We start from the raw sequence: 57,671 nt of genomic DNA on the forward strand, positions 1-57,671 counted from the left end.
CAGAAACAGCGGGCTCCCGGCAGGCGGTGACGTCAGCCAGCGTTCCAGCGTATCGACATAGCGCAGAAGCTGGTTCTGATGTTGAATCAGCACATCAGCAGGCAGCGCATCATCGCCGTAACGATCGCGCCATAGCAGATCGACCATTGCGCTGGTCACCCGTGAGAACATCTGGCTATAGACTTCCGCGTTGCGCCAGGCGGCGAACAAAAGTTCCAGCGAATCGTCAGGGCAGGTAATACGCGGCATGATTTCGCGCAGCGTTTGTACCGCGTTGGCAGCAAGGAAACAGGCGGCCTCTTTTTCCAGACGGATGAGCTGCCGTTGCTCCTGACCTTGCGCGGGATCGTCCGCCGGTATCAGCGGTTGCCAGGCCTGGAGCCAGTTGGCACTGCGGGTGTCCATATGCAGTACCTGCTGCGCCTGAGAGACACTGTCCGGCACCTGGCTCTGATAATGCAGACGTCGGCCCAGCAGGTTAGGCGTTTTACACAGCCAGTCGTAGCTGGAGTAAAACAGCGACGCGAGCCGTTGCCGGTCCTGGATGGCGCGAAAGCGCAGCTGCCGCTGCTCGGCCCAGCGCTCGAAGACCGACAGCGTAGCGCCATCGGTGGTCTGGTTAGCCGCCATCAGGCCCAGCAGATTGATGCTATTCGCTGAATCCATCACCCGGCTGTCTGGCATCCATTGCCAGCTAACGCGGGAAGTAATCGCCTCCACTTCGTTGCCGGTGGCGCTGATGGCCCAGCTCAGGCGGCCGCTGATTTCGTCCGCCAGATAGCAGGGCAGCGCCGTCCAGCCGTAGCCCGTGCCGACAAGGTCGTATTCGATCCACTTTTTATGGCCTGGCAGCGCGACGATGTGAGGATGGTTGGCAAAGCCGGGATGATAGTCGATTTCGGTCGCTTTAACGGCGGCGCGGACATCATCAGGCAAAGATGAGAGTACCGTCGCCAGCTGCTGGCGCGGCCAGCTGTCATCAATGAAATCGCGCAGCACCAGCTTTTTGCCAAAGCTGCGCAGCTGGCTCCATACGCTATACAGCCCCTGCTGCCAGCCTGCCGTTTGAAAGGCGGGCGTCGTTAAGCCAAGCACTACGCCGCTTAAATGCGGCAGTGCGGGAAGCAGCGGCGAAAATATCGCGGCATAGAAATGTTGCCAGAAATCCGGCGCGCTTTTTTCATCAAAAGCTAGCTCGGGAAATTTGCGCTTAATAATGTCGTCAGAGGGAGCCGCTTCTCCCTGTAGCCAGAACGAAAGGTTATTTTCTGCCAGATAACGATCGACGCGTTTTAAATACTGCAACGCGTAATTTTGCTGATGAATAAGGTTCTCGACGTTCAGTTTCAGACTTAACGGCGAGGGCGTCGCCAGAATAGAAAGCAGTTCCTGTTGGTGCAGGATGATGCCAGTGAAACCGTGCTGTTTCGCACTTTTCACTCCCTGAATAAACCAGGGCCAGTGCCAGATAAAGGTGCTATTCAGCTCCATCAATTGATGTGGAATACGTTTCATCGTCTCACCCTGCAAATAAATATGTGCTTATCATAATCGAGGATGTCATGAAAAAATATGCGCTGGTCGGTACTGGTGGTCGTGCCGGTTTATATATTTCCGCTATTGGCGGGCAATGGCGCGAGAATGCGAAGATGGTCGCCTTTTGCGACACTAACCAAACTCGTATGAACTACGCCAATACGTTGCTGCAAAAAGAGGGAGCCGAGCCGGTCTCCACCTGGAAAGCGGCGCAGTTTGAAGAGATGATCCGCGAGACTCGTCCGGATATCGTCATCGTCACCACCATGGACCGCACCCACGATGATTACATCGTCCGCGCGCTGCACGCGGGCTGTGACGTGATCACCGAAAAACCGATGACCATCGACGAGAAGCGCGCGCTGCGCATTCTGGACGCCATCGAGGAGAGCGGGCACACGGTGCGCGTGGCCTTTAACTACCGCTACGCGCCGCACCACAGTAAGGTGCGCGAACTGCTGATGCAGGGCACGATCGGCAACGTTACCTCCGTTCACTTCGAGTGGCTGCTCAACACCGAGCACGGCGCGGACTACTTCCGTCGCTGGCACCGTGAAAAACGCAACAGCGGCGGCCTGCTGGTGCACAAATCGACTCACCATTTCGACCTGATGAACTTCTGGCTGGCGAGCTACCCTGAGCGCGTTTACGCCGAGGGCAGTCTGCAGTTCTACGGCAAGGAGAACGCGGAAAAACGCGGCGTGACTCAATTCTACCCCCGCGCCCACGGCTATGCCGAAGCGAAGGACGACCCGTTCGCGCTGAATATGGCGGACAACGCCCAACTGAAGGCGTTGTATCTGGACGCCGAGCATGAAGATAACTACTTCCGTGACCAGAGCGTGTTCAGCGATGGTATTACCATCGAAGACACCATGTCGGTGCTGGTGAAGTATCAGAACCAGGTGCAGCTCACCTACTCGCTGAACGCCTACCTGCCGTGGGAAGGGCTGAACGTGGTGTTTAACGGCACCGAAGGCCGCCTGGAGATGAAAATCGTCGAGAAATCCTACGTTAACGCTGGCGGCAAGCGCGAAAACGAAGGCAGCCTGGAGCAGTGCGATATCACCGTCTTCCCGATGTTCGCCGAACCCTGGAAAGCGGAGTTCAGCCTGGGCGAAGGCGGTCACGGCGGCGGCGACAACGCCATGCTGGCGGACCTGTTCGGCGAACCGGGCAACGACCCGCTACAGCGCGCGGCAGACCATCGCGCCGGGGCGATGTCCATTCTCACCGGTATCGCGGGCAATATCTCCATGCAGCAGCAGCGCCCGGTGAACTTTAAGGAGTTCGAACTGGTTTCCCGTCTGGCGAAACGCTAAAGCGCATTCCGGCGCGGCAGACAGCCGCGCCGAAGCGACTGGTCAGTATTTTGCAGTTACTCACCTGTTTCATAACACGATTTCTGCCTCTGTCCCGGAGACAATAATGAATAAAATCGCATCAGGTGTTATCGCGTCACTGTTATTTTCCTGTACCTCTGCCTGGGCACAACAGCCCGTCGAATTGCGCATGTCGTGGTGGGGAGGCAATAGCCGCCACCAGGCGACCCTCAAGGCGCTGGAAGCCTTCGAGAAAAAATATCCCGATATCAAAGTGAAAGCCGAATATACCGGCTGGGACGGGCACCTTTCGCGCCTGACCACCCAGATGGCGAGCGGCACCGAGCCGGACGTGATGCAGACCAACTGGCCGTGGCTGATCATCTTCTCCAAAAACGGTGAAGGCTATTACGACCTTAATAAGCTTAAAGACGAGCTCGATTTCAGCCAGTATCAGGCCAAAGATCTGCAATCTACCACCGTCAAAGGCAAGCTCAACGGCCTGCCGATTTCTGTCAATGCGCCGGTGTTTTACTATAACGACGTGACCTGGAAAAAGGCCGGGCTGGCGTATCCAAAAACCTGGGATGAGTTTTTTGCCGCCGGAAAGGTGTTCCAGCAGAAGCTCGGCGACAACTACTATCCCTACACCATGGTCGATCAGGATGTGATTCTGCTGCTCAACGCTTACATGATGCAGAAGCATCAGAAACCGATGTTTAACAGCGACGGCAAATTTACCTGGAACGATGCCGAGTGGAGTGAGGCATTCAGCTTCGTCAAGCGCCTGAGCGACGACCACGTGCTGCCTGCGCCAAAAAGACTCTCCTCCTACGGCAAAGGCAATCTGTATGAGATGAAGCCGTGGATAAACGGCGAATGGGGCGGTCTGTTCACGTGGAATATCACCATTCGCATGTTTGCCAACAACATGACGCCGCCGGCGAAGCTGGTGCTGGGCGACTATGTGATGCAGCCAGGGACGGAAGAGTCGGGCGTCTACTTCAAAACGTCGCAGATGTTCTCAGTAGCGAAATCGACGAAGCATCCGAAAGAGGCGGCGATACTGCTGAACTTCCTGGTCAGCGATCCGCAGTCGGTGGAAGCACTAGGGCTGGAGCGCGGCATTCCGCTGAATAAAGCGGCGGAAACGCTGTTAACCGAGAAAGGAGTCATTGACCCGAACGATCCGGTGGTGGCAGGGCTACGTCAGGCGCAGTCGCTGCATACCACCGTCGTCGCTACGCCGTTTATTGAGGATTTGCAGGTGATCGACCAGTTCACGTCAGCGCGTGAAAAACTCGACATGGGCAAGCAAACGCCGGCGCAGGTCGCCGCCGACTTCCGCCAGCAGGTGGAACGGATTGTGCGGCGCGTGACCCGTTAAGCCTTAAAACATAATCCAGCCAACCAACGGGGCCACCAGCACCATTACCACCCCGGAGAGCATCATCACCAGGCTGGCCACCACGCCTTCCTGCGGGCCCAGCTCGTAGGAACGCGCGGTCCCCGCGCCGTGCGACGCTGCGCCAAAGCCCGCCCCCTTCGCCATCCCTTCACGAATGGAAAGCCGTAAAAACAGCACGTCACCAATCGCCATACCGAACACGCCGGTGACCACCACAAACAACGCCACCAGCTCCGGCTGGCCGCCAAGCGATTTCGCTGCCGCCAGTGCAAACGGCGTGGTGATGGAACGCACCGCCAGGCTGCGCTGGATTTCATCCGACAGGGTAAACAGCCGCGCCAGCCACACCGAACTGGTCACCGCCACGACCGTCGCCGTGATCACCCCAGCAGAGAGCGACATCCAGTGGCGTTTGATAATGGCCAGATTGTCATACACCGGCACAGCAAAGGCGATAGTCGCCGGACCAAGCAGCCACAGCAGCCAGTGGGCTTCCCCCATATAGTTCTGGTAGGAGATATGGCCAAACACCAGCATTAACACCAGCAGCACCGGGGTGAGCACCAGCGGCATCAGCGGTAATTTACGAAAGCGGCGATACAGACGTTTATTGGCAAAATAGAGTACCAGGGTAATCACCAGGCACAGGACGCTCAGCTGAAAATTATTCATTACGCATCCGCTTCAGTTCGTAGCGATACACTTTGTCGACCACCCACGCCGTTGCTCCCAGCACCATCATGGTACTCAGCGCGATAACGAGGAAAATTCGCCAGCCGTCGACCATCAGCAGTTGAGCGTAATTCACCACCGCGACCACTGCCGGGACAAAGAACAGCAGCATCTCGGCCAGCAGCCAGCGTGAGCCCGCGCGAACCCATTTGAGCGGCACCACGTGGCAAACAATCAGCGCCAGCAGCAGCACCATACCGACCAGATTGGCAGGCAGCGGCAAATGCCACCAGCTCACCAGATATTCAGCGAAAACAAACAGCCCGGCGTACAGTACAACCTGCACCGGCACCTGCAGACGATTTAACACGGAGGGCACAATACGCCCTAAGGCCTCAGCCATGGAGGAATGTCCAGAAAAAATCACAGGCGCACAGTATAGTGAGGCCGCGATGATGACAGAAATGAATTAAACTCATCGGTAGCATAGTTTAGAGGCATAATCATGGACATAAGAACGCTGCGCTACTTTGTTGAAGTCGTTCGCCAGCAGAGCTTTACTCGAGCGGCGGAGAAACTCTACGTTACGCAACCAACAATCAGTAAGATGCTCAAAAACCTGGAAGATGAGCTGAACTGTACCCTCCTGATTCGCGACGGCCGCAAGCTGTTGATGACCGATACCGGACAAGTGGTATTTGAGCGCGGGCTGGCCATTCTTGATGAATTCCGCCAGCTGGAGGCCGAGCTGAGCGATATTAACCACCTCAACAAGGGCGTGCTGCGCCTTGGTATTCCCCCCATGGTCGGCATGCTCATGGCCGGGCCGATCGGCCTGTTCCGCCAGCGCTACCCGGGCGTCGAACTGAAAATCTCCGAATTTGGCGGCCTGACGGTGCAGCAGGCGGTGATGAACGGCGAGCTGGATCTGGCAATGACCGCGCTGCCGGTTGAAGAAGAAAGCGCGCTGACGACCCTGCCGCTGTTCAGCCACCCGCTGTGCGTGCTGGTGCCCCGCTCCGGCGAATGGCTGGAACAAACGTCAGTATCGCCGACGCAGTTAGCCGCACATCCGTTGCTGATTTATAACGAAGATTTCGCCCTCAGCCGCCAGCTGATGCAGCTGTTTGCTCGCCATGACGTTAAGCCGCGTATTGCAGTACGCAGCGGACAGTGGGACTTTCTGGCGGCGATGGTGCAGGCGGGCGTCGGCGTGGCGATTCTGCCGGAGCCGATTTGCCGCAAGCTGGATGAAAAAACGCTGCGCTGGCTACCGCTGGAAAGCGAGCTGCGCTGGCAGTTGGGGATGATTTGGCGGGAAGGGGTCTATTTGTCTCACAGCGCCCAGGCATGGCTGAAGTGCTGTGAGGGGTTTAAGCTGCCGGAGTAGAAGTTTAGGCACGGTGCGTCCCCTCTCCCTTTTTAAGGGAGAGGGGACTGGTCGGCACACGCTTTATCCGTATTACGCGTCTTCGATCAACAGCGCTTCCAGCAGGTCGAGATCGTGCAGCAGTTTTTGCAGCGTCTCATTACTGATCTGCCGGGTCGCGCGCAGGTGGTACAACTCCCCGCGCTCGGAGCGCAGCGCCGCCAGGCGGAAACGCCGTTCAAGCTGCTCTTCCAGCATCGACGTTTCCACATCGTTACGCCCGTCGACGCGACGGCGCAGGTTACCAATGACGCGCGAACTGACCTCGGTCAGCAGCTGGTTATCGATATTCTCGTTGCTATCCGCCGCCAGACGCTCTTCCATTTTCTGGATGGCGACAATCGCCACATCCGCCGTCGCCGCGCGTGCCAGCCGCTCTTCATTACGCTGCTGCACGTGGTCGGTGGATTCGATATGACGCAGTAAAATCGGCAACGCCACCACGCCCACAAATAGCGAGAACAGAATCACCCCTGCGGCGAGAAACACCAGCTCATAACGCGCCGGGAAGGCTTCGCCCGTCGGCAGCAACAGCGGAATAGACAGCACACCGGCGAGGGTTATCGCACCGCGCACCCCCGCCACCGAGGAAATCAAGAGCTCGCGGGTCGTCCAGGAGCCAAATTCCATTGGTTTCTTTTTCAGGAAGCGCTGGCTGAGCTTGCGCATCGTCCATAGCCAGCCGAAGCGTACCAGCATCAGCGCCGCGTAAATCAGGATGATATCGGTAAACAGCATCCAGGTTTCGACGTTCGGGTCGGCCTCCGCCGCCACCAACGACGTCTCAAGAATCGCGGGCAATTGCAGGCCCAACAGCAAGAAGACCATGCCGTTGAACACAAACTCGAGCATCGCCCAGGTGCTGTTGGCGCGCAGGCGCATGGCCAACGGCGCGGTGCGCATCACGCCGGAACGCGTAATGGTCATCCCCGCCGCCACCGCCGCCAGGATACCGGAAACGCCGATATGTTCAGCAATCAGGTATGAGGCAAACGGCAGCAGGAACAGCAGGACGATCTGCGTAGCCGGTTCATCGCCGCCCCAGCGGCTGAGGAAACGCATTGAGCGGCCGTACAGCCAGCTCACCACGAAGCCCGCAAGGATGCCGCCAATTGCCACCTTCAGGAACTCTACCGTCGCGCCACCAACGGTAAAGACCATTGTGCCCATCGCGACAGCCACGGCAAACTTCAGCGACACCAGGCCGGAGGCGTCGTTCATCAGCGCCTCGCCCTGCAAAATGCCCATGATTTTTTTCGGGATGCGCCCTTCCCCCACAATGCCGGAAAGCGCCACGGCATCGGTTGGCGACAATACCGCCGCCAGCGCAAAAGCGGGGATCAGCGGAATGCCGGGAACAATCCAGTAGATCAGGAAGCCAATCCCGACCACCGTCACCAGCACTAACGCCAGCGCCAGGCCAAGGATCTCCCTGCCGTGCTCGATAAACTCGCGAGTCGGCGTCTTCCAGCCATCGGCAAACAGCAGCGGCGGGATGAACAGCACGAGGAAGAGTTCAGGGTCAAATTCAACGTGCAAACCGAAGGTAGGCCAGGCCAGCAGCGCACCGATGGCGATTTGCATTAAAGGTAGTGGAACCTGGAAGGGCAGTACGCGTGTAACCACCCCGGACAGCGAAACCACGAGGGTCATGATGAGTATGGTAAAGAATATTTCCATGCGTTCCCTGTTTACAGCGTTGTCTTATTATTCAAAACATGAAGCGTCGTGCTTCTTATCATACGCGTACCAGAGTAACGCAAAAGGAAACGAGACGTGGCTGAAAATGGAAAAAAAGTCCGAACCCGTCGCACTGCGGGGCAATAAACAGAAAACCCGCCATCTGGCGGGTTTTCTTATCGGCAAACGTCAGGCTTAGATAGCCCAGCCGCCCGCATAGAAGACCACCAGCGCAACCGCGATAATGACGGTGCCGATGTTCAGCTTGCGCCATTCGCCCGAAACCACACGGCCCACAACCAGCGTCGCGAAGCCGATCATAATGCCGGTAACGATGTTACAGGTCAGCACGATCATCACGGCGGTAATCAGGCCGGACATCGCGTCAACGAAATCGTTGAAGTCGATACGCGCCACGTTGCTCAGCATCAGCAGACCCACGTACATCAGCGCCGGTGCGGTAGCATAGCCAGGCACCAGGTAAGAAAGCGGAGACAGGAACAGGATCAGCAGGAACAGCACGCCAACGGTGATCGCCGTTAAACCGGTTTTACCGCCTGCCGCCGTACCCGCTGCGGACTCGATGTACACCGCAGCCGGCGCGGCGCCTACCACGGCAGAGAACACGCTGCTCAGGGAGTCAGTCGTCAGCGCTTTACCGCCGTTAATGATCTGCCCATCTTTATCCAGCAGGTTCGCCTGGCCCGCAACCGCGCGGATAGTACCGGTCGCATCGAAGACGGCGGTCATCACCAGCGCCAGCACGCTCGGCAGAACAATGGGGTTCAGCGCGCCCATGATATCCAGGCTGCCGATCAGCGAGTTGCCATTGTCATCGCTCAGCGACGGCATGGCGAATACGCCAGAGAAGTGCACGTTTGGGTCGAAAATCAGGCCGACGATAGACACGCCAATGATGGTCAGCAGAATACCGCCCGGGACCTTCAGTTTTTCAAGGCCGATGATCATCGCCAGCCCCACCAGCGTCATCACCACCGGGAAGCTGTCGAACTGACCCAGCGCGACCGGCAGACCGTCCAGCGGGTTTTTCACCACCATGCCGACGCCGTTGGCGGCAATCAGCAGCAGGAACAGACCGATACCGATGCCGGTGCCGTGCGCAATACCCTGCGGCAAATTGCGCAAGATCCAGCTACGAATACCGGAAGCGGAGATGATGGTGAAGAGCACGCCCATCAGGAACACCGCGCCCAGAGCAACCGGCACGCTGATGTGCTGGCCCAGCACCAGGCTGAAGGCGGTAAAAGCAGTCAGCGAGATGGCGCAGCCAATGGCTAAAGGCAGGTTCGCCCACAATCCCATCACGATAGAACCCACACCGGCCACCAGACAGGTCGCCACGAACACGGCGGCCGGCGGGAAACCGGCTTTACCCAGCATGCCCGGTACCACGATCACCGAATACACCATCGCCAGGAAGGTGGTCAAACCGGCGACAATCTCCTGACGAACGGAGCTACCACGAGCAGAAATTTTAAACCAGGCGTCCAATGAACCGCCGGTACGCGCTGAAGGCGTAGACATAGAAAACATCCCCTGAGAGTTTTTATCATTCGTTCGTCTGCGTGGTGGAACATCCACTGCCAGCTAAGCGTCATCTCCATGTGCTACATCGCGGCAAAGGGGAGCCACAAAAAAGCAAACGATTAACTCCGCGCAGACAAAACGAGAATCGGAATACCTCAACTGCGCGGGTGCGTAATGAGGTTGGTCTGCGGATTTCCGGCATAAGAAGCGTCCGAAAATCCGAGGCAAACGATTATCTGGCTTTTATGTCCCCTTTTTCAACAGAAGTTTGCCCTGGTTTATGAAAATTAACGATTACCGATGAAGAATTCACCAACCCATGCGCAAACGTTATCGTTTATGCGCAATCCAGCAACAATTCTATGGCAAAAATGTCGCAATCCCGGGGAGAGGATCGCGGAGGATTATTCGTCTTCCAGCAGACGCGCGCCGGTGCCCTCTTCACCCAGCTTATCGCCCGGGTTACGCAGCGGACAGTCGCGCAACGACATGCAGCCGCAGCCAATACAGCCGTCAAGCTGGTCGCGCAGCGCCTCCATGGCGTGAATGCGCTTATCCAGCTCTTCCCGCCATTGAGTCGTGAGGTGCTTCCAGTCGCGCGGCCCCAGCGTGTGGTTTTCCGGCAGCACGCTAAAGGAATCGCCGATCGTCGCCAGCGGAATACCAAGACGCTGGGCAATTTTAATGATCGCCACGTAACGCAGCACATCACGCTTATAGCGCCGCTGGTTACCGCTGTTGCGCGTGCTGTGGATCAGCCCTTTACTCTCATAAAAATGCAGCGCAGAGACCGCAACCCCCGTTCGTTTCGCTACCTCACCGGGCGTTAGCAGCGATTTTATGCGGGTCGATTTTTTTTCCATAATACGCTTTACCTCAAGTTAACTTGAGGAATTATACTCGCCGCCAGACAAGAAATCGACGCGAAAATAGACAACGGGGAGAGCCTTATGTCCCATCGGGAAATTATTCATACTCTTACTGAATGGATAGATGAACATATCGATCAACCGCTTAATATCGACATCGTGGCCAGAAAATCCGGCTACTCGAAGTGGTATCTGCAAAGAATGTTCCGCACCGTGATGCACCAGACGCTGGGCGAGTACATTCGCCAGCGGCGCCTGTTACTGGCGGCGGAAGCGCTGCGCACCACCCAGCGCCCCATCTTCGATATCGCGATGGATCTGGGTTATGTCTCTCAGCAGACCTTCTCTCGCGTATTCCGCCGCGAGTTTGACCGCACGCCGACGGACTATCGCCATCAGATCTCCGCGTAACATCGCTTCGCCGCGGCCTGTACTGAGCCGCGGCGTTGACAAAAAATCCTGCGTTTACCTCTGGTGAATAAAACAACAAACGTGATATAGTTCACACATCGAGATGAAACAAAAACACTGTTTCATTCAATTTGTGAATGCCTTCAGATAGCCTGAGTGCCTCGCGCCTCAATCAATAAGTGCTGTCAGGGCAACTTGTTGTTTATCTCTGAGGATGAAATCTCATGGTTTCCATTACCGCAGGCGTCGCACTGTTACGCTGGCCGTTAACCAGCGCGGTACTGATGTTTCTCGCCAGTACCCTGAAAATTCAATTCCGTAAATCCGACTACGCCGGTCTCGCGGTCATCAGCGGTATGCTGGGTGTCGCAGCGGCATGCTGGTTTGCGACCGGGTTACTGGGCATCACGATGGTGGACATCGCCACCATTTTCAACAACATCAAAGATGTGATGGTTGAAGTGATGAGCCAGGCTCCGCCGGAATGGCCGGTTGCCATGTACTGATTGAGAAAAACCCCGACGCGTCGGGGTTTTTTATTGCCTGAATATCGCGGCGGCTGAGCGCATGAAAAAGCCCTGCTCCTGCAGGGTGTTTTAGCGTCGCTCGACTAAAATAAAGGGATGCGCCCTGCGGAGTGCCGCACCATGAACGCCATCCCTTTTCGCCGTTTTCTCACCGCCTGCCTGGGCGCCCTGCTGTTGACCGGCCCCGCTTTTGCCGCCGTACAACCAGAGGACTCACCCGACGCGCTTGAGGTCAATATCGAGAGCATCATGCAGCCCTGGAAGGGCGACCTGCCTGGCATGCTCGACCGCCGGGTCATTCGCGTATTGACCACCTACAGCAAAACCTTCTTTTTTATCGATAAAGGCCAGCAGCGCGGGGCCACCCACGATATCTTCGCCGAATTTGAACGCAGCCTGAATGCCCAGCTCGCCAAAGAGAAAAAGCTCAAGCAACGCCACCTCAAGGTGCGAATTATCTTCGTTCCGGTAACCCGCGATAATCTCTTTACTGCCCTGAACGAAGGTAAAGGCGATATTGCCGCTGCCAATCTTACGATCACCGCAACGCGCCAGCAGCAGGTGGCTTTCACTGACCCGATTTACAGCGATATTCAGGAACTGCTGATCTCCGGCCCCGCGTCACCGCAGGTGAAAAACGTGGACGATGTCGCCGGTAAGACGGTCTTTGTCCGTCGTTCATCCAGCTACTATGAAAGCCTTGAAGCCCTCAATGCGCGCTTTGCCAAAGCCTCTCTCCCGCCCGTCGTCATCAAGCCCGCCCCCGAAGCGCTGGAAGACGAGGATCTGCTGGAAATGCTCAACGCCGGGCTGATTCCGCTGATCGTGGTCGATCGCCATAAGGCGCTGTTCTGGAAACAGGTGTTCCCGAAGATCCAGGTTCATGAAGATATTGTGCTACGCGATAACGGCAACATCGCCTGGGCGGTGCGCAAAGATAACCCGCAGTTGCTGGCGAAGCTCAACGGTTTTATTAAAGACAACCGCCAGGGCAGCACCCTGGGCAATACCCTGTTACTGCGCTATCTGAAGAGCGCGAAATACGTCAAAAACGCCGCAGCGGAGAAAGAACGGCGCAAGTTTTTGAAGATGGTCGAGATTTTTCGCAAATACGGCGACCGTTATGACGTCGACTGGCTGCTGATGGCGGCACAGGGTTATCAGGAGTCGCGGCTGAACCAGTCAGTGCGCAGTCACGTTGGCGCAATTGGCGTCATGCAGGTGATGCCGAGCACCGGCAAAGAATTGAAGGTGGGCGATATTAAGCAACTGGATCCGAATATCCACGCCGGGGTGAAGTATATGCGCTGGATGATCGACCGCTACTACGGTGACGAACCGATGACGCAGCTGGATAAGGCACTGTTTTCTTTCGCCTCTTATAATGCTGGCCCGGCACGGATTGCGCGTCTGCGTACGGAAACGAAAAAGCGCGGTTTTGACCCCAACATCTGGTTTGGTAACGTGGAAAACCTCGCCGCCGAGAAGATTGGAGCCGAAACGGTCACCTACGTGAGCAACATCTATAAGTATTACATCGCCTATCGGCTGATTCTCGATGAGATGAACCGGAAGCGGGCAGCGACGGGGAAACCGCCGATTTTGCCCGCCTCCGATAAAAACAACGGCTAGCCCCGGTTACGGTATTTGTTTGACCCGTACCCCCTGCAGACGTCGCAGGGTAATGGTGCTGGCCCCCTGATAAGCGTCCTGAATATGCGCCGTGATCAGCGCGACCGCGCGCGCTTCATCACGCTGTTCAATGGCTTCCAGCAGCTCCGCGTGCTCTTTGTAGGTCTGGTTAACACGGGTTTCATATTCAAAATCGAGCCGCCGCATAATGCGAATGCGGTTGGTGATATTGGTCAGAATCGCCGTCAACTCCCGATTACCAGCCGCCTCGGTTAGCGCAAGGTGAAACTGTTCGTCCTGCGCAGCAATATCATCGCAAGCCAGCCTCTCCTGCGGCGCAACCCGCCAGACAGCGTTCAGCCCGGTCAGTACCTCCCGGTTCACCTTCGCTGACGTCGAACTACACAGACTGCGCACCGAATTCACTTCAATCAGCGCGCGCGTCTCGTACAGATCTTCATAGACATCGAAATCAATGGGAAAAACTTCCCACCCGTTACGCAGGCAGCGTCTGACCAGCCCCTCGTTTTGCAGCAATAGCAGCGCTTCGCGAACCGGCGTGCGGGAGCACCCAAGGCGGCGGGCAATGTCCACCTCCGTGAAACGATCGCCGGGCAGCAGGACGAACTGATAAATCTCCTGCCGCAGCTGCAGAAATACCCGTTCCGAATGCGCAAGAAGCGGCGTGGGTTCCGATGTCGTGAACGTCATAAAGAGCTCCGCGATTAACTGTGCTGACGAATAAAGCGCGCACGCCAGGGTTTCAGCACCCACAGTGCCAGCCCCGCCGTGATGAAATCAAGGGTAATCGCGCAACCAAAGACCACGTGCCACCCTTGAGTGTGCTGATACAGCAGCGCTGCCAGCGGCCCGCCGAAAATAGAGCCAATCCCCTGCGAGATATACAGCCAGCCGTAGTTCGAGGCGGCATGCTCGCTGCCGAACGTGTCGGTCAGCGTGGAGGGGAACAGCGAGAAAATTTCACCCCAGCCGAAGAACACCACCCCGGAGAGCAGCACAAACAGCAGCGGATCTTCCCGGCAGGCCAACCATAGCGTCATCGCCACCCCTTCGAGGGCAAAGGCGATGAACATGGTCTTCTCACGACCATAGCGGTCGGAAATAAAACCGAACAGCGGGCGGGTCAGACCGTTGGTAAAGCGGTCGATGGTTAACGCCAGCGGTAGCGCGGCCATGCCGAATACCACCGCTTTACTGATGCCGAAATCCTCAGCAAAGATAGCCATTTGCGAGGTCACCATAAGCCCGGAAGTGGACATCATCGCCATCATGGCAAACATCAGCCAGAACAGCGGCTGGCGTAACATTTCGCGAGAGGTGAACTGACACGTTCCCTGCACGATTTTCCGGCTGATGGGCTGCACGGTCGAGTTAGGCGGCAGACTCAGCCCCTGACTGGCCAGCAGACCGACAATCGCGAAAACGATGCCGAACACGGTCATGGTCTGCTCCAGGCCATAGTTGCCCAGCGAAATCGAGATCGGGAAGGTGGTCAAAATCGCCCCCATGCCGTAGCCTGCCGCCACAGCCCCTGCGGCAAAGCCCCGGTTTTGCGGGAACCACTTCACCATCAGCCCCACCACACCGATATACACAATCCCGGTGCCCAAACCACCGATGCAGCCATAGACCAGATACAGCGCAACCAGGCCGTTAATGTGCGCGGAGAGCACCCAGCTCATCCCGGCCATTACCGTGCCAATCGAGATCAGCAATCGGGGGCCAAACCGTTCAACCAGACGCCCCTGGAAAGGAGAAAAGAAGGTTTGCAGAATAATCAGCAGCGAAAAGGTCACCTGCAGTTCCGGCAGGCCAACGCCCAGCTTTTCGGTCAGCGGTTTAGTTAGCAGCGTCCACACATACTGCGGGCTGGAGATGGAGGCCATACAGATAAGCCCCAACCCCAGCTGCGCCCATTTGCCAAATTTTGGTGCCACCAAAGGTTCTCTGAGAACGGTCATTTTACGCTCCAATAGACGAAAAAATGTCGCCAGAAAGCGGGCGCGTTTTACGCGCCGCGTCATTCCAGGAATGTTTCAGTTGGAAAATGCTGGGTTACCAGCGGGCGACGCCACCGTCGCTACGCGGGTCGCTTCCGCCTTCCAGCATGCCGTTGCCATGCCGGAGGATTGCCCCGGCATGGCCCATGAGGTCGTCGTAAGGGGGGTAAATCTCGACGTCATGGCCGTACTGTTTGAGGGTGTCGGTAGTCGCCGCTCTCAGGCGGCTTTCAATCTTCAGAGTGTCGCTGCTCTCGCCCCAGGTGCGCCCTAAGAGCCAGCGCGGAGCGGCGATAGCCGCCTGAGGCGTCATGTTCTGATGGAGAATGCGGTCAAAAACGGCCGCCAGGGTTTGCGGCTGGCCGTCGCCGCCCATGCTGCCGTACACCAGCGCATCGCCGTTGGCCAGCCTCGCTAAACCAGGGTTGAGGGTATGGAACGGCAGGCGCCCCGGTTGAAGCGGGTTGGTGGCGCTCGGGTCCAGCGAAAAACTGCTGCCGCGGTTTTGCCAGATGATGCCGCTATCGGCGAGGATCACCGCGCTGCCGAACTCGTGATAGATGCTCTGAATAAAGCTGACCGCGGTGCCGGAGCCGTCGATAACGCCCATCCAGATGGTATCCGCCGGCCCGCGCCCTTTGCCCCAGACTTGAGCCCGGTCGGGCACAATCTGCGCGCTAAGCTGAGCAATATTGTCTGCCGTCAGCAGCGACTGTGGGTCAAGCGTCATGTGGGCCGGGTCAGTGATATGGCGATCGCGCAGAGTGAACGCCAGCTTGGTTGCTTCGACACAGTGGTGAACAAAATCGGTTTCGTCGGCAATTGCGCCTTTTTTACGCTGCTGCTCAATCATGCCGGTAATCAGCAACGAAACCAGCCCCTGCGACGGCGGCGGGAGGTTGTAAACCGTTCCAATCTCCGTTTCCAGCGCCAGCGGCTTCACCCGCGCCGCGCGATAAGCATCAAGATCGCTAAACCGCAGCAAGCTCCCGGCGGCTTCCAGTTCGCTGGCGATCAGGCGGGCGGTCTCACCATGATAAAAATCCCCAAGCCCATGGGTTGCCAGGCGTTCCAGCGTATTGGCAAGCGCGGGCTGAAACAGTAAATCGTCAGGGGTGAGCGCCTGGCCTTCCGGCGCAAACAAGCCGCAAAATCCGGGATACTGGCCGAGCTGCGGCAATCGCGCGGTAATTTGTTTATGCAGCCCGGAGGTGACCGGCACGCCCTCGCGCGCATAGTGAATAGCATCGTGCAGCAGGCGCGTTAACGGCAGCGGTGCATTATCCGTACGCTCTCCCGCCCACTCCAGCGCGCGCTCCCAGCCTCCAACCGTGCCCGCGACGGTATTGGCCGCCAGCGGGCCGCGCACCGGAACCTGCGTGTAGCCCGCCTGGCGATAAAAATCGATATTTGCTTTTTCCGCCGCAAAGCCACATGCCTGAATCGCCACCGGCTCCTCGCCGGGCCGGGAAATTAACCAGAATCCATCGCCGCCGATGCCGTTCATATGTGGGTAAACCACCGCGATGGTCGCCGCCGCAGCCACCATCGCCTCAACCGCATTGCCGCCGTCGCGCAAAACGGCCACCGCGCTCTCCGCGGCCAGCGAATGCGGCGCAACGGCCATGCCCTGCATACATTTAGCTGATTGGATTTGAGTCATCGTCTGCACCTTGCCTACATGTGTGTATACACGGATGTAGGCACAAAGCGTGCCAATTGTTATTTTTGTTAATTATCTTATGGTTATGTGAATGACGTTCAAAAAACGGAGATTAACGCGGGGCAATTCGCGCACCGAAGCGGTGCTGATATGGGCTGTTGGTGCGCATTAAAAAAGCAAAAACCCCGCCGAGGCAGGGTTTTGAGAGTGCTGATGAGCGCCGTCGAAACGGCGGCAAATCAGAACGGGATATCGTCGTCGAAATCCATCGGCGGTTCGTTAGACGGTGCCGGAGCGGACTGCTGCTGCGGGCGAGACTGCGCGCCGCCGCTGAACTGATTGCCACCCTGCGGCTGCTGAGGTTGACCCCAACCGCCCTGCTGCTGGCCGCCGCCCATGTTGCCACCGGCCGGTGCGCCGCCGCCCTGACGGCCACCCAGCATCTGCATGGTGCCGCCCACGTTCACAACCACTTCCGTGGTGTATTTTTCAACGCCGGACTGATCGGTCCATTTACGGGTACGCAGCTGACCTTCGATATAAACCTGAGAGCCTTTACGCAGGTATTCACCCGCCACTTCCGCCAGTTTGCCAAACAGCACAACGCGGTGCCATTCAGTCTGCTCTTTCATTTCACCGGTCGCTTTATCACGCCAGGATTCGGAAGTAGCCAGCGTAATGTTGGCGACTGCGCCACCATTCGGCATGTAGCGCACTTCCGGGTCCTGGCCCAGATTACCGACGAGAATCACCTTGTTGACGCCTCTGCTGGCCATGATTGTCTCTCCTGAATACGATTCTTGATTAAGTGTAAACGCGCGAGTGTACCATTTCCAGACGGTATTTTGGTAGCTGCGAGGCGTATTCCAGTAAACATCTTACCGCTATGCAAATTTTCATCGGCATCCTGAATCGGCGTCCCTATACTGTATATTCATTCAGGTTAAGTTGTGTCATAATTAGCCGTTTCTGCCGTTTGTCCTTCAAACAAACCAGGCAAGCCGTGTATCTTCTACCGGGAAAGGTGAATGGATAAGATCGAAGTTCGGGGCGCCCGCACCCATAATCTCAAAAACATCAACCTCGTCATCCCTCGCGACAAACTGATCGTCGTGACCGGGCTGTCCGGGTCTGGCAAATCCTCACTGGCATTCGACACCCTCTACGCCGAGGGACAGCGCCGCTACGTAGAATCACTTTCTGCCTACGCGCGCCAGTTCCTGTCGTTGATGGAAAAGCCGGACGTCGATCATATTGAAGGGCTGTCGCCGGCGATTTCTATTGAGCAGAAGTCGACCTCGCACAACCCGCGTTCAACGGTAGGCACCATCACCGAAATTCACGACTACCTGCGCCTGCTGTATGCGCGCGTCGGCGAGCCGCGCTGCCCGGATCACGACGTGCCGCTGGCAGCGCAAACCGTCAGCCAGATGGTGGATAACGTGCTGTCGCAGCCGGAAGGCAAACGCCTGATGCTGCTGGCCCCGATCATTAAAGAGCGTAAGGGCGAGCACACCAAAACCCTGGAGAACCTGGCAAGCCAGGGCTATATCCGCGCGCGTATCGACGGCGAGGTTTGCGACCTCTCCGATCCGCCGAAGCTCGAGCTGCAAAAGAAACACACCATTGAAGTGGTGATTGACCGCTTCAAGGTACGCGACGATCTCGCCCAGCGCCTGGCGGAGTCTTTTGAAACCGCGCTGGAGCTTTCCGGCGGTACGGCGGTGGTCGCCGATATGGACGACCCGAAAGCGGAAGAGCTGCTGTTCTCCGCCAACTTCGCCTGCCCGATTTGCGGCTACAGCATGCGCGAGCTGGAACCACGCCTGTTCTCCTTCAACAACCCGGCGGGCGCCTGCCCGACCTGTGACGGTCTGGGCGTACAACAGTACTTCGACCCGGACCGCGTCATCCAGAACCCGGAGCTGTCGCTGGCCGGCGGCGCGATTCGCGGCTGGGATCGTCGTAACTTCTACTACTTCCAGATGCTGAAATCGCTGGCCGATCACTACGAATTCGACGTGGAAGCGCCGTGGCAAAGCCTGAGCGCCACCGCGCAGAAAGCCATTCTCTACGGTTCCGGCAAAGAGTCGATTGAGTTCAAATACATCAACGATCGCGGCGATACTTCCGTGCGCCGCCATCCGTTCGAAGGCGTGCTGCACAACATGGAGCGCCGCTATAAAGAGACGGAATCCAGCGCGGTGCGCGAAGAGCTGGCAAAATTCATCAGCAACCGTCCGTGCGCCAGCTGTAATGGTACCCGTCTGCGTCGCGAAGCGCGCCACGTCTACGTAGAAAACACGCCGCTGCCGACCATCTCCGACATGAGCATCGGCCATGCGATGGACTTCTTCAATAACCTGAAGCTCTCCGGCCAGCGGGCGAAAATCGCTGAAAAAGTGCTGAAAGAGATTGGCGATCGCCTGAAGTTCCTCGTGAACGTTGGCCTTAACTACCTGACGCTCTCCCGTTCCGCAGAAACCCTCTCCGGCGGTGAAGCCCAGCGTATCCGTCTGGCGAGCCAGATTGGCGCGGGGCTGGTGGGCGTGATGTACGTGCTTGATGAGCCGTCCATCGGCCTGCACCAGCGCGATAACGAACGCCTGCTTGGCACTCTGATTCACCTGCGTAACCTCGGTAACACGGTGATCGTGGTTGAACACGATGAAGACGCGATTCGCGCCGCCGACCACGTCATCGACATTGGTCCAGGCGCCGGTGTCCACGGCGGCCAGGTGGTGGCCGAAGGCACACTCGACGACATTATGGCGGTGCCAGAGTCGTTGACCGGCCAGTTCATGAGCGGCAAACGCAAAATCGAAGTGCCGAAACAACGCGTTCCGGCTAATCCGGAAAAAGTGCTGAAGCTGACGGGGGCATCAGGCAACAACCTGAAAGACGTGACCCTGACGCTGCCGGTGGGTCTGTTTACCTGCATCACCGGCGTCTCCGGTTCCGGTAAATCAACGCTGATTAACGATACGCTGTTCCCGATTGCCCAGACGCAGCTAAATGGCGCGACTATCGCTGAACCCGCGCCGTACCGCGATGTCCAGGGGCTTGAGCATTTCGATAAGGTCATCGACATCGACCAGAGCCCGATTGGCCGCACGCCGCGTTCCAACCCGGCCACCTACACCGGCGTGTTTACCCCGGTGCGTGAACTGTTTGCCGGCGTGCCAGAATCCCGCTCGCGCGGCTATACGCCGGGCCGTTTCAGCTTTAACGTCCGTGGCGGGCGCTGCGAAGCCTGTCAGGGCGATGGCGTGATCAAAGTGGAAATGCACTTCCTGCCGGATATCTACGTGCCGTGCGACCAGTGCAAAGGCAAACGCTATAATCGCGAAACGCTGGAGATTAAGTACAAGGGCAAGACCATCCACGAAGTGCTGGATATGACCATTGAAGAGGCGCGTGAGTTCTTCGATGCCGTGCCGGCGCTGGCGCGTAAGCTGCAAACCCTGATGGACGTGGGCCTGACCTACATTCGTCTCGGCCAGTCGGCAACCACCCTCTCCGGCGGTGAGGCCCAGCGCGTGAAGCTGGCGCGCGAGCTATCAAAACGTGGTACCGGTCAGACGCTCTATATTCTCGACGAGCCGACCACCGGCCTGCACTTTGCCGACATCCAGCAGCTGCTGGAAGTGCTGCATCAGCTGCGCGACCAGGGCAACACTATCGTGGTGATTGAACACAACCTGGACGTCATTAAGACCGCGGACTGGATTGTCGATCTCGGTCCGGAAGGCGGCAGCGGCGGCGGTGAAATCCTCGTTTCCGGTACGCCGGAGACGGTGGCGAACTGCGAAGCCTCACATACTGCGCGCTTCCTGAAACCGCTGTTGCAGTAATTACGAGTACATCTGCTGCCGGACGGCTTCCGGCAGCAGATCCACCGCCAGCTGATAGGACGCGTCCACCAGATAGTAAATTTGCGAATTCGGCAACGAGCCGTCGAGATACACGGTGCTCCAGTGCGCTTTGTTGAGATGACGACTTGGGCGCACGTCTTTATGCTGCTGGCGCAGCAGTTCTGCCAGTTCGGGGCTGGTTTTCAGCGCCACCGCCGGGCGGTCTTCCACATCCTTTACCATTGCAAAAAGCACATCAGCGACTTTAATCTGCGTCGCTTTCCAGTCACTGTGCACGCTCTGTTCCGCGCCACGTTTAGCCATGCAGTACAGCAGAAGATCCGAACTGGTCATTGTTATACCCCTTAGTCTCGCGAGCCACCTTGTGCAGAAAAGCATCATCTCAGTGTGCAACAAGACGCCGAAAGGATAAACCTCTCAGCGCCTGATTTTGACTAAAAAAGCATCATTTATTGGTGCGAATGGTAGGCCGGATAAGCGAATCGCCATCCGGCAGCATAGAGCAGATTGCCGGATGGCGGCGTAAACGCCTTATCCGGCCTACAACGGTTTGCCGTTAGTACTCGGAGTTAACGATCACTTCTTCGTTAAACGCACCGGCCTGCGGTAGCGGGCGGTATGTCGAGTTAGACGCGCGCAGGACGCGGATACCACGGGCGCCTACTTCACGCGCGGCGGTGATGTCGTTATCGGAATCACCGTAGAACACCCTGATATTCTTCTCTTTTAACCACTGGGTCTTGGTGTTCTGGCCCGGTTGGTCGCCGGCAAAAATCACCGGATTCATGTTAACGCCCGGGATCAGGAAATCATCCTGCAGCGTTTTCGACACGGTTTCGGTTTTAGTCTGGCTGCGACCGGTCACGAAGTAAATGCTGTCGCCGCGCTTAACGTGCATGGCAATCAGCGAACGAGCGACCTCTTTCGGGATGCTGAATGCGTCCCAGCCGTTGTTCATTTTTTCCCAGAACTCTGGGTTTTTCAGGTAGTCCTGGCTGTCCGGGGAGTAGGTTCTTTGCCCGCGCCAGAAGCCAGGGCTTGAGAACAGCACGGTGTCATCGATATCAAAACCGACCGCCATCGGCGGATGGCCCATCAGGCTGTTTTCAATCTGCGCCACGGAGACCCAGTGAATCGGCGCCTGTTCGGCCAGCTTCGCAACATCGGTTCCGGGGTAAAGCGGAGAAGGCGACGACGCATGGGCCGTCACCGTAGAATTCAGTGCAAATAACAAGCAGACGGCACTGAGAGCTTGCGTGATCTTGCGCATATTTTCCCTTAATTCGTCGAGTCGTTATTGTAATAAAGTGGGCGGTACTTCAAAGAAAGCCACTGGCGACCTTACCGTCTGAGGGGTACGAATGAAAGGAATTTCTCAGATTAATCCTGAAAAAACCAGGGGGATCACACTTTGCGTTGAAGAGTGACTCTGGCCCGGAATCGGCCTCCAGACCAGAGTGAGTGCTCGCTTACATTACAGCAGCAAAGGCTTTTGCCACGCGCTGAACATTGCGACTGTTCAGCCCTGCCGCACACATACGACCGCTGGCAATCAGGTAAACGCCAAACTCGTCGCGCAGGCGATCAACCTGTGCTGCGCTCAGGCCGGTGTAGCTAAACATCCCGCGCTGTTTGAGCAGATAATCGAAATTGCCGTCTGGCATCTCTTCTTTCAGCACATTCACCAGCGCATGACGCATCTCCAGAATACGCGTACGCATCCCTTCGACTTCCGCCAGCCACATCGCCTTCAGCTCAGCATCGCCGAGGACTGCCGCCACAATCTGCGCGCCAAAGTTTGGCGGGCTGGAGTAGTTACGGCGTACCGTCGCCTTCAGCTGACCCAGCACGCGCAGCGCGGTTTCATGATCTTCACAGATAATCGACAGGCCGCCGACGCGTTCGCCGTACAGTGAGAAGATTTTGGAGAATGAGTTGCTGACCAGTGCGGGCAGGCCCGCGTCGGCAATCGCGCGGATCGCATAGGCGTCTTCTTCCATGCCCGCGCCAAAGCCCTGATAGGCGATGTCGAGGAACGGAATCAGGTCGCGCGCTTTCAGCACCTCAACCACGCCGTCCCACTGGGCATCGGTCAGATCGGCACCCGTTGGGTTATGGCAGCACGGGTGCAACAGCACGATGCTGCGCGCCGGCAGCGTGTTCAGTTTCTCCAGCAGCGCTGCGTAACGCACGCCGTTGGTTTCGCTATCAAACCATGGATAGGTGTCGACGGTAAAACCTGCGCCTTCAAAGATCGCAATATGGTTTTCCCAGGTCGGGTCGCTGACCCAGACGCCGGAATCCGGGAAGTAGCGCTTGAGGAAATCCGCGCCCACTTTCAGCGCGCCGGAGCCGCCAAGCGTTTGAATGGTGGCCACGCGCTGCTGCTGGAGAACCGGGTGGTCCGCGCCAAACAGCAGCGGCGCCACGGTATGACGGTAGCTGTTCAGCCCTTCCATCGGCAGGTACAACGACGCGCCGTGCGGCTGCGCATTAAAGCGCGCTTCCGCTTCAGCGACCGATTTCAGCTGTGGAACAATGCCGTTTTCGTCATAGAACAGACCGATGCTGAGGTTTACTTTGTCGCTGCGCGGATCTTCTTTGAAACGTTCCATTAATGAAAGAATGGGGTCGCCCGCATAGGCGTCAACTTTTTGAAACACGCGATGGTTCTCCGGGTTTACAGAAGGCAGGAAATAACACAATAAACCGGATGGGAAGGAAGATCGAGCGGTTGTTGCGGTTGGTGAAAAGATTGCCGGATGGCGGCGTAAACGCCTTATCCGGCCTACGGTCATTGCGCGATGTAGGCCGGATAAGCGCAAGCGCCATCCGGCACGCTACAGGCTTAATCGATATACTTCATCGCCACCCGCGAGGTCAGGCGCGTAATAAGTTCGTAAGCACTTACTTTCGTAATTTCCGCGATGCGTTCAACCGGCAGACCTTCGCCCCACAGAATGACCGTATCACCGGTTTTGTCCTGTGCCTGCGGGCCTAAATCGACGCAGATCATGTCCATCGCCACGCGGCCAACAATCGGCACTTCGCGGCCATTCACCAACACCGGCGTACCGGACGGCGCGGCTCGCGGGTAGCCGTCACCGTAGCCCATCGCCACCACGCCCAGACGGGTATCGCGTTCGCTGACCCAGGTGCCGCCGTAGCCAACCGGCTCACCCGCTTTGTGTTCGCGCACGGCAATCAGGCTGGAAGTGAGCGACATCACCGGCTGCATGCCGAAATCCGGCCCCCACGGCTTCTGCTCCAGCGGCGATACGCCGTAGAGGATAATGCCGGGGCGCGCCCAGTCGAAATGTGACTGCGGCCACAGCAGAATGCCGCCCGACGCTGCGATAGAGCGCAACCCCGGCTTGCCTTCGGTAAAGGTGGTAAAAATATCCAGCTGTCGCTCGGTGGCTCCACAGTCCGGCTCATCGGCGCGGGCAAAGTGGCTGACAATGTTCACCGGCTGGCGGACGTTTTTGCAGGCGCTCAGGCGCTGATAGAAGGCTTCCGCCTGTTCCGGGCGCACGCCCAGGCGGTGCATGCCGGTATCAAGCTTCATCCAGACGGTCACCGGCTCGCTCAACGCGGCGGTTTCCAGCGCTTCAAGCTGTTCGATGTTATGCACGGCGGTGTGCAGGTGCTGCCCGGCAATCGTCGGTAGGTCAGTCGCGTTGAAGAAGCCTTCCAGTAGCAGGATCGGCTGAGTAATGCCGCCCTCACGCAGGCGCAGTGCCTCTTCAAGACGGGCAACGCCAAAAGCATCGGCGTCGGGGAGCGTTCGCGCGGTCTCGAGGAGGCCGTGTCCGTAAGCGTTCGCTTTCACCACCGCAACCAGCTTGCTGGCAGGCGCCAGTTCACGCAGACGTTGCAGGTTGTGTCGCAGAGCGCGGCGGTTAATGACTACAGTTGCCGCTTGCATTTGTGTTCCTTGATAAGTGTTTGCTTAATCGATGTTGTTATTCGTCGTCGTACTGCGGGCCCGCGTAATTATCGAAGCGTGACCATTGACCGTTAAACGTCAGGCGAACTGTGCCGATTGGGCCGTTACGCTGTTTACCGATAATGATCTCGGCGATGCCTTTTAAGTCACTGTTCTCGTGATAAACCTCATCACGGTAGATGAACATGATTAAGTCGGCATCCTGCTCGATGGAGCCGGATTCACGCAGGTCGGAGTTGACCGGACGTTTATCCGCACGCTGTTCCAGAGAGCGGTTAAGCTGCGACAGCGCCACCACCGGCACGTGCAACTCTTTAGCTAATGCTTTGAGAGAACGGGAAATTTCGGCAATTTCCAGCGTACGGTTGTCAGAGAGCGACGGCACGCGCATCAGTTGGAGGTAGTCGATCATGATAAGGCCAATGCCGCCGTGTTCACGGGCAATACGGCGCGCGCGGGAGCGCACTTCCGTCGGCGTCAGGCCGGAGGAGTCATCAATGTAGATGTTTCGCTTTTCCAGCAGAATCCCCATGGTGCCGGAGATGCGCGCCCAGTCTTCGTCGTCGAGCTGGCCGGTACGGATGCGGGTCTGGTCCACGCGCGACAGCGACGCCAGGGAACGCATCATAATCTGTTCAGATGGCATTTCGAGACTGAAGATCAGAACCGGCTTATCCTGCAACATCGCCGCGTTTTCGACGAGGTTCATCGCAAATGTCGTTTTACCCATCGACGGACGCGCAGCGACGATAATCAGATCCGACGGCTGGAGACCGGCGGTTTTCTTGTTGAGATCGTCATAGCCGGTGTTCACGCCAGTCACACCGTCGTGCGGCTGCTGGAACAATTGCTCGATACGCGCGACGGTGGCGTCGAGCACTTCAGTAATGTTTTTCGGGCCTTCGTCTTTATTCGCGCGGCTTTCGGCGATTTTAAAAACGCGAGACTCCGCGAGATCCAGCAGGTCTTCGCTGGTACGTCCCTGCGGATCGAAACCCGCTTCGGCGATTTCGTTGGCCACGGCGATCATTTCGCGGACAACGGCACGTTCGCGCACGATATCGGCGTAGGCACTGATGTTCGCCGCACTTGGCGTGTTTTTTGACAGTTCTGCCAGATAGGCGAATCCGCCCACGCTGTCCAGTTGCCCCTGCCGCTCCAGCGATTCCGCGAGCGTAATCAGGTCAATTGGGCTGCCGCCCTCCTGCAAACGCCCCATCTCCGTAAAGATATGGCGGTGCGGGCGGGTATAAAAATCTTCTGCGACAACACGCTCGGCGACATCGTCCCAGCGCTCGTTATCCAGCATCAAACCGCCCAACACCGATTGTTCCGCTTCAATCGAGTGCGGCGGTACTTTCAGCCCGTCTACCTGAAAATCGCGGACGCGAGGTTCGGCTTGCGGTTTGTTGAAGGGTTTATTTGCTGCCATAGTGAATGGTATTACCGAGATAAAGAGTGGGTCGAAAGATTACCACATAATTGTTCAGGAGGAAGCATGGCAACCCGTATTGAGTTTAGCAAACATGGCGGCCCGGAAGTGCTGAACGCCGTCGAATTCACCCCCAATGCACCTGCCGAGAACGAAGTGCAGGTGGAAAACAAAGCGATTGGCATCAACTACATCGATACCTACATCCGCAGCGGACTCTACCCGCCGCCGTCGCTGCCAAGCGGCCTGGGCACCGAAGCCGCGGGCGTGGTCAGCCAGGTAGGCAGCAACGTTAAACACGTTAAAGCGGGCGATCGCGTGGTGTATGCGCAGTCCGGCCTTGGCGCTTACAGCTCGGTGCACAACGTCGCGGCGGATAAAGTGGCCCTGCTCCCGGCGGCTATCTCCTTTGAGCAGGCCGCCGCCTCCTTCCTCAAGGGGTTAACCGTCTACTATCTGCTGCGCAAAACCTACGAAATCAAACCCGGCGAACCGTTCTTGTTCCACGCGGCAGCGGGCGGCGTAGGGCTGATTGCCTGCCAGTGGGCCAAGGCGCTGGGCGCGAAGCTTATCGGCACCGTCGGTAGCGCGGAGAAAGCGCAGCGCGCGTTACAGGCGGGCGCATGGCAGGTGATTAACTACCGCGAAGAGAACATCGCCGAACGGGTGAAAGAGATAACCGGTGGGAAAAAGCTGCCGGTGGTGTACGACTCGGTAGGCAAAGATACCTGGGAAGCGTCGCTGGACTGCCTGCAACGCCGTGGGCTGATGGTGAGCTTCGGCAACTCGTCCGGGCCGGTGACCGGCGTCAATCTGGGGATCCTCAACCAGAAAGGCTCCCTGTTTGTTACGCGCCCTTCCCTCTACGGCTACATCACCACCTACGACGAGCTGAAAGAGGCCAGCCACGAGCTGTTCTCGCTGATCGCCAGCGGCATTATCAAGGTGGACGTCGCGGAGAGTCAGAAGTATCCGCTGAAGGAGGCGCGTCGCGCGCATGAGATTCTGGAGAGCCGGGCTACGCAGGGTTCAAGCCTGTTGATTCCATAACGTTCCGGTCGCACAAAAGACTAGGGCTTCCCGTAGGAAGCCCTTTCTTTTTTTAGTTCGGCTGTATGTAGGGTACAGCTCGATGAATTCGTTATCGGCGGCAATAGTGACAGATTTATTACGCGAATCCTACGGAGATTTATGCAAAATTATTGAGGTTGTGACACACCCCTCAATACCTCCGGTAATTGCCGCGGTACGGCGGATTTTTTGGCGCATTAATCGCCCGGATGATCCACACCGCCGCCACCGCCAGGATAAGCCAGGGCAGTAGCTTAAGCATAATAGCAAACAGGCCACCGACGAACATCAATACCGTCGCCACCACCAGCGCGGCGATAATGCCGAGCAGGGAAATCCCCGTCACCAACAGCATCACGAAAAATCCAATCACAAATAACAGTTCCAGCATGGTTGCTCTCTCCCGGAAATCACTTTTTCTCTGAGCTGACTATTACAAGAAACGTGCCAAATTTAACTTATTGATTATCAATAAAAACGCCCCGCTACAATGAGCGAGGCGTGGTGAATTTGACCAGGTTTTAGCGAAATAATTAGCGCTTATCGGCCACCAGCTTGAGCGCGTGCTCCAGCACGTTGATATCAGCACCCGCCTTATGGGCGTTTTCACTCAGGTAGCGACGCCACTGGCGCGCTCCTGGAATGCCCTGGAACAGCCCCAGCATATGGCGGGTGATATGGCCCAGATAAGTGCCGTTGCTCAGCTCGCGCTCAATGTACGGATACATCGCCCGCACCACCGCCACCGGGTCGGCATCCACGTCGGTAGCGCCAAAGATCTCGCGATCCACGGAGGCCAGAATACCCGGGTTCTGATAGGCTTCGCGGCCCACCATCACGCCATCCATATGCGCCAAATGCGCCTTCGCCTCATCCAGCGACTTGATACCGCCGTTGATCGACATCGTCAGATGCGGGAAGTCTTTTTTCAGTTGATAAACGCGCGGATAGTCCAGCGGTGGGATTTCGCGGTTCTCTTTCGGGCTCAGGCCAGAGAGCCAGGCTTTGCGGGCGTGGATAATAAACATATCGCACTCGCCGCGGCCAGAGACCGTGTTGATGAAATCGCAGAGGAATTCGTAGCTGTCCTGGTCGTCAATACCGATACGGGTTTTGACCGTGACCGGGATAGAGACCACGTCACGCATCGCCTTTACGCAATCAGCAACCAGTTGGGCGTTGCCCATCAGGCAAGCGCCAAACATGCCGTTCTGTACGCGATCCGACGGACAACCGACGTTAAGGTTGATTTCATCGTAGCCGCGCTCCTGCGCCAGCTTCGCGCAGTGCGCCAGCGCCGCCGGGTCGCTGCCACCCAGCTGCAATGCCACCGGATGCTCTTCTTCGCTATACGCCAGGTAGTCGCCCTTGCCGTGAATAATCGCCCCGGTGGTGACCATTTCGGTATACAGCAGCGTGTGCTGAGACAGCAGTCGCAGGAAGTAGCGACAGTGCCTGTCGGTCCAGTCGAGCATCGGCGCGATGGAGAAACGGTGAGCAGCAAAAGCGGGAGTCGAAGATTCTGACAGCATGGCGATTATTTAAGCATCCGAAAAAAGGGCGGCCACTATAGCACAGACAAAGAGGGGATACGATCCACCTTGCCGTGATATCAAAAAATGATATCATCACCTTGTCCGGTGGCCAACATGACAAAGGATTAATTGGCATGAAATCACTTAATGCCAGGCACCAAAGAACGTTACGGATGATCTTCTCAATGCCCACACCAGCCACGCTGGAGTGGCGAAAAATTGAAGCATTATTTATTGCTTTAGGTGCAAAAGTTTCAGAAGGACAGGGATCCCGGGTACGATTCGAAATCAATCAGGTGGTGGCCTCGTTCCATCGCCCTCATCCTGACAAGGAAGCCAAGGTTTATCAGGTTCGCGATGCAATGGCATTTCTTATCGCAGTAGGAGTGACTCCATGATGAATACCATGACGTATAAAGGCTATGCCGCAAAAATCGATTACAGTGACGAAGACATGTGCTTTATCGGTCGCGTTGCGGGGATCAGAGATGTCATTGGTTTCCACGCCGATAACGTAGCAGATCTGCGTAAAGCCTTCGAAGAAGCGGTGGATGATTATATTGCTTACTGCAAAGAGCAAGGGCGTGAACCCTTACGTCCGGCCAGTGGCAAAATCAGCCTGCGCATCTCTCCCGAAGTGCATTCGGCCATCAATATCGCCGCAGAAGTTTCTGGCAAGAGCGTCAATCAGTGGATTAACGATACTCTTTCCAGAGCGGCCCACGGTTAGCCGATGTAGGCCTGATACGCGCAGCGCCATCAGGCCTACAAGGTCGTTGGTTAGAACGTGACGCTGAGCTGCGCCCCTGCGCCCCAGGTTTGGTCTTCGCCGTACAGCCCCATCAGGTCGACGTGCACCCGGTTAAAGGGCGCAAAGCCGACGCCGCCGGTAAAGACGTTGCTGTCGTTATTTTTTACATCAGCACGGTAACCCGCGCGCACCGCCAGCCAGTCCAGCGGACGTACTTCCGCGCCAACGCCGACGTACTGCGACGTATCTTCACTTTTAAAGCCCTTGGTTTCCGTCAAATCACCATCGGCGCTTAAGGTCACAAGATCGGTATGCCAGGCTACGCCTGCGGTCACCAGCGGGCGAATCTGATACGTATCGCGTACGCCAGCCACCTCTTTGGTGTCGATATCGCGCGAGAAGAGGTTTTGTCCGCTTAAGCCCACCGTCCAGTTATCACCAAAATCAGCGGCCACCCCGGCGTCAACGTTAAAGCCGGTATCATCGTTGCGATAGCGGCTGCTGTTGATGTCGTCGCTGCTGAAGTTGTAGATCGACACGGTGTAGTTATAGAGCCAGGTTTGCTGCAGTTTTGGCGTCACGCCCAGCGAAACCGGCACACCGCCGAGGTCGAACTGACGGGCAATCGCCACACCATAGTCGGACACGATAGCCGCACGGCCATAGCCCTGAGACTTCAAATCCTGCGGATTGACGCCAATCGCACTTAACGGCACCGCTTCAACGCCGCGCAGCAGGTTGATATCGCCCTGATCGATATAGGAACTGACCCGCGCTCTGGCGCTGGCTTTGGTAACGAAAGCAACGTCCAGCACATCGTTTGGAATGCTGATCGCCAACCCCGCACCGGCTTTAGCGTTCGCCGTCTTGCCCTTTAACGAGGAGAGCTGATCCGCCAGATCCCCCGCCGCGACCGAAACTTGCCGGGATGCCGCGCTATTGGGATTGAGAAGATCGACGGGATTCATCGTGCGCAGCACCCGCCGGTAGTTGTTAACATCATCGCTGATGTCGTCGATTTTGTTGCGCAGATCGTCCTTATCGGAGATCTGCGCGCCAATTGACGGCACAATCAGCGTGATATCGTCATCCGGTTTTGCCTTTGCCAGTAGCGCCGGGTTAATTAACACGCCGCTGCCGTAGTTCGCAGAGGCCACGCCCGTGCCGCCCATCGCATCGTTACGGGCTTCCGACCAACCATTTGCCGCCCCTGCCTGTCCCGCTACAAAAAAGGAGACAGCCACCCCCATCAGCGAAAATTTGTCTTTTTTATTCACAGTACGCTCGTCTTATTGTCTGTAATGAAACAACCCTCCACCCGTTATCACCTGGATGGAGACGAACTGTTGCTGTGAATAGCGAGGGAAAAAGCGTCTTGTTCCCCTAACTGAAATTTTCTTCGGTTATCTTTATTTTTAATAAGCGCTCTAATCTTTATAGAAGAAGAGGCTAATTTCGCCCAGGTTTTCCATCGTGCGGGCCAAAAAACTGCGGCGGATGGTCCACCCAGCGATCGTCACGCGTGACGGCATAAGAGGCGTTTAGCGGGTAGTAAATCCGGTTATGTTTTTTATTGGCTTCCCCCACCACCAGCAGCCGGACCTCTTCTGACGTATTGTTGATAAAGGTATGGCAAACGCCGGTTCCTGCCGGAAAGCCCACGCTGTCGCCGGGTTCCAGCTTCCACAGATAGCCGTTAATCCATGCCTGCGGATAACCTTCCAGCACGTAGATAAACTCCTCTTCGTCGCTCTCGGCATGCGGATAGGAAGTGCGTCGGCCTGGCGGCAAGCGCTCGTGGTGAATACCAAGATGTCTCAGCCCCAGCGCACGAGCCAGCGGCGCGCCGATGGAGAAGCGCTCATCGCTGTCGGGATAGGTAGAGTCATCCGGTCCTTCAACATCGTGCCAATGGCGAATACAGTCGGGTCTTTTCATCATTTTTCATCCTGAGTGTGAAGTGCACCTGCTATAACACAGCTATAGCACACCTGTGGAAACTCGGCGTTTCCGGCATAACATGGTAAAGTAGGGGTTTATTTCCCCGTAACCTGAGGACGCCAATGGATAAGACCACCACGCAAGAACTGTTAGCGCAAGCTGAAAAGCTGTGCGCGCAACGCGGCGTGCGCCTGACTCCGCAACGTCTCGAAGTGTTGCGCCTGATGAGTCTGCAGGAAGGGGCAATCAGCGCCTATGACCTGCTGGATCTGCTGCGTGAGAAAGAACCGCAGGCCAAGCCGCCAACCGTCTACCGCGCGCTGGAGTTTCTGCTTGAGCAGGGCTTCGTGCACAAGGTCGAGTCTGCTAACAGCTACGTGCTGTGCCACCTGTTCGATCAGCCGACCCACACCTCCGCAATGTTTATCTGCGATCGCTGCGGCGTGGTGAAAGAAGAGTGTGCGGAAGGCGTTGAGGACATCATGCATACGCTGGCAGCAAAGATGGGCTTTGCGCTGCGCCACAACGTCATTGAAGCGCACGGGCTGTGTTCCGCCTGCGTGGAAGTTGAAGCCTGTCGCGCGCATGAACATTGCCATCACGACCATACGATTCATATTAAAAAGAAATCCCGCTAACGCGGGATTGATGGGGAGCGTACCTCCTTGTACGCATGGGCAGGAGGAGTGCGTTACCAGCGGTGATTGTGCCGTTTATCCCAGCTATCCACCTCTTTTTCCGCCTGATCTTTTGCGTATCCATAACGTTCCTGGATTTTACCGACCAGCTGATCGCGTTTACCTTCGATCACCGTGATGTCATCATCGGTCAGTTTGCCCCATTGCTCTTTCACTTTACCTTTAAGCTGCTTCCAGTTACCGCCGACTTCGTCTTTATTCATCATTGAATCCTCGATCGTCAGTGAATGAATAGCGAGAGAGTGTGAACTCTTTTTCGCTAAGCGTGAGGTTAATTGTAGTCAGTCATTCTGAGCATGATTCACTATTCGGAATCTTTAACCATCACATCAGGAAAACCAGCTGTCATTTCGCCAGTGGCGACGCCAGATATACGCCAGCGACAGGCCGCGCAGCGCGAGGAAAACGGCCAACGCCAGCCACAGCCCATGGTTGCCAAGCACCGGCAGTGCCAGCAGCGTCAGCGCAAAACCGGCGGCGGCGACCGCCATACTGTTGCGCATCTCGGCGCCTCGCGTGGCGCCGATAAACATGCCGTCCAGCAGATAACACCAGACGCCAATCACCGGCAGCACCACTTGCCACAGCACGTAGCGGTCGGCCAGTTGCTGTAGCTCGGGTAACGAGGTGAGCAGCGCGACAATATTTTCGCCAAACACGGCGTATACCAGCGCAAAAGCCAGCGCCACTACGCCCGCCTGACGACACGCGGCGCGCCAGACCTCAAGCAGTTTGCTGCCATCGCGCGCGCCATATGCCTGACCTGAGTGGGCCTCCACCGCATAAGCGAAACCATCCAGCGCATAGGCGGTGAAAGTGAGCATGGTCATCAGCACCGCATTCACTGCCACCACCTCGCCGCCCAGACGCGCGCCGAAGACGGTCACCGCGCCGAAGCACAGCTGTAACAGCAGGGAACGCAACATAATGTCGCGGTTGAGCGCCAGCAGGCGGCGGATGTTGCCGCGCCAGGCGGTTTTCAGCATCGCCCAGGAGATGCCGCGCATCGCCATCACTTTGTGTACCATTCCCAGTCCGACCAGCAGCGTGGCGTATTCGGCAATGGCGGTGGCGAGCGCCGCGCCTTGCACGTTCATGTGCAGACCCATCACCAGCCACAGGTCGAGCACAATGTTCAGCACATTCCCCACCACGAGCAGCACCACCGGCGCGCGGGCGTACTGCACGCCCAGTAGCCAACCCAGCAGGACCAGGTTCGCCAGGGAAGCAGGCGCGCTGAGCCAGCGAATGGCGAGGAAGCGGCGCGCCTGTTCTAACACCTCACCGCTGCCGCCGACGATAGACAGCGCCAGGTTAATCAGCGGCGTTTTGAACAGGATGATGAGCAACCCGGCGCCCAGCGCCAGCATCAACGGTTGCACCAGCGCGCGTGCCAGCGCCTGCGGGTTTTTCGCGCCAAAGGCCTGCGCCGTCAGGCCGGTTGTGCTCATGCGTAGAAATAGCAGCAGCATAAACAGGAAGCTGGTCGCCGTTGCCCCGATAGCCACACCGCCCAGATAGACGGGGCTGTCCAGGTGACCGATCACGGCGGTATCGACCAGACCCAGCAGAGGCACGGTAATGTTGGAGAAGATCATCGGTAGCGCAAGGCGCCACAGCGCTTTATCAGCGGAAGTGAGTAGCGACATGGGTATCAACCAGAACGAAAAAAGGCTGCGAAAGCGGATGTATCGCAGCCATTAGAGAGGGGGAGTTTTTACAGCCATTCGCCGTTGCGGATAACGCCAACGGCCAGCCCTTCAATGGAGAAATTCTGCTGACGCAGATCCACCACGATCGGCTTAAATTCGCTGTTTTCTGGCAGCAGTTCGACGACGTTACCCTGTTTTTTCAGGCGTTTGACCGTGACTTCTTCGTCGATGCGCGCGACAACGACCTGGCCGTTACGTACGTCCTGAGTCTTATGCACCGCGAGCAGGTCGCCGTCCATAATCCCGATATCTTTCATCGACATGCCGCTAACGCGCAGCAGGAAGTCGGCACTCGGTTTGAACAGCGACGGGTCAACCTGGTAATGGCCTTCGATATGCTGCTGCGCCAGCAACGGTTCGCCCGCCGCGACGCGGCCTACCAGCGGCAGACCTTCTTCTTCTTCCACCAGGAGGCGGATACCGCGAGAAGCGCCGGAGACAATCTCAATGACACCTTTACGCGCCAGCGCTTTCAGGTGCTCTTCAGCCGCGTTTGGGGAACGGAACCCCAAGCGCTGAGCAATTTCCGCACGCGTCGGCGGCATGCCCGTTTGGCTGATGTGATCCCGGATGAGATCAAACACCTCTTGCTGCCTGGTCGTTAACGCTTTCATTCCGCCCCCTGGGTGTATATACAGTTATGCTGTGAGTATATACAGCTAGTGTTTATTTTGAAACCATAAAACGCACGAAATCAGGTAGTTTTCACAGCTTTAGTGGAAATGCGCCCACAGCAGCGTGCCCCAGGTGATCAGCGCGACGCAAATCGCCAGCAGCACCGCCGCCGATCCCATATCTTTTGCCCGCCCGGACAGCTCGTGGTATTCGGAGCCGATACGGTCCACCACCGCTTCCAGTGCACTATTGAGAATTTCCACTATCATCACCAACAGGACGGAGCCGATGAGCAGCACGCGCGTAATCGCGTCGACATCCAGCCAGCAGGCGATAATAATCGCCAGCACCGACGCGACACCCTCCTGGCGGAACGCGGCTTCGTTGATCCACGCCGCGCGAAATCCTTTCCAGGAATAGCCCGCTGCTTTGATGATTCGGGTGAGCCCGGTGGTATTATTGGCCATCTCAAGAACCTTTTTTGTTATTACGTCAATGACAATGCGTGTTATGAAGCGGTAGAACAGAAATTCTGCTGACTTTCTGATATTCTTGCCGCGCATTTGCATGATTAACCAGAGGCTTTACATCGTTTATGTCCGGCTGGCCACGAATTTACTACAAATTACTGAATTTACCATTAAGCGTACTGGTAAAAAGCAAGTCTATTCCCGCAGAGCCTGCACAGGAATTAGGGCTTGATACCTCGCGTCCGATTATGTACGTCCTGCCTTATAATTCTAAGGCCGACCTGCTGACGCTGCGCGCCCAATGTCTGGCGCACGATTTACCCGATCCGCTTGAACCGCTGGAAATCGACGGCACCCTGCTGCCGCGCTACGTGTTTATCCACGGCGGCCCGCGCGTGTTCACCTACTACACGCCGAAAGAAGAGTCGATCAAGCTGTTCCACGACTATCTCGATCTGCACCGCAGCAATCCGGATCTGGATGTGCAAATGGTGCCGGTCTCCGTGATGTTCGGGCGCTCCCCTGGCCGCGAAAAAGGCGAGGAAAACCCGCCGCTGCGGATGCTCAACGGCTTCCAGAAATTCTTCGCCGTCTCCTGGCTGGGCCGCGATAGTTTCGTGCGTTTCTCGCCGTCCGTTTCGCTGCGCCGCATGGCCGACGAACACGGCACGGACAAAATCATTGCTCAGAAGCTGGCACGCGTCGCGCGTATGCACTTTGCCCGTCAGCGCCTGGCGGCGGTTGGCCCGCGTCTGCCGGCGCGTCACGATCTGTTCAAGAAGCTGCTGGCTTCGAAAGCCATCGCTAAGGCGGTAGAAGACGAAGCGCGCAGTAAGAAAATCTCGCACGAGAAGGCGCAGCAAAACGCCATTGCGCTGATGGAAGAGATTGCGGCGAACTTCTCCTACGAGATGATTCGCCTCACCGACCGTATCCTCAGCTTTACCTGGAACCGTCTGTATCAGGGGATTAACGTCCATAACGCCGAGCGCGTACGCCAGCTGGCGCACGACGGCCATGAAATCGTCTACGTGCCCTGCCACCGTAGCCATATGGACTACCTGCTGCTCTCTTACGTGCTCTATCACCAGGGGCTGGTGCCGCCGCACATTGCCGCCGGTATCAACCTGAACTTCTGGCCAGCCGGCCCGATTTTCCGTCGCCTGGGCGCATTCTTTATCCGCCGTACCTTCAAGGGCAACAAGCTGTACTCCACGGTGTTCCGCGAATACCTCGGCGAGCTGTTTAGCCGCGGCTATTCCGTTGAATACTTCGTGGAAGGCGGTCGTTCCCGTACCGGCCGTCTGCTGGATCCGAAAACCGGCACCCTGTCGATGACCATTCAGGCTATGCTGCGCGGCGGGACTCGCCCGATTACGTTAGTGCCGATTTACATCGGCTACGAGCACGTGATGGAAGTGGGTACCTACGCCAAAGAGCTGCGCGGCGCGACCAAAGAGAAAGAGAGCCTGCCGCAGATGCTGCGCGGGCTGAGCAAGCTGCGTAATCTCGGCCAGGGCTACGTCAACTTCGGCGAACCGATGCCGCTGATGACCTACCTGAACCACCACGTGCCGGAGTGGCGCGAGTCGATCGACCCGATCGAAGCCGTACGCCCGGCGTGGCTGACGCCGACCGTCAACAAACTGGCGGGCGAGCTGATGGTGCGCATTAACAACGCCGGTGCCGCCAACGCCATGAACCTGTGTTGCACCGCGCTGCTGGCCTCTCGCCAGCGTTCGCTGACCCGCGAACAGCTGACGCAGCAGCTGGAATGCTACCTGGCGTTAATGCGTAACGCGCCGTACGCGCCGGATGCCACCGCGCCAAAAGCCTCCGCCAGCGAGCTTATCGACCACGCGCTGCAGATGAACAAGTTCGAAGTCGAGAAAGACACCATCGGCGACATCATCATTCTGCCGCGCGAGCAGGCGGTGCTGATGACGTACTACCGTAACAACATCGCGCACATGCTGATTATGCCGTCGCTGCTGGCCACCATCATGACTCAACATCGCCAGATCTCCCGTGACCAGGTGTTGAGTATGATCGAAACGCTGTATCCGATGCTGAAAGCCGAGCTGTTCCTGCGCTGGACCCGTGAAGAGCTGCCGGCAGTCATTGATACGCTGATCGCCGAAATGGCGCGTCAGGCGCTGATTACCGAGCAGAACGGCGAGCTGCGCATCAACGCGTCACACTCCCGCACGCTTCAACTGCTGGCGGCCGGGGCGCGCGAGACGCTGCAACGCTACGCGATCACCTTCTGGCTGCTGAGCGGCAACCCGTCGATGAACCGCAGTACGCTGGAGAAAGAGAGCCGTACGCTGGCGCAGCGTCTGTCGGTGCTGCACGGCATCAACTCGCCGGAGTTCTTTGATAAAGCGGTGTTCTCGTCGCTGGTACTGACGCTCCGCGATGAGGGCTATATCAGCGACAGCGGCGACGCCGAGCCGGAAGAGACGATGAAGGTTTACCAGATGATGGCGGGCCTGATTACCTCGGATGTGCGCTTGACGATCGAGAGCGTGACGCAGGAAGAGGCGGCACAGTAAAAACAAAAATCCCCGGTCTCTACCGGGGATTTTTTTATTCGCTTATTGGATGCCGGCCAGGCGAAAGTTTCATGCCAAACTCAGAACTGCCAGTAGCTCATCGCCAGCCCAATAAACAGCACCAGACCCACGTAGTTATTGTTCATAAACGCCTGGAAGCACGGCCCACGCTCGCGGTGGCGGATCAGCTTCTGTTGGTAGACGAACAGCGCGCTGGCAATCAGGATTGACCAGTAAAACTCCCAGTGCAGGCCGTTCAACCAGCCGATAAGCACCATCAGCCCCAGCACGCACGCCTGCAGGATACCAATAATCAGACGGTCGTTATCGCCGAACAGAATCGCCGTGGATTTGATGCCAATCTTCACGTCATCATCACGGTCAACCATCGCATACTGGGTATCATAGGCCACCGCCCACAAAATATTCGCCAGCAGCATCAGCCAGCAGCTCAGCGGCAGTGACTCGCTGACCGCCGCGAAGGCCATCGGAATTGACCAGCCAAACGCCGCCCCCAGCACCACCTGCGGCAGGTGGGTATAACGCTTCATAAACGGGTAAACCCAGGCCAGCGCCAGCGCCGCCACCGACAACAGAATGGTCATCGTGTTGAGCGTCAGCACCAGCAGGAAAGAGAGCGCCACCAGCACGATAAACAACGTACGGGCCTCTTTCTCCGTGACCGCGCCGCTCGGCAGCGGACGGTTGGCCGTGCGTTTCACGTGGCCGTCGAATTTACGATCCGCATAATCGTTGACCACGCAGCCTGCGGCGCGCATCAGCCAGACGCCCGCCACAAACACCGCCAGGATCCACAGCGGCGGTACGCCCGGAGAGGCGACCCACAGTGCCCACAGCGTCGGCCACAGCAGCAGCAGCGCGCCGATCGGTTTATCCGTACGCATCAGTCGATGGTAAGCCAGTAGCTTGTTCTGCTTCAGACTCCACTCCATTCTTCTTCTTCCTCTTAGTACAGCGGCGATGCCGGTAAAAACAGCTCGGTTAACAGCAGCGGTTTACCGCTCAGGCGGAGACGGGAACGACGCCCCCACAGCGCATCATGACGGCCTATCTCAATAAAGTCTCGCGTCAGCGTCGACGACGTAAACAGATAACGACCCAGCGGCGTCTGCCCCAGGTTTTGTAGCGCCAGCTCCGGCCCACAGAGGGTCGACTCTGGCACCACGGTGCGCCCGGCAAGCCACGGCTCACCGCCGACGCACAATAATATTTCTCGCAACCAATAGCGAGACTCTTCTGGCAACAGGTGTTGTTCTTCTACCAGCGCATCGCGACTGACAAACGCTTCGTTTAAAAGCGTTACGCTAACCGGTTTCCCATACTGCTCAAACCGTTTGGTCATCGAATCTTCCAGCATCAGCCAGTCGCGCTGAGTGGGTTCAAGCGGGGGAATGACGTCAAAATAGCGCAGCGCGCGCAGTTGCGTCAGTGCAGGGTGCGACATGCCTGTCTCTCCAATACAAAGCGTTTCGCCATTGTATCGCAGAAAGCCGCGGGAGGGGGTGCAGTAATGGTCAAATACGATCATTAGCGCAACAGCAGTGCAACAGTTTGCTTTGCGCTATATGCCGTTCATCATCGCAGCTTGAAGGATGAAGCGTATAAAAAAGGTGTGCCCGACAGGGCACACCGAAAGGCTTCGCCTAAACATCGGCGCTGCGGGGAGAACTTACCCCTTGCCTTTTACAGCGCCGATAAAGGTGGAACGAGCAGATTTAGATCCCAGGCGTTCGGCTTCATTCATCAGTTTCAGGGCTTTGTCGATATCCCCTTTCGCCACGGCCTGTTTAATCCCGTTGTTGAAGTAGCTTTCCGTATCGTCGAGCATCGGTTCAGTTTTCGCTGCCGGAGCCGCAACTGGCGCCACGACCGGGGCCGCTGCGGGTGCGCTGGCAACCGGTGCCGCCGTGTTGCCGACAGTGACCGGAGCCGGGCCGGAAGAGCCAAACAGCGGGCCGACCAGAACGCTGGAGCTGCTGTTGGTTTTCACCTTCAGCTTCACCAGACCGTCGGTGGTGTGTTTAGCGATCGGGTCAGGAATATCCGGCACCGCGTTACCGGTGCCTTTGGCATAGGCTTTTGCCGGATCCAGCAGCGTTGTGGTTTGCTGGAGATCTTTCTCGGTGGTAAACACCAGAACATAGAGTTTTTGCTGGCCCAGCGCCGGCGTCAGGCGCATCACCCCTTCCAGACGGTCGGCGCTCATCACGCCAGGCTCCTGGTAGGTGAAGTAGCTGCTTGGGAAGAACGCAGAAGGCGTCATATTCTGGTCAAGAATCAGCACGTTCGGCGCAAATACGCTGGTTTGTTTGTTCACTTCGCTGGTCAGGGTCAGCGTCAGCTCGCCAATGTTGGCGGGAACGCTGTAGGCTACGACGTTGCCGGTGATTCCCGGAACGTTCAGGCTTTGACCACCGGTGGAAATTTGGGTGGATTGAACTTTAGATTGATCGACCGGCGTCCAGGTCAGCTGCTGGAGGGCAGCGGTCGGGATGGTCGGCGCGGCGCTGGTATTTTGCGGCACGTAGTTGACGTCAGCGAGGCTAATGCCCGGGACGCTCGCCATTAATCCAGCGGATAAGCAGAGAGCAACGAGACTTTTTTTCATTTTCATTATGATGACCTCAGAAAGCGTGGTTCTAGCGGTAGCCAGGCAATAGCGCGCTAAACCTCAAGGAACAGAGGGGCTTGCGCCCCTCGTCGGTTGTTACGTCAGGTTAATGCTGAATTACCACCAGATTTCCATCTGGGCACCGAAGGACCACTCATCGTTGTCGCCGCGGCTGTAGGTTTTCGCGCTGGTATCTTTGTAAGCGATACCGTTGTCGTAACCCCATTTCTCATCCCACTTCGCATAGGTTGCGAATACGCGGATGGCCGGACGGGACCAGATGCTGTCGCCAGCCTGCCACTGTTGCGCCAGGGTGATTTTGTACTGGTTGTTGGTGTCGCCGGTTTTCTGCGACTTAACGTTGTCGTAGCCCACTTCCATCAGGGTGCTCATGATTGGCGTCCATTTGTACATAGGACGCACACCGACGGTCCACCACTTGGTGCCGTTGCCATCATCACGGTCGATATTCTGGTACATACCGACGTACATCAGGTCAACTTTCTCACCGAGGGAGATTGCGCCGTGATCAAGTACACGCCACATGTCGCCGTTGTTATTGATCTTGTTATCTACCGCACCGATTTCTGCGTCTTTGTCATAGTCGTTGCCGGTGAAAGAGCCCTGAGACAGACCTTTACCCTGCGTGGTCATGGCGTCAGTGGCGTACTGAACAACAAACTTGTTGTAGCCTTTCAACATGCTCTGGGTATGTTCAGCGGTGAACATCCAGCCGTCTTTGGTTGCGCCGTCAGCAAAGCTGTAACCGTCGGTTTTGTTAGCACGACCGTAGTCAACACCCAACTCCAGCACGCCGTCCGGGTTGGTTTCCAGACCGGCTAAACGGACGTCGAATACGTCGTTCGCTGTGTCTTTGTATTTGCTGTAAATATCATTGCTGGTGAAGATGTAAGAACCACCCGCTTCCTGAGAACGGGTTGCTGCCAGAGACAGTTTACCGAAGCCCAGGTCGATGTTTTCGATACCGGCACCAGGACCCGAGATATCCCAGTAGTAGAAGTCGATCATGTGAACGTCATGACGCTGATAGAAGCGCTTACCGGCCCAGATGGTGGAACCTGGCAGCCATTCAATCAGGTTTTTACCCTGGACGTTCGCTTCACGGAACGCCGGGTCGGTTGCTTCCCAGTCGTTCTGCTGTGCAACGGAGTAAGCCACGTTGGTGTCGAAGTAGAAGCTCTTATCGCCCTCTTTCCACACTTCCTGGCCTAATTTAATTTCAGCATAGGTTTCACATTCGTTACCAAGACGGTATTTACTTTGTGCACCGGTTGCCTGGAAACACTGTTGTTCGCCACCGCTACCCGTCCAGCCAATGCCAGAACGCGCGTAGCCATGAAAATCTACGGCCATTGCCTGAGCAGACATAATGCCTGCTGCGACGGCAACCGCCACGGGGAGTTTGCGCAGAGTAATCATCATTCTATCTCCTGAGATCATTGCTTTTCTTTTCAACATTTCGCCCCTGTATCGCCTTATCGCTGGCGGCGTGGGGGCTGCCTGTTTGCTTTGTTATGGGACGTTTAAACGCCGAGCTCTTTATGCAGCCGACGACATGCGGTGCCATCTTCACGGAACAGATGGCAGCGCTCTGGCGGCAAGCCGATGGCGAATGTGGCTCCCTCTTCGACCAACACCACGTCGTTCTGGCGGTAAACCAGGTTTTGACGGATGGCAGGGATCTGGATATGAATTTGTGTTTCGTTGCCCAGCTGCTCGACAACATGCACCACGCCTTCCAGCGTCACATCGGCGATGTGGCTCGGCATCAGGTGCTCCGGGCGAATGCCCAGCGACATGTTGGCGCCAACCTGCACGTTGTTACTCTCGACTGGCAGCCAAATCTGCTGACGGTTCGGCAGCTCGACCTGCACCTGATCGATGGCGGTGGCAGTGACTTTCACCGGCAGGAAGTTCATCTTCGGCGAGCCGATAAAGCCCGCGACGAAACGGTCAGCCGGGTAGTGGTACAGCTCGAGAGGTTTACCGACCTGCGCCACGCGGCCGGCGTCGAGCACCACAATTTTGTCGGCCAGCGTCATCGCTTCGACCTGATCGTGGGTGACGTAAATCATCGTGCGGCCCAGACGTTTGTGCAGGCGGGAAATTTCAATACGCATCTGTACGCGCAGCGCAGCGTCGAGGTTAGAAAGGGGTTCATCGAGCAGGAATACGCGCGGTTCGGCAACCAGCGTACGACCAATCGCCACGCGCTGACGCTGGCCGCCGGACAGCGCCTTTGGTTTACGTTCCAGCAGATGGGCTAACTGCAGTACTTCAGAAACCTGGGTCACGCGCTGGTTAATCACGTCTTTTTTCGCGCCAGCCAGCTTCAGGCCAAAGGACATATTTTCAGCAACGGACAGATGGGGATATAACGCGTAGGACTGGAACACCATCCCCACGCCGCGCTCGGCTGGCGGTACGTCGTTCATGCGGGTATCGCCGATCATCAGATCGCCGCTGGTGATGGTTTCGAGGCCTGCGATCATACGCAGCAGCGTAGATTTACCGCAGCCTGATGGCCCGACAAACACCACGAACTCCCCTTCCTGGATATCAAGGTTGATATCTTTTGATACCACCACGTCGCCCCAGGCTTTCGTTACATTGCGTAGCTGTACGTTCGCCATGCCCTTCTCCCTCGTTACAACTTGTCACCAACAGACACATTCAAGATGGGCTGACTATGCCTTACACATCATTGAGGGGAATCCTCCACCCCCCTTGTTTTTTATGGGGGAGGAGACGGGAGGATGAGAAGGCGCGCTCTGCCCCCGATGACATCGGGTCAGGACTAAAATCGTGATGGGGGCGACAAAAAACGGCGCTTTTTTTTGTGCGCCAGGACGCATAACTGGGATTTATGTTATGGCGATCACACTAATAGCCCCGAGGGCGTAGAGGTCAGGAGGATGGAAAGGGGTTGCTAAAAAAGGAAACTCATCGATGTTAAACCACCTCTGTGTATCCACAAGTACATCACCTGGAAAGGACGGGATATATGAAAATCAAAACTGGCGCTCGCATCCTCGCGCTGTCCGCATTGACTACGATGATGTTTTCCGCCTCGGCTTTGGCAAAAATCGAAGAGGGAAAACTGGTTATCTGGATTAACGGCGACAAGGGCTATAACGGCCTGGCCGAGGTCGGTAAGAAATTTGAAAAAGATACGGGCATTAAAGTGACCGTAGAACACCCGGATAAGCTGGAAGAAAAATTCCCGCAGGTTGCGGCAACCGGCGACGGCCCGGACATCATCTTCTGGGCGCATGACCGTTTCGGCGGCTACGCGCAGTCTGGCCTGCTGGCGGAAGTGACGCCGGACAAAGCGTTCCAGGACAAACTCTACCCGTTCACCTGGGATGCAGTGCGCTACAACGGCAAGCTGATTGCTTACCCCATCGCGGTCGAAGCGCTGTCTCTGATTTACAACAAAGACCTCGTACCGAACCCGCCGAAAACCTGGGAAGAAATCCCGGCGCTGGATAAAGAGCTGAAGGCGAAAGGTAAATCCGCGCTGATGTTCAACCTGCAAGAACCGTACTTCACCTGGCCGCTGATTGCCGCCGACGGCGGTTACGCGTTCAAGTTTGAAAACGGCAAGTACGATGTGAAAGATGTCGGCGTTGATAGCGCTGGCGCGAAAGCGGGCCTGACCTTCCTGGTTGACCTGATCAAAAACAAACACATGAACGCGGATACCGACTACTCCATCGCTGAAGCAGCCTTCAACAAAGGCGACACCGCGATGACCATCAACGGTCCGTGGGCGTGGTCCAACATCGATAAGAGCAAGGTGAACTACGGCGTAACGCTGCTGCCAACCTTCAAAGGCAAGCCGTCTAAACCGTTCGTTGGCGTTCTGAGCGCCGGCATCAACGCCGCGAGCCCGAACAAAGAGCTGGCGAAAGAGTTCCTCGAAAACTACCTGCTGACCGACCAGGGTCTGGATGCAGTGAACAAGGACAAACCGCTGGGCGCCGTGGCGCTGAAATCCTTCCAGGATCAGTTAGCGAAAGACCCGCGTATTGCGGCCACCATGGATAACGCCCAGAAAGGCGAAATCATGCCGAACATCCCGCAGATGTCTGCATTCTGGTATGCCGTTCGTACCGCAGTGATCAACGCCGCCAGCGGTCGTCAGACCGTCGATGCTGCGCTGAAAGATGCACAGGGTCGTATCACCAAGTAATGCCTGTCGTTCCCTCTCCCGGTGAGAGGGAAACACTCCCCCTCTCCCTCAGGGAGAGGGACGGGGTGAGGGTTGTTTAAATCGCTGTAGAGGAAGATCCCCATGGATGTCATTAAAAAGAATCATTGGTGGCAAAGCGACACGCTGAAATGGTCAGTGATTGGTCTGCTGGGCCTGCTGGTGGGTTACCTTGTAGTTTTAATGTACGCACAAGGGGAGTACCTGTTTGCCATCATGACGCTGATCTTAAGCTCAGCGGGCCTGTATATTTTCGCCAACCGTAAGACCTACGCCTGGCGCTACGTTTACCCTGGCATGGCCGGGATGGGGCTGTTCGTCCTGTTCCCGCTGATTTGTACCATCGCCATTGCCTTTACCAACTACAGCAGCACTAACCAGCTTACCTTTGAGCGCGCCCAGCAGGTCCTGATGGACCGCAGCTATCAGGCGGGCAAATCCTATAATTTCAGCCTCTTCCCGGCGGGCGACGAGTGGCAGTTGGCCCTCACCGACGGTGAAAGCGGGAAAAACTACCTCTCCGACGCCTTTAAAATTGGCGGCGAGCAGAAACTGCAGTTAAAAGAAACCGAAGCGCTGCCGGGCAGTGAACGTGCGCAGCTGCGCGTGATTACCCAGAACCGCCAGGCGCTGAACCAGCTGACCGCCGTTCTGCCGGATGAAAGCAAAGTCACCATGAGCTCGCTGCGCCAGTTCTCCGGCACCCAGCCGCTCTACACGCTGGCCGACGATGGCTTGCTGACCAATAACCAGACTGGTGTGAAATACCGCGCCAACAACGACATTGGTTTCTACCAAACCGTTAACGCCGACGGCAGCTGGGGTACCGAGAAGTTAAGCCCAGGCTACACCGTCGGTATCGGCTGGGATAACTTCACCCGCGTCTTTACCGACGAGGGCATCCAGAAGCCGTTCGTCGCCATCTTCGTCTGGACGGTGGTCTTCTCGGTGCTGACCGTGATCCTGACCGTCGCCGTCGGCATGGTGCTGGCCTGCCTGGTACAGTGGGAAGCGCTGAAGGGCAAAGCCATCTACCGCGTGCTGCTGATTTTACCGTACGCTGTACCGTCGTTTATCTCGATTCTGATTTTCAAAGGGCTGTTTAACCAGAGCTTCGGTGAAATCAACATGATGCTGAGCGCCCTGTTCGGTATCAAACCGGCCTGGTTCAGCGACCCAACCACCGCGCGTTCGATGATTGTTATCGTCAACACCTGGCTGGGCTACCCGTACATGATGATTCTGTGCATGGGCCTGCTGAAGGCGATTCCGGACGACCTGTACGAAGCCTCGGCAATGGATGGCGCCGGTCCGTTCCAGAACTTCTTTAAGATTACGTTCCCGCTGCTGATTAAGCCGCTGACGCCGCTGATGATCGCCAGCTTCGCCTTTAACTTTAACAACTTCGTGCTGATTCAGCTGTTGACCAACGGTGGCCCGGACCGTCTCGGCACCACCACGCCAGCCGGTTATACCGACCTGCTTGTGAGCTACACCTACCGCATCGCCTTTGAAGGCGGCGGCGGCCAGGACTTCGGTCTGGCGGCGGCGATTGCCACGCTGATCTTCCTGCTGGTAGGCGCACTGGCCATCGTGAACCTGAAAGCCACGCGTATGAAGTTTGATTAAGGGAGACAACGAACATGGCTATGGTACAACCCAAATCTCAGAAACTGCGTCTCTTTACCACGCATCTGCTGCTGCTGATTTTTATCGCGGCGATCATGTTCCCGCTGCTGATGGTTATCGCTATCTCGCTGCGTGAAGGGAACTTCGCCACCGGCAGTCTTATCCCGGAACAGATCTCCTGGGAGCACTGGAAACTGGCGCTGGGCTTCAGCGTTGAACACGCCGATGGCCGCGTCACTCCGCCGCCGTTCCCGGTGCTGCTGTGGCTGTGGAACTCGGTAAAAATCGCCGGTATCACCGCGATTGGCATCGTGGCGCTGTCCACCACCTGCGCCTACGCTTTTGCCCGTATGCGCTTCCCGGGCAAGGCTACGCTGCTCAAAGGGATGCTGATTTTCCAGATGTTCCCGGCGGTGCTGTCACTGGTTGCTCTGTACGCGTTGTTTGACCGTCTGGGCCAGTACATTCCGTTTATCGGCCTGAACACCCACGGCGGCGTGATCTTCGCCTACCTTGGCGGCATTGCGCTGCACGTGTGGACGATTAAAGGCTATTTCGAAACGATTGACGGCTCGCTGGAAGAAGCGGCCGCGCTGGACGGCGCGACCCCGTGGCAGGCCTTCCGCCTGGTACTGCTGCCACTCTCCGTACCGATTCTGGCGGTGGTGTTTATCCTGTCGTTTATCGCCGCCATTACCGAAGTACCGGTTGCATCGCTCCTGCTGCGCGATGTGAACAGCTACACCCTCGCCGTAGGTATGCAGCAATACCTCAACCCACAAAACTATCTGTGGGGCGACTTTGCCGCTGCGGCAGTCCTTTCCGCCATCCCTATTACCGTGGTCTTCCTGCTCGCGCAGCGTTGGCTGGTAAACGGCCTCACGGCCGGCGGCGTGAAGGGCTAAGTTTCATCAGCAATGCCACTGCTATTATCCTCAACTTGAACGAACCCTAACTTGTGACTGTTTGGCGCTCTACGGAGCGCCCTTTTTTTTGCCTACCGTATGACCTGATAAGGCCTACTCTCGCTTCAGACGTTTGGAGTTACACAGCCATAGCGTAATCACCAGCAGCAAAATCGCGGCAGAGTAAATCAGCACATCCAACGGCGACTTATGGTCGACGATAATCAACCGCACAATCGCAGTAATGCCGATGTAGACAAAGTAACGCAGGGGAAAATGGAAGCCTGACTGAAAGTACTTCACAATCAGAGCGATAAATTCGAAATAGAGGAAGTAAACCACCAGCCCCTCCACCAGCTCATACTTGCTGGTGCGTTCCGGCGCGAATAGCACATCGGCCAGATGAACCGTCTCTTTACCGAGAAAAACGATCAGAATCAGACCAAGGCTGAGCAGACCCAAATTCAACACGGTCTGCAAAATGGTGGAGATAAACTCTACGCGTGGGCGAGTCAGTGACGTCATAGCTAGCACCTCTTTCGCTGGGCCGAGATTCCTGTATAGCGCAAAAACGTGATCCAGATCTAGTTTTTATCGCCACCTTTTCGCTGTTTTCCCCAGCAACAGATAAAAATGAGTCTGATAAAGAGGGGAAATTTTTCGACTCTATGCTTATCAGTAGCGCTTCTTCCTGCCGCGCTACACTTAAGGAGAACGTTTTTTATCAGAGGGATACTATGCACTCACTCCGCCAGGTCGCCATCCGCAATGTGGTACGCGGCGACAACGTCGTCATTTATGAACCCGCCAATCTTTACGACTGCACGCTGGGTAACAACGTGTTCGTCGGTCCGTTTGTCGAAATCCAGGGCAACAGCTGGATTGGCGACGAGACTAAAATCCAGTCGCACACTTTTATCTGTGAATATGTCACCATCGGGCGAGGCTGCTTTATCGGCCATGGGGTCATGTTTGCCAACGATATGTTTCGCGAGGGAAAGCCAAACGCAGACCGTGAAAGCTGGGGACGGATCGCTATCGGCGACAATGTCTCCATTGGCAGTGGCGCAACCATTCTCTCGGTGTCGATCTGCGATGGCGTGGTCATTGGCGCAGGCAGCGTGGTGACGCGTTCAATCAGTGAGAAAGGCGTGTACGCCGGGAACCCCGCGCGGTTGCTGCGGAGGTTATAAGCGTAGCCCGGACAAGTGGCTTATCCGGGCTACGGAAGCGTTAGCGGAAGTTCAGGCTCTTATCTCCGGTCATGTTATACAGCTCGAACTTGCGCCCCAGCATCTGCCCACCGTCGCGTGTCAGCGGCGTCCAGCCGACGGCTGCACGACTGCGGGTTGGGCCGGAGGTGAAGAGATCCATCGGTATGTTCACGTACACTCCTTTGGTGAATTCCCCCTCGCCGTACTCATCCGCCGACACGTTAGTAATGGTGGCATAAGCGCCCACCACAATGCCGCTGTCGAAGTGTTTGGAGATATCCAGCGTGCCGCCCTTGTCTCCCGCCAGATACTGCCCCACGCTGGCTTTCACCAGCACGTCCTGGGCGAACGACGGCGTCCAGTAGGCGGTCAGGTGGCCGGTCTTCACGCTGTAGTCGGTGAACTTCATCATGTCCTGCGCGCTGCGCCAGTCACGCTGCTTCACGTAGTTGGCGTTCAGGCCGAAGGCCCAGTTGCTATCAACCGGGCGATACAGCACTTCCGCCCCCGCGCCGCCGTACATGGTTTCCAGATAGCCACCGTACACCTGGCCATAGAAGTCGTTGCCAAGGTACTGGAAGTAGTTAGCTTGCAGGTTGTTAACATAGACATCGTTTTCTACATAATCACGAATATGAGTTCGTACACGCGGCAGCGCCGAATCCTTTGGCGGGTTGGTGTAGTTAAACTTGTCATAGTTGTTGGCGATGTTGGCGAACAGGCTGCCGCTGGTCAGCAGATGATCGGTTACCCACCAGTCCGCCGTGCCCATCACCCCCACCTGGTACATGTAGAAACTTTCCGGGCCGCCAATAGACTGGCTCAACACCGGATCGAGATGGAAATCAAAACGCGATTTGTCGATATACCAGCCCTGCTCGGTTTTCTCCGGCACGATCGGCGCGACGCGTTTTTGCGCCAGCGGCGTCTCCTGCCCGAGCGGCTCCCCTTCCAGATGACGCTTCAGGCTGGCGACATCGGTTTCCGTGGTCACCTCAGGCAAATTGAGGCGCGTTTCGGTAATGCGGATCGTGCGGATCCCTTCCGGAAGATCGTTCATGACGATCCGATTGGCGCGCTCGATCCCTTCCCGTGAATCACGGTATTTCACCTGTTCGCCGGTCACGTAGAGGGTATCGCCTTTTACCTGCATATTCGGCGCGGCGAACCCGGCATTGTACTTCAGCTGTGTCAGCTGATTGGCCACCACCGAGTGCTGAAGAATGGCATCCTGCGGCTGTGGCCGGTAGGCCGGACGCGCGTTGTCGTTATACGACGGACGCAGATCGTTGAAGTTGGTGCGCAGGGTAAAGCCGAACATCACGGTATTGCCGCGTTCATAGCTAAGGTTGACGTCGGCCCAATCGGTAACGCGATAAATGGCGCCGACGTTAACCTTGCTCTTTTGCTCAATTTTACCGGCGAAATCCTGCTGGTAGTTGTTGCCTTCATACTCCAGTTTTAAACGCAACGGCTGCCACGGTGTCTGATATTCAATCCCGCCAAACCAGGCCGCCGGGCCGTGGAACATCTGACTGCCGTCAATCGAACCCGCTTTGCGATAGCTGTTATCGCGATAGCAATATTTATCGCTGTACGAGCAGAACGGGTTAGTGGCGTTGCCGCTGGTGCCCAGGTAACCCCAGCCTAAACCCAGCGTGAAATCAAACGGCCCCCAGGCTTTGCTGGCCACAACATATTCCGAATCGAACAACCCGGTACCGCCGATATCCCGCGCGCCGACGGCGACCTGCGGCAACCAGTAGCTCTCTTCCCACAGGCGCAGCTTCACGTCAAAGGCTTTATCTTTGTATGTTTGCGAACCGGAGAACGCTTCAACGTCGCTGTATTTTTTGGTGCGCACGTCGGTGTAGCGCAGGGTCGTTTCCAGCCACGGGAACAGCTGCGCTGAAGCGGAGTAGTAGCGATACTGGTCGTTATCACGATAGTTAAGGCTGAATTCACCCTCACGCGCCATGCGCGCCGTGGGCGTTTGCAACAGCCCTACGCCGCCGAAATCTGACTGCGATGGGCCAATCGGCGCGGGAAAGGTTTCCGCATGACAGGCCGCGCTGACCGCGAGCGCCAGCAGGCTATATAGACATTGTTTAGGCATTATTCAGGTCTCCGCTGCGACAGGGAGCGAAGAATGTCGGCGTTGAGCGCCTCATACTTGTTCGTCCACAACGCGTCGGCAAAACCGACAAAAATAAGACTACCGGGCATGGGTTCGATATGGCGTTTATTCCAGTACGCTACCGGCGCTTTCTGTGTACGTCCGTCCGGATAAATCACCCAGGCGTAGCTACGGTCCGCGCCGCTCAGCAGGTTGATATCCTCGAGGTAGCTGGCCACATCGCGCCCTGGCGTAAAGGTCATCGTTCCAGGTTTATCCACCAGCCCTACCAGGGTGATGGTCGACGGCTCGTGCCTTAGCCACAGGGTATAGTTCCCCTGCAGCGGTGGATTCTTTTCGCTGTGTACGCGAACCGTATCCGGGTCCAGCGGCACCAGCAGGCGGCCTGTTACCGGCATAGCCTGGAGTTGATTTCGCAGGGCGTTGATCGCGCCAGCGCTACTTCCCCCTTCATCTGCCGCCAGCGCTGCAAGCTGCGCCAGCAGTGCCTGGTGTTCACGTTCCGCTTTGGCGGTTGCCTGCGGCGTGGCAATGACCGCGCCGGGCCACCAACTTCCGGCCAGCCGCGGTTGGCCCACCAGGTCTACCAGGCGCTCGGCGTTGGTTAATGTCAGCGGTTTTGCCACCCCTTCCTGATGGACTTCAATGGTGCCCGCCGCCTGCGCGGCGGAGATAACGCTCAGTAACACGGCGGCAATTAACGTTTTTTTCATGATTTTGCCGCCTTGATAAGCGTGGTTTTCACCGGGAAAGTACCTGCGCCAAGGTACTGCTCTGACTGGCGAATCTGCCCGTCGCTGTCCACCCAATAGCGGTTACGCCAATGAGCTTCGGAGGTGGTTACCTCTTCTTCCAGCACGCGCACCGCCGTGCTCTCGCTGCCCATCGTCAGCGTGTCGCTGCCGTCCCAGCGGAAGGTGGACGTCGCGGTGGCATAGCGTACCTGTTGGTGTTCCGTCCAGCCCATCGTACGGGCCCAGCGCGTGCCATCGGTTATTTGATTGGGATGCGCCAGCGGATCGTTATCGAGGTTATTCACCGTCAGCAGGTTATCGCCCGCGAGCTGCGTTTTCACCAGACGCCCACGCTGAGTCACCAGCATCGCCTGGTCCTGCGTGAGCCATTTCTGCTGGCCGTTCTCCGAGAAGGCCAGCACGACAAAAATCTGCGGGCCGCCGTTCAATTGCATGTACTGGCTGGCGTAGGGCATATTCTGGATGTCATCGTCGGTCAGCTGCACGCCCGACGTACCAAACATACTGCTCCATAACGATTGCCCCAGCCCCTTGGTGCTGGGTGAACACGCCTGAAGCAGCAGGCAAAAAAGAGGAATCATAAGTCGCTTCACGGCGCTTCTTCTCCAGGGGCAAAATAACCACACCGAAGTGTGGTTAGCATTAAAGTACCGTGTGTTACTGGGTACTGGTGGTCGTGCTGGTTGTGGTCGTGGTTCCGGTATTGGAACCGTCACCGCCAGCCGCTGCCAGCGCCATACCGACCGCAGAACCTACGGTGCTGGCGCTGGTGGCGGTTGAACTCCCGGCAGACACAGACGTTGCCGCTACGCCAGCCGCTTCGCCGGTTTCAACCGGCGCCGCGCTGACGCTTGCCGCAGCAAACGCCGAAATGGCAAAAATGCCATAGAGGATTTTCTTCATACGTATTCCCTTCATTAGATGAATGGAGATATACCTGAAATAATTCAGGCGTCATCGAGTATACACAACCAAATGAACGGAATTCGCACGCCGGAAATAAGAGAAAGGTTTTTCAGATAATAAGAAAACAGGAGTTAATAAATATTAATTGATATATAAAACAGCAAATTAAATGACATTTTAAAAATAGCAATATACGGAAAATCCGAAAGGGAAGGTAAGTTAATAGGATATTTAGGATTATGCTCAATATAAATATAATGCGGAATTTCAGGATATACAGAATTATCTGACAAAAAAAATGCCGGCAGGATGCCGGCATTGAGAATATATAACCTTACGCGCGCCAGGATTTATAGCGGTTGATCAGGCCATTGGTCGAGCTGTCGTGGCTGTCGACGGCGCTATCATCGTTCAGCTCCGGCAGGATGCGGTTTGCCAGCTGTTTGCCCAGCTCAACGCCCCACTGGTCGAAGGTGAAGATGTTGAGGATTGCGCCCTGGGTGAAGATTTTGTGTTCATACATGGCAATCAGCGCCCCTAGGCTGTACGGGGTGATTTCGCGCAGCAGGATGGAGTTGGTCGGACGGTTGCCTTCGAACACTTTGAACGGCACCACGTAGTCCAGGGTTGCCGGATCTTTACCCTGATCGCGGTATTCCTGCTCAACCACTTCACGGGATTTACCGAACGCCAGCGCTTCAGTCTGGGCGAAGAAGTTAGACAGCAGCTTCGGATGGTGGTCGGACAGCGGGTTGTGGCTGATGGCCGGAGCGATGAAATCGCACGGTACGATTTTGGTGCCCTGGTGAATCAGCTGATAGAACGCGTGCTGGCCGTTGGTGCCCGGTTCGCCCCAGATAATTGGGCCGGTCTGGTGTTCAACCTTGTTGCCGTTACGGTCGACGTACTTACCGTTAGACTCCATGTTGCCCTGCTGGAAGTACGCTGCGAAGCGGTGCATATACTGGTCGTACGGCAGAATCGCTTCAGTTTCGGTGCCGAAGAAATTGTTGTACCAGATGCCAACCAGTGCCAGCAGTACCGGCAGGTTTTTCTCCGCCGGGGTGGTGGAGAAGTGCTGATCCATCGCGTGCGCGCCGGACAGCAGCTGCACGAAGTTGTCGAAGCCGACAGACAGGATAATCGACAGACCGATCGCCGACCACAGAGAGTAACGGCCGCCAACCCAGTCCCAGAACTCGAACATGTTTGCGGTATCGATACCGAACTCACCCACCGCTTTACCGTTGGTGGACAGCGCCGCAAAGTGTTTAGCCACGTGCTTCTGGTCGCCTGCGCTCGCCAGGAACCAGTCGCGCGCGCTGTGGGCGTTGGTCATGGTTTCCTGAGTTGTGAAGGTCTTAGACGCCACCAGGAACAAGGTGGTTTCCGGGTTCAGCGTTTTCAGGACTTCAGCAATGTGGGTGCCGTCAACGTTGGACACGAAATGCATGTTGAGGTGATTTTTGTACGGGCGCAGCGCTTCAGTCACCATGAACGGGCCAAGGTCGGAGCCACCGATACCGATGTTCACCACGTCGGTAATAGATTTACCGGTGTAGCCTTTCCACTGACCAGAGATGATGGCTTCGGAGAACGTCTTCATCTTCTCCAGCACCGCGTTCACTTCCGGCATCACGTCTTTGCCGTCAACGATAATCGGGGTATTGCTACGATTACGCAGCGCCACGTGCAGCACAGCACGGTCTTCGGTGCGGTTGATCTTTTCGCCGGAGAACATGGACTTAATCGCGCCGCTCAGATCGGTCTCTTTTGCCAGATCCAGCAGCTTCGCCAGCGTTTCCTCGGTGATGCGGTTTTTGGAGAAGTCCACCAGCATCTGATCGTCGAAGGTTGCGGAAAACTTGCTAAAACGGTCGCCATCTTTGGCGAACAGTTCCGCAATGGTAACGTCCTTCATTTCATCGAAGTGTTTCTGTAGTGCCTGCCACGCAGCGGTCTGCGTTGGGTTGATGTTTTTCATTAGCAATACCCTTCTGATTTAAGAATCGAAACTGTCCTCGATTGTAGCGCCTGCCACAAAAAATTGTGATGGTTTTAATGTTATCCCCCCTCAGCGTGACAAAATCGTGCACAAAACAGACAAAAGTATAGTCTTTATAAGCCCCATTTCTGGGGCGCCTGCCTGCATGAAAAATCCGCATAACCCCGGCGTTGACAAGCGACCTGCTAACCCTTTATTTATAAATGTACTACCTGCGCGTGCGCAGGCCAGAAGAGGCGCGTTGCCCAGGTAAACGGTGTTGGAGGAACCCATCCTGTGAAAACACCTGAGGGGGAGCAACGCCGAGATGAGTGAACAACAGGTTGCGTTCCTCATCGGCTACAGGGGCTGAATCCCCTGGGTTGTCACCAGAAACGTTCGCAGTCGCGCGTTTCACAAGTGGTGGAGCACTTCTGGGTGATATCGTAGTCGTCTAGTGCTCTGCGCCCACCCGTCTTCCGCTCTTCCCTTGTGCCAAGGCTGAATAATTTGGTCCGGTTTATATCAACCCGGCCTCCCCTGACACGAGGTTATTTATGACAGCATTAGTAGTCGCCAAATTTGGCGGAACCAGCGTAGCCGATTTTGACGCTATGAATCGCAGCGCCGACGTGGTGCTCTCCGACGCTAACGTGCGTCTCGTGGTGCTGTCTGCCTCGGCGGGCATTACCAACCTGCTGGTGGCGCTGGCCGAAGGGCTGGAGCCCGCGGAACGTCAGGCGAAGCTGGACGTTATCCGCGCCATTCAGAACGCCGTACTGGAACGTCTGGCCAATCCGGCCGTAATCCGCGACGAAATTGAACGTCTGCTGGAAAATCTCGCCGCGCTGGCGGAAGCCGCCTCGGCAGAAACCTCAACCGCGCTAACTGATGAGCTGGTCAGCCACGGCGAGTTAATGTCGACCCTTTTATTCGTTGAAATTTTGCGTGAGCGTCAGGTTGCCGCACAGTGGTTTGACGTGCGTAAAGTCATGCGCACCAGCGATCGTTTTGGCCGCGCCGAGCCGGACGTTGCCGCGCTTTCAGAGCTGGCGACCCAGCAGCTGGCGCCGCGTCTGAGCGAAGGACTGGTGATTACCCAGGGCTTTATCGGCAGCGAGAGCAAGGGCCGTACCACTACGCTTGGCCGCGGCGGCAGCGACTACACCGCGGCACTGCTCGGCGAGGCTCTGCACGCGACTCGCGTGGATATCTGGACCGACGTCCCCGGCATCTACACCACCGACCCGCGCGTGGTACCGGCTGCCAAACGTATTGATGAAATCGCTTTTGAGGAGGCCGCCGAGCTGGCGACCTTCGGCGCGAAGGTGCTGCACCCGGCCACGCTGCTGCCCGCCGTGCGCAGTGATATCCCGGTGTTTGTCGGCTCAAGCAAAGACCCGAAAGCAGGTGGCACATTGGTGTGCAACGAAACCGCTAATCCACCGCTGTTCCGCGCGCTGGCGCTGCGTCGCAAGCAGACGCTGCTGACTCTGCACAGCCTGAACATGCTGCACTCACGCGGTTTCCTCGCTGAGGTATTTGGCATCCTGGCGCGTCACAATATTTCGGTGGATCTGATCACCACCTCGGAAGTCAGCGTCGCGCTGACGCTCGACACCACGGGTTCCACCTCAACCGGCGACACGCTGCTGACGCAGTCACTGCTGATGGAGCTATCGGCGCTGTGCCGCGTCGAGGTAGAAGAAAATCTGGCGCTGATCGCGCTGATTGGTAACGACCTGTCGAAAGCCTGCGGCGTGGGTAAAGAGGTGTTTGGCGTGCTGGAGCCGTTCAACATCCGCATGATCTGCTATGGCGCTTCCAGCCATAACCTGTGTTTCCTGGTGCCGGGCGCCGAAGCGGAGCAGGTGGTGCAGAAACTTCACCATAATTTGTTTGAATAACAAAAAAGCCGGATAGCAAAGAGCCAGTCCGGCTTACCGTTGTTGATACCCGCCCGATCGCGTTGCGCCATCGGGCTGTATCCCACTCATCGCATCACCGTAGTCATCAGCAATTGATCTAACTCGCTGATATCACCTTCACGGCTATCAGGCAGCGTCGGCGGCGTTTCACCGCGCGCCAGTTCAGCCAGGATAAACGCATGTAGCAGCGGTCGACGCGGACCATACATCGCTTCACCCGCACGCTGTTTACGCTCAAGCAGTTCATCTATCTCCTGGTGCAGCGACGCATCCAGCTCGCTTCCCGCCAGCAAATCTGCAAAACGCATTGGCGGAACCCCCTTCCCCGCTTCAACCCAACGCACGGCCAGCAACGGACGCAGTACGTAGAAGTATTTTTTTAGCCTGACTTCTCCGCCCTGCAGATAGCCACGGAAGTTCTTTCGCGCCATCGAATAGTAGTGCCAACGTGCTCGCAGCGGAGAGAACCATTTTGGTACCAGCGCTTTTAACGCATCAATCGTTGCCTCATCCTGCTGGTAGACGATCGGAGAGTCCAGCCACTCGATCAGCGTTGGGTTAGCCCCTTTGAGTAAGCCCAGCGCTTTACGCCACTCCCAGCCGCAGACATCCAGTTCATCATCGATGGGCAGCTCAATAACATCCCGTGGAGCCTCAACGCGCAGGTACCATTCAGGCGGATGGACGTACAAAAATCGAACGTCATAATCGCTGTCTGGCGAGGCAAATCCCCACCCGCGGCTCCCTGATTCACACGCGTACAGCACCCTGACATTGTCGCGCTGCTCCACCGCTTTTAGCTGCTGCAACACGCGCTCGCGCATCGTCGCATCAACGCCATTTTCTCGCATCATTGTTATTATCCTTTTATGTTCACAAGGCCATGGAGAACCTGGTCAAGACCACCGAATACCGAGATTTTATCAATGCGCTCCGCCACTCTTTCGAGGGTTTCCAGCTCTTTTAAACGTAGCGCAACCGGGTTGTTTTCCATCACCTTCGCCGTGTTCAGCAACGAGCGTGTGGCGGCCGTCTCTTCGCGTCGACGTATCACGTTGGCCTGCGCCGATTTTTCGGCTTCAACCAACTGCGATAAAATGGTCTTCATATCGCCAGGCAGTACGATATCCTTCACGCCCAGCGACGCCACCTCAATACCAAACGGCGCGACGCGTTTTTTCACCTGCGCACTCACCACATCATCAATAACCTGCTTATCTTCCAGCAGCGCATCCAGCGTTCGGGTACCAACCGCTTCACGCAGCGCAAACTGTAGTTCGCGGTACAAGTGCTCTACCGGTTTAGTCAGTTGCCCAAACGCCTGCAGCACATCGTGATACCGCCAGTTTGCCGCCAGATTAAGGCGCAGGTTGACCTTATCTTTGGTCAGAATCTCCTGCCCGCTCACTTCCAGTGCCTGCAAGCGAGTATCGACCGTTTCCGCGTCAATCAGATGGTTCACCTTCCAGTATGCCGTCAGACCCGGCGGCAGCAGTGCCTGCGTCTCGCCGTCAATTTTGAGGACCCCCACATGCCATGCCGGAACCTGAACCGTTAACATCGCTTCGCGCCCTTTTACCGTACCGCTTCGGCGAGGTTGTAATACCGCATTCATAATCTCCGTTGGCACCTGTACCTGACGTGTATCCAGACGAACCAGCACTAATGCCTCATCGGCACGCCAGTAAAGCCGACGCGTAGCGGGCGGCAATATCTCGTGCAAGATATCGTTGATATACAACGCACCGGCTTCTGTGTCGTTTAAATCTACCGCCAGGCAGTAATGGGCTACCCACTCAGGCTGGAATCGGCGTAAATAGGTCGCCAGTGCCTCCGGTACTTCACTGCCATCGGTGTTCACCACTAGCACATCGGGCGTGTTAAACCACGGTAAACGGTGCTCACCAGCTTCCAGCACCCGCTGGTAATCGCCGTTATGGGATACCAGGCCGAGCTGTCCTTTACGGATGGTTATTTTCTTCATCATGCTTTTCTTCCTTACTGTGAGTCAGGCGCGGGTGCTGG

53 protein-coding genes, 1 pseudogene and 1 riboswitch (1 of these 55 running past the window's edge) are annotated in these 57,671 nt (G+C 56.8%); of the genes and pseudogenes, 17 read left to right on the plus strand and 37 right to left on the minus strand.

Going from position 1 to position 57,671, the window contains the following annotated elements; all coding sequences use genetic code 11:
• Positions 1-1,515 carry the 5' portion of a hypothetical protein gene (locus GY169_RS21805; protein WP_167577106.1) on the minus strand. 81 nt of this gene lie to the left of the window's left edge, so only the first 1,515 of its 1,596 coding nucleotides appear in the window; it begins with the start codon at positions 1,513-1,515; its stop codon lies beyond the left edge, outside the window.
• A gap of 47 nt (positions 1,516-1,562) precedes the next feature.
• Here GY169_RS21805 and GY169_RS21810 point away from each other — a divergent pair, with 47 nt between their 5' ends.
• A complete protein-coding gene (locus tag GY169_RS21810; protein ID WP_167577107.1) occupies positions 1,563-2,858 on the plus strand; it encodes a Gfo/Idh/MocA family protein in 1,296 nt (431 codons plus the stop codon).
• A gap of 103 nt (positions 2,859-2,961) precedes the next feature.
• Positions 2,962-4,245 carry an ABC transporter substrate-binding protein gene (locus GY169_RS21815; protein WP_411908130.1) on the plus strand — a complete coding sequence of 428 codons (1,284 nt, stop codon included), beginning with the start codon at positions 2,962-2,964 and terminating at the stop codon, positions 4,243-4,245.
• 3 nt (positions 4,246-4,248) lie between these two features.
• On the opposite strand, the gene GY169_RS21820 is transcribed toward GY169_RS21815, so the two are convergent.
• Entirely contained in the window at positions 4,249-4,938 is a 690-nt protein-coding gene (locus tag GY169_RS21820; protein WP_065356578.1) for an LrgB family protein, read from the minus strand.
• The gene (locus GY169_RS21825) at positions 4,931-5,341 is read right to left on the minus strand and encodes a CidA/LrgA family protein (RefSeq protein ID WP_167577109.1); all 411 of its coding nucleotides are present in this window, start codon (positions 5,339-5,341) and stop codon (positions 4,931-4,933) included. The genes GY169_RS21820 and GY169_RS21825 overlap by 8 nt, the downstream gene beginning before the upstream one ends.
• A gap of 102 nt (positions 5,342-5,443) precedes the next feature.
• On the opposite strand from GY169_RS21825, the gene GY169_RS21830 reads away from it, so the two are divergent.
• Positions 5,444-6,328, plus strand: coding sequence for a LysR family transcriptional regulator (locus tag GY169_RS21830; RefSeq protein ID WP_064546692.1), 885 nt, complete (start codon positions 5,444-5,446; stop codon positions 6,326-6,328).
• 72 nt (positions 6,329-6,400) lie between these two features.
• Here the strand turns inward: GY169_RS21830 and GY169_RS21835 are convergent, their stop codons facing one another.
• From GY169_RS21835 to soxR, 3 genes are all read right to left on the minus strand, one after another.
• On the minus strand, positions 6,401-8,047 hold the full coding sequence (locus tag GY169_RS21835; RefSeq protein ID WP_064546690.1) for a Na+/H+ antiporter: 1,647 nt from the start codon (positions 8,045-8,047) through the stop codon (positions 6,401-6,403).
• A gap of 195 nt (positions 8,048-8,242) precedes the next feature.
• Positions 8,243-9,592, minus strand: coding sequence for an NCS2 family permease (locus tag GY169_RS21840; RefSeq protein ID WP_065357798.1), 1,350 nt, complete (start codon positions 9,590-9,592; stop codon positions 8,243-8,245).
• 407 nt (positions 9,593-9,999) lie between these two features.
• Positions 10,000-10,458, minus strand: a complete 459-nt coding sequence (gene soxR / locus GY169_RS21845) for a redox-sensitive transcriptional activator SoxR (RefSeq protein WP_064546686.1) — start codon at positions 10,456-10,458, stop codon at positions 10,000-10,002.
• Between the two features lie 87 nt (positions 10,459-10,545).
• On the opposite strand from soxR, the gene soxS reads away from it, so the two are divergent.
• From soxS to GY169_RS21860, 3 genes are all read left to right on the plus strand, one after another.
• Positions 10,546-10,875, plus strand: a complete 330-nt coding sequence (gene soxS, locus GY169_RS21850) for a superoxide response transcriptional regulator SoxS (protein ID WP_064546684.1) — start codon at positions 10,546-10,548, stop codon at positions 10,873-10,875.
• 224 nt (positions 10,876-11,099) lie between these two features.
• Entirely contained in the window at positions 11,100-11,381 is a 282-nt protein-coding gene (locus GY169_RS21855) for a YjcB family protein (RefSeq protein ID WP_064546682.1), read from the plus strand.
• Positions 11,382-11,522: 141 nt separating this feature from the next.
• Positions 11,523-13,034, plus strand: coding sequence for a lytic transglycosylase F (locus GY169_RS21860; RefSeq protein WP_167577110.1), 1,512 nt, complete (start codon positions 11,523-11,525; stop codon positions 13,032-13,034).
• A gap of 6 nt (positions 13,035-13,040) precedes the next feature.
• Here the strand turns inward: GY169_RS21860 and GY169_RS21865 are convergent, their stop codons facing one another.
• The 4 genes from GY169_RS21865 to ssb1 form a co-directional block, all read right to left on the minus strand.
• A complete protein-coding gene (locus GY169_RS21865; protein WP_167577111.1) occupies positions 13,041-13,745 on the minus strand; it encodes a GntR family transcriptional regulator in 705 nt (234 codons plus the stop codon).
• Positions 13,746-13,759: 14 nt separating this feature from the next.
• A complete protein-coding gene (gene oxlT / locus GY169_RS21870) occupies positions 13,760-15,079 on the minus strand; it encodes an oxalate/formate MFS antiporter (protein WP_411908105.1) in 1,320 nt (439 codons plus the stop codon).
• Positions 15,080-15,110: 31 nt separating this feature from the next.
• Entirely contained in the window at positions 15,111-16,718 is a 1,608-nt protein-coding gene (locus GY169_RS21875; RefSeq protein ID WP_223882132.1) for a gamma-glutamyltransferase family protein, read from the minus strand.
• Between the two features lie 239 nt (positions 16,719-16,957).
• The gene (gene ssb1 / locus GY169_RS21880) at positions 16,958-17,494 is read right to left on the minus strand and encodes a single-stranded DNA-binding protein SSB1 (protein WP_064546676.1); all 537 of its coding nucleotides are present in this window, start codon (positions 17,492-17,494) and stop codon (positions 16,958-16,960) included.
• Positions 17,495-17,746: 252 nt separating this feature from the next.
• Between ssb1 and uvrA the strand changes: the two genes are divergently transcribed.
• Positions 17,747-20,572 (plus strand): excinuclease ABC subunit UvrA, encoded by a 2,826-nt coding sequence (gene uvrA / locus GY169_RS21885; protein ID WP_163447534.1) that lies wholly within the window; start codon positions 17,747-17,749, stop codon positions 20,570-20,572.
• Here uvrA and GY169_RS21890 read toward each other — a convergent pair whose 3' ends face one another.
• From GY169_RS21890 to dnaB, 6 genes and pseudogenes are all read right to left on the minus strand, one after another.
• A complete protein-coding gene (locus GY169_RS21890) occupies positions 20,573-20,926 on the minus strand; it encodes an MmcQ/YjbR family DNA-binding protein (protein WP_065357794.1) in 354 nt (117 codons plus the stop codon). It abuts the gene before it with no gap.
• Between the two features lie 223 nt (positions 20,927-21,149).
• Entirely contained in the window at positions 21,150-21,863 is a 714-nt protein-coding gene (gene aphA / locus GY169_RS21895) for an acid phosphatase AphA (RefSeq protein ID WP_064546671.1), read from the minus strand.
• Between the two features lie 199 nt (positions 21,864-22,062).
• Positions 22,063-23,256 (minus strand): aromatic amino acid transaminase, encoded by a 1,194-nt coding sequence (tyrB, locus tag GY169_RS21900; protein WP_167577113.1) that lies wholly within the window; start codon positions 23,254-23,256, stop codon positions 22,063-22,065.
• Positions 23,240-23,432: pseudogene (locus GY169_RS23675) on the minus strand (hypothetical protein); the annotation flags it as partial. The pseudogene GY169_RS23675 and the gene tyrB, both read right to left, overlap by 17 nt.
• 9 nt (positions 23,433-23,441) lie before the next feature.
• The gene (gene alr, locus GY169_RS21905) at positions 23,442-24,521 is read right to left on the minus strand and encodes an alanine racemase (RefSeq protein ID WP_167577114.1); all 1,080 of its coding nucleotides are present in this window, start codon (positions 24,519-24,521) and stop codon (positions 23,442-23,444) included.
• A gap of 37 nt (positions 24,522-24,558) precedes the next feature.
• Positions 24,559-25,974 (minus strand): replicative DNA helicase, encoded by a 1,416-nt coding sequence (dnaB, locus tag GY169_RS21910; protein WP_064546665.1) that lies wholly within the window; start codon positions 25,972-25,974, stop codon positions 24,559-24,561.
• A gap of 66 nt (positions 25,975-26,040) precedes the next feature.
• Here dnaB and GY169_RS21915 point away from each other — a divergent pair, with 66 nt between their 5' ends.
• Complete coding sequence (locus GY169_RS21915; protein WP_163447537.1) at positions 26,041-27,024, plus strand: quinone oxidoreductase; 984 nt, start codon at positions 26,041-26,043, stop codon at positions 27,022-27,024.
• A 172-nt stretch (positions 27,025-27,196) separates the two neighbouring features.
• Here the strand turns inward: GY169_RS21915 and pspG are convergent, their stop codons facing one another.
• Both pspG and dusA read right to left on the minus strand, forming a co-directional pair.
• Entirely contained in the window at positions 27,197-27,436 is a 240-nt protein-coding gene (gene pspG / locus GY169_RS21920; protein WP_163447538.1) for an envelope stress response protein PspG, read from the minus strand.
• A 142-nt stretch (positions 27,437-27,578) separates the two neighbouring features.
• Entirely contained in the window at positions 27,579-28,577 is a 999-nt protein-coding gene (dusA, locus tag GY169_RS21925; RefSeq protein ID WP_167577115.1) for a tRNA dihydrouridine(20/20a) synthase DusA, read from the minus strand.
• 137 nt (positions 28,578-28,714) lie between these two features.
• Between dusA and GY169_RS21930 the strand changes: the two genes are divergently transcribed.
• Positions 28,715-28,978, plus strand: a complete 264-nt coding sequence (locus GY169_RS21930) for a type II toxin-antitoxin system HicA family toxin (protein WP_163447540.1) — start codon at positions 28,715-28,717, stop codon at positions 28,976-28,978.
• Positions 28,975-29,310 carry a type II toxin-antitoxin system HicB family antitoxin gene (locus GY169_RS21935; protein WP_223803487.1) on the plus strand — a complete coding sequence of 112 codons (336 nt, stop codon included), beginning with the start codon at positions 28,975-28,977 and terminating at the stop codon, positions 29,308-29,310. Before GY169_RS21930 ends, GY169_RS21935 begins: the two co-directional genes overlap by 4 nt.
• Positions 29,311-29,360: 50 nt before the next feature.
• Here the strand turns inward: GY169_RS21935 and GY169_RS21940 are convergent, their stop codons facing one another.
• Positions 29,361-30,608 (minus strand): conjugal transfer protein TraF, encoded by a 1,248-nt coding sequence (locus GY169_RS21940; RefSeq protein ID WP_163447541.1) that lies wholly within the window; start codon positions 30,606-30,608, stop codon positions 29,361-29,363.
• Between the two features lie 172 nt (positions 30,609-30,780).
• Positions 30,781-31,269, minus strand: a complete 489-nt coding sequence (locus GY169_RS21945) for a cupin domain-containing protein (protein ID WP_064546654.1) — start codon at positions 31,267-31,269, stop codon at positions 30,781-30,783.
• 125 nt (positions 31,270-31,394) lie between these two features.
• Here GY169_RS21945 and zur point away from each other — a divergent pair, with 125 nt between their 5' ends.
• Complete coding sequence (gene zur / locus GY169_RS21950) at positions 31,395-31,910, plus strand: zinc uptake transcriptional repressor Zur (protein ID WP_163447542.1); 516 nt, start codon at positions 31,395-31,397, stop codon at positions 31,908-31,910.
• Between the two features lie 53 nt (positions 31,911-31,963).
• On the opposite strand, the gene GY169_RS21955 is transcribed toward zur, so the two are convergent.
• The 4 genes from GY169_RS21955 to GY169_RS21970 form a co-directional block, all read right to left on the minus strand.
• Complete coding sequence (locus tag GY169_RS21955) at positions 31,964-32,173, minus strand: CsbD family protein (protein WP_064546650.1); 210 nt, start codon at positions 32,171-32,173, stop codon at positions 31,964-31,966.
• 126 nt (positions 32,174-32,299) lie between these two features.
• Complete coding sequence (gene dinF / locus GY169_RS21960; RefSeq protein WP_167577116.1) at positions 32,300-33,619, minus strand: MATE family efflux transporter DinF; 1,320 nt, start codon at positions 33,617-33,619, stop codon at positions 32,300-32,302.
• A 68-nt stretch (positions 33,620-33,687) separates the two neighbouring features.
• Complete coding sequence (gene lexA / locus GY169_RS21965) at positions 33,688-34,296, minus strand: transcriptional repressor LexA (RefSeq protein ID WP_064546646.1); 609 nt, start codon at positions 34,294-34,296, stop codon at positions 33,688-33,690.
• 99 nt (positions 34,297-34,395) lie between these two features.
• A complete protein-coding gene (locus GY169_RS21970) occupies positions 34,396-34,764 on the minus strand; it encodes a diacylglycerol kinase (protein ID WP_167577117.1) in 369 nt (122 codons plus the stop codon).
• A gap of 128 nt (positions 34,765-34,892) precedes the next feature.
• Here GY169_RS21970 and plsB point away from each other — a divergent pair, with 128 nt between their 5' ends.
• On the plus strand, positions 34,893-37,322 hold the full coding sequence (gene plsB / locus GY169_RS21975; protein WP_167577118.1) for a glycerol-3-phosphate 1-O-acyltransferase PlsB: 2,430 nt from the start codon (positions 34,893-34,895) through the stop codon (positions 37,320-37,322).
• An 80-nt stretch (positions 37,323-37,402) separates the two neighbouring features.
• On the opposite strand, the gene ubiA is transcribed toward plsB, so the two are convergent.
• The 5 genes from ubiA to malK all read right to left on the minus strand — a co-directional run bounded on the left by ubiA (position 37,403) and on the right by malK (position 42,608).
• The gene (ubiA, locus tag GY169_RS21980; protein ID WP_167577119.1) at positions 37,403-38,275 is read right to left on the minus strand and encodes a 4-hydroxybenzoate octaprenyltransferase; all 873 of its coding nucleotides are present in this window, start codon (positions 38,273-38,275) and stop codon (positions 37,403-37,405) included.
• Positions 38,276-38,289: 14 nt separating this feature from the next.
• A complete protein-coding gene (gene ubiC / locus GY169_RS21985) occupies positions 38,290-38,787 on the minus strand; it encodes a chorismate lyase (RefSeq protein WP_167577120.1) in 498 nt (165 codons plus the stop codon).
• 225 nt (positions 38,788-39,012) lie between these two features.
• Entirely contained in the window at positions 39,013-39,957 is a 945-nt protein-coding gene (gene malM, locus GY169_RS21990) for a maltose operon protein MalM (RefSeq protein WP_167577121.1), read from the minus strand.
• 114 nt (positions 39,958-40,071) lie between these two features.
• Positions 40,072-41,397 carry a maltoporin gene (locus GY169_RS21995; protein WP_163447548.1) on the minus strand — a complete coding sequence of 442 codons (1,326 nt, stop codon included), beginning with the start codon at positions 41,395-41,397 and terminating at the stop codon, positions 40,072-40,074.
• Positions 41,398-41,498: 101 nt separating this feature from the next.
• Positions 41,499-42,608, minus strand: coding sequence for a maltose/maltodextrin ABC transporter ATP-binding protein MalK (gene malK, locus GY169_RS22000; protein WP_167577122.1), 1,110 nt, complete (start codon positions 42,606-42,608; stop codon positions 41,499-41,501).
• A 371-nt stretch (positions 42,609-42,979) separates the two neighbouring features.
• On the opposite strand from malK, the gene malE reads away from it, so the two are divergent.
• From malE to malG, 3 genes are all read left to right on the plus strand, one after another.
• On the plus strand, positions 42,980-44,170 hold the full coding sequence (malE, locus tag GY169_RS22005; RefSeq protein ID WP_163447549.1) for a maltose/maltodextrin ABC transporter substrate-binding protein MalE: 1,191 nt from the start codon (positions 42,980-42,982) through the stop codon (positions 44,168-44,170).
• 102 nt (positions 44,171-44,272) lie between these two features.
• On the plus strand, positions 44,273-45,817 hold the full coding sequence (malF, locus tag GY169_RS22010; RefSeq protein ID WP_167577123.1) for a maltose ABC transporter permease MalF: 1,545 nt from the start codon (positions 44,273-44,275) through the stop codon (positions 45,815-45,817).
• A 14-nt stretch (positions 45,818-45,831) separates the two neighbouring features.
• Positions 45,832-46,722, plus strand: a complete 891-nt coding sequence (gene malG / locus GY169_RS22015) for a maltose ABC transporter permease MalG (RefSeq protein WP_064546624.1) — start codon at positions 45,832-45,834, stop codon at positions 46,720-46,722.
• Between the two features lie 114 nt (positions 46,723-46,836).
• On the opposite strand, the gene psiE is transcribed toward malG, so the two are convergent.
• Positions 46,837-47,247 carry a phosphate-starvation-inducible protein PsiE gene (psiE, locus tag GY169_RS22020; RefSeq protein ID WP_064546622.1) on the minus strand — a complete coding sequence of 137 codons (411 nt, stop codon included), beginning with the start codon at positions 47,245-47,247 and terminating at the stop codon, positions 46,837-46,839.
• Positions 47,248-47,459: 212 nt separating this feature from the next.
• Here psiE and GY169_RS22025 point away from each other — a divergent pair, with 212 nt between their 5' ends.
• The gene (locus tag GY169_RS22025; RefSeq protein ID WP_065357780.1) at positions 47,460-47,915 is read left to right on the plus strand and encodes an acyltransferase; all 456 of its coding nucleotides are present in this window, start codon (positions 47,460-47,462) and stop codon (positions 47,913-47,915) included.
• Positions 47,916-47,955: 40 nt separating this feature from the next.
• Here GY169_RS22025 and GY169_RS22030 read toward each other — a convergent pair whose 3' ends face one another.
• The 5 genes from GY169_RS22030 to pgi all read right to left on the minus strand — a co-directional run bounded on the left by GY169_RS22030 (position 47,956) and on the right by pgi (position 53,718).
• Entirely contained in the window at positions 47,956-50,052 is a 2,097-nt protein-coding gene (locus tag GY169_RS22030; RefSeq protein ID WP_167577124.1) for a YjbH domain-containing protein, read from the minus strand.
• Positions 50,052-50,789, minus strand: coding sequence for a capsule biosynthesis GfcC D2 domain-containing protein (locus GY169_RS22035; RefSeq protein WP_167577361.1), 738 nt, complete (start codon positions 50,787-50,789; stop codon positions 50,052-50,054). The genes GY169_RS22030 and GY169_RS22035 overlap by 1 nt, the downstream gene beginning before the upstream one ends.
• Positions 50,783-51,409, minus strand: a complete 627-nt coding sequence (locus GY169_RS22040; RefSeq protein WP_167577125.1) for a YjbF family lipoprotein — start codon at positions 51,407-51,409, stop codon at positions 50,783-50,785. Before GY169_RS22040 ends, GY169_RS22035 begins: the two co-directional genes overlap by 7 nt.
• A gap of 76 nt (positions 51,410-51,485) precedes the next feature.
• Positions 51,486-51,731 (minus strand): exopolysaccharide production protein YjbE, encoded by a 246-nt coding sequence (yjbE, locus tag GY169_RS22045; protein ID WP_163447554.1) that lies wholly within the window; start codon positions 51,729-51,731, stop codon positions 51,486-51,488.
• A 337-nt stretch (positions 51,732-52,068) separates the two neighbouring features.
• Positions 52,069-53,718, minus strand: a complete 1,650-nt coding sequence (gene pgi / locus GY169_RS22050; RefSeq protein ID WP_163447555.1) for a glucose-6-phosphate isomerase — start codon at positions 53,716-53,718, stop codon at positions 52,069-52,071.
• 244 nt (positions 53,719-53,962) lie between these two features.
• Positions 53,963-54,160, plus strand: a riboswitch (Lysine riboswitch).
• A gap of 115 nt (positions 54,161-54,275) precedes the next feature.
• Between pgi and lysC the strand changes: the two genes are divergently transcribed.
• Entirely contained in the window at positions 54,276-55,625 is a 1,350-nt protein-coding gene (gene lysC, locus GY169_RS22055) for a lysine-sensitive aspartokinase 3 (RefSeq protein WP_167577126.1), read from the plus strand.
• Between the two features lie 86 nt (positions 55,626-55,711).
• Here the strand turns inward: lysC and GY169_RS22060 are convergent, their stop codons facing one another.
• On the minus strand, positions 55,712-56,497 hold the full coding sequence (locus GY169_RS22060; protein WP_167577362.1) for a nucleotidyltransferase domain-containing protein: 786 nt from the start codon (positions 56,495-56,497) through the stop codon (positions 55,712-55,714).
• Positions 56,498-56,505: 8 nt separating this feature from the next.
• Complete coding sequence (locus GY169_RS22065) at positions 56,506-57,633, minus strand: slipin family protein (RefSeq protein WP_167577127.1); 1,128 nt, start codon at positions 57,631-57,633, stop codon at positions 56,506-56,508.
• Positions 57,634-57,671: the final 38 nt, after the last annotated feature.

Origin of the sequence: Kluyvera genomosp. 3, from assembly GCF_011765685.1 — a bacterium.
Lineage (GTDB): Bacteria > Pseudomonadota > Gammaproteobacteria > Enterobacterales > Enterobacteriaceae > Kluyvera > Kluyvera georgiana_A.

Bases quoted from the DNA above. Each gene is read 5' to 3' on its own strand.
- GY169_RS21810 (WP_167577107.1), top strand. From the start codon at position 1,563: ATGAAAAAATATGCGCTGGTCGGTACTGGTGGTCGTGCCGGTTTATAT.
- GY169_RS21820 (WP_065356578.1), bottom strand. From the start codon at position 4,938: ATGAATAATTTTCAGCTGAGCGTCCTGTGCCTGGTGATTACCCTGGTA.
- GY169_RS21825 (WP_167577109.1), bottom strand. From the start codon at position 5,341: ATGGCTGAGGCCTTAGGGCGTATTGTGCCCTCCGTGTTAAATCGTCTG.
- GY169_RS21830 (WP_064546692.1), top strand. From the start codon at position 5,444: ATGGACATAAGAACGCTGCGCTACTTTGTTGAAGTCGTTCGCCAGCAG.
- GY169_RS21835 (WP_064546690.1), bottom strand. From the start codon at position 8,047: ATGGAAATATTCTTTACCATACTCATCATGACCCTCGTGGTTTCGCTG.
- GY169_RS21840 (WP_065357798.1), bottom strand. From the start codon at position 9,592: ATGTCTACGCCTTCAGCGCGTACCGGCGGTTCATTGGACGCCTGGTTT.
- soxR (WP_064546686.1), bottom strand. From the start codon at position 10,458: ATGGAAAAAAAATCGACCCGCATAAAATCGCTGCTAACGCCCGGTGAG.
- soxS (WP_064546684.1), top strand. From the start codon at position 10,546: ATGTCCCATCGGGAAATTATTCATACTCTTACTGAATGGATAGATGAA.
- GY169_RS21855 (WP_064546682.1), top strand. From the start codon at position 11,100: ATGGTTTCCATTACCGCAGGCGTCGCACTGTTACGCTGGCCGTTAACC.
- GY169_RS21860 (WP_167577110.1), top strand. From the start codon at position 11,523: ATGAACGCCATCCCTTTTCGCCGTTTTCTCACCGCCTGCCTGGGCGCC.
- GY169_RS21865 (WP_167577111.1), bottom strand. From the start codon at position 13,745: ATGACGTTCACGACATCGGAACCCACGCCGCTTCTTGCGCATTCGGAA.
- oxlT (WP_411908105.1), bottom strand. From the start codon at position 15,079: ATGACGCGGCGCGTAAAACGCGCCCGCTTTCTGGCGACATTTTTTCGT.
- GY169_RS21875 (WP_223882132.1), bottom strand. From the start codon at position 16,718: ATGACTCAAATCCAATCAGCTAAATGTATGCAGGGCATGGCCGTTGCG.
- ssb1 (WP_064546676.1), bottom strand. From the start codon at position 17,494: ATGGCCAGCAGAGGCGTCAACAAGGTGATTCTCGTCGGTAATCTGGGC.
- uvrA (WP_163447534.1), top strand. From the start codon at position 17,747: ATGGATAAGATCGAAGTTCGGGGCGCCCGCACCCATAATCTCAAAAAC.
- GY169_RS21890 (WP_065357794.1), bottom strand. From the start codon at position 20,926: ATGACCAGTTCGGATCTTCTGCTGTACTGCATGGCTAAACGTGGCGCG.
- aphA (WP_064546671.1), bottom strand. From the start codon at position 21,863: ATGCGCAAGATCACGCAAGCTCTCAGTGCCGTCTGCTTGTTATTTGCA.
- alr (WP_167577114.1), bottom strand. From the start codon at position 24,521: ATGCAAGCGGCAACTGTAGTCATTAACCGCCGCGCTCTGCGACACAAC.
- dnaB (WP_064546665.1), bottom strand. From the start codon at position 25,974: ATGGCAGCAAATAAACCCTTCAACAAACCGCAAGCCGAACCTCGCGTC.
- GY169_RS21915 (WP_163447537.1), top strand. From the start codon at position 26,041: ATGGCAACCCGTATTGAGTTTAGCAAACATGGCGGCCCGGAAGTGCTG.
- pspG (WP_163447538.1), bottom strand. From the start codon at position 27,436: ATGCTGGAACTGTTATTTGTGATTGGATTTTTCGTGATGCTGTTGGTG.
- dusA (WP_167577115.1), bottom strand. From the start codon at position 28,577: ATGCTGTCAGAATCTTCGACTCCCGCTTTTGCTGCTCACCGTTTCTCC.
- GY169_RS21930 (WP_163447540.1), top strand. From the start codon at position 28,715: ATGAAATCACTTAATGCCAGGCACCAAAGAACGTTACGGATGATCTTC.
- GY169_RS21935 (WP_223803487.1), top strand. From the start codon at position 28,975: ATGATGAATACCATGACGTATAAAGGCTATGCCGCAAAAATCGATTAC.
- GY169_RS21945 (WP_064546654.1), bottom strand. From the start codon at position 31,269: ATGAAAAGACCCGACTGTATTCGCCATTGGCACGATGTTGAAGGACCG.
- zur (WP_163447542.1), top strand. From the start codon at position 31,395: ATGGATAAGACCACCACGCAAGAACTGTTAGCGCAAGCTGAAAAGCTG.
- GY169_RS21955 (WP_064546650.1), bottom strand. From the start codon at position 32,173: ATGAATAAAGACGAAGTCGGCGGTAACTGGAAGCAGCTTAAAGGTAAA.
- dinF (WP_167577116.1), bottom strand. From the start codon at position 33,619: ATGTCGCTACTCACTTCCGCTGATAAAGCGCTGTGGCGCCTTGCGCTA.
- lexA (WP_064546646.1), bottom strand. From the start codon at position 34,296: ATGAAAGCGTTAACGACCAGGCAGCAAGAGGTGTTTGATCTCATCCGG.
- GY169_RS21970 (WP_167577117.1), bottom strand. From the start codon at position 34,764: ATGGCCAATAATACCACCGGGCTCACCCGAATCATCAAAGCAGCGGGC.
- plsB (WP_167577118.1), top strand. From the start codon at position 34,893: ATGTCCGGCTGGCCACGAATTTACTACAAATTACTGAATTTACCATTA.
- ubiA (WP_167577119.1), bottom strand. From the start codon at position 38,275: ATGGAGTGGAGTCTGAAGCAGAACAAGCTACTGGCTTACCATCGACTG.
- ubiC (WP_167577120.1), bottom strand. From the start codon at position 38,787: ATGTCGCACCCTGCACTGACGCAACTGCGCGCGCTGCGCTATTTTGAC.
- malM (WP_167577121.1), bottom strand. From the start codon at position 39,957: ATGAAAATGAAAAAAAGTCTCGTTGCTCTCTGCTTATCCGCTGGATTA.
- GY169_RS21995 (WP_163447548.1), bottom strand. From the start codon at position 41,397: ATGATGATTACTCTGCGCAAACTCCCCGTGGCGGTTGCCGTCGCAGCA.
- malK (WP_167577122.1), bottom strand. From the start codon at position 42,608: ATGGCGAACGTACAGCTACGCAATGTAACGAAAGCCTGGGGCGACGTG.
- malE (WP_163447549.1), top strand. From the start codon at position 42,980: ATGAAAATCAAAACTGGCGCTCGCATCCTCGCGCTGTCCGCATTGACT.
- malF (WP_167577123.1), top strand. From the start codon at position 44,273: ATGGATGTCATTAAAAAGAATCATTGGTGGCAAAGCGACACGCTGAAA.
- malG (WP_064546624.1), top strand. From the start codon at position 45,832: ATGGCTATGGTACAACCCAAATCTCAGAAACTGCGTCTCTTTACCACG.
- psiE (WP_064546622.1), bottom strand. From the start codon at position 47,247: ATGACGTCACTGACTCGCCCACGCGTAGAGTTTATCTCCACCATTTTG.
- GY169_RS22025 (WP_065357780.1), top strand. From the start codon at position 47,460: ATGCACTCACTCCGCCAGGTCGCCATCCGCAATGTGGTACGCGGCGAC.
- GY169_RS22030 (WP_167577124.1), bottom strand. From the start codon at position 50,052: ATGCCTAAACAATGTCTATATAGCCTGCTGGCGCTCGCGGTCAGCGCG.
- GY169_RS22040 (WP_167577125.1), bottom strand. From the start codon at position 51,409: ATGATTCCTCTTTTTTGCCTGCTGCTTCAGGCGTGTTCACCCAGCACC.
- yjbE (WP_163447554.1), bottom strand. From the start codon at position 51,731: ATGAAGAAAATCCTCTATGGCATTTTTGCCATTTCGGCGTTTGCTGCG.
- pgi (WP_163447555.1), bottom strand. From the start codon at position 53,718: ATGAAAAACATCAACCCAACGCAGACCGCTGCGTGGCAGGCACTACAG.
- lysC (WP_167577126.1), top strand. From the start codon at position 54,276: ATGACAGCATTAGTAGTCGCCAAATTTGGCGGAACCAGCGTAGCCGAT.
- GY169_RS22060 (WP_167577362.1), bottom strand. From the start codon at position 56,497: ATGCGAGAAAATGGCGTTGATGCGACGATGCGCGAGCGCGTGTTGCAG.
- GY169_RS22065 (WP_167577127.1), bottom strand. From the start codon at position 57,633: ATGATGAAGAAAATAACCATCCGTAAAGGACAGCTCGGCCTGGTATCC.